This window comes from Treponema sp., from assembly GCF_051883275.1.
Taxonomy (GTDB): domain Bacteria; phylum Spirochaetota; class Spirochaetia; order Treponematales; family Treponemataceae; genus Treponema_D.
The window spans coordinates 1-56222 of the sequence record NZ_JBJETK010000004.1; the positions used below are offsets into that span (position 1 = coordinate 1).

General features: G+C 39.4%; 61 protein-coding genes and 1 pseudogene (1 of these 62 running past the window's edge). 35 read left to right on the forward strand and 27 right to left on the reverse strand.

Going from position 1 to position 56222, the window contains the following annotated elements; genetic code table 11:
• Positions 1–14: 14 nt before the first annotated feature.
• The 4 genes from ACI4L0_RS00200 to ACI4L0_RS00215 all read left to right on the forward strand — a co-directional run bounded on the left by ACI4L0_RS00200 (position 15) and on the right by ACI4L0_RS00215 (position 1668).
• Complete coding sequence (locus ACI4L0_RS00200; RefSeq protein ID WP_439798248.1) at positions 15–134, forward strand: hypothetical protein; 120 nt, start codon at positions 15–17, stop codon at positions 132–134.
• Between the two features lie 112 nt (positions 135–246).
• A complete protein-coding gene (locus tag ACI4L0_RS00205) occupies positions 247–711 on the forward strand; it encodes a Panacea domain-containing protein (protein WP_439798153.1) in 465 nt (154 codons plus the stop codon).
• A complete protein-coding gene (locus ACI4L0_RS00210) occupies positions 695–1099 on the forward strand; it encodes a hypothetical protein (RefSeq protein WP_439798154.1) in 405 nt (134 codons plus the stop codon). The genes ACI4L0_RS00205 and ACI4L0_RS00210 overlap by 17 nt, the downstream gene beginning before the upstream one ends.
• Positions 1100–1386: 287 nt before the next feature.
• Positions 1387–1668 carry a hypothetical protein gene (locus tag ACI4L0_RS00215; RefSeq protein ID WP_439798155.1) on the forward strand — a complete coding sequence of 94 codons (282 nt, stop codon included), beginning with the start codon at positions 1387–1389 and terminating at the stop codon, positions 1666–1668.
• 119 nt (positions 1669–1787) lie between these two features.
• Here ACI4L0_RS00215 and ACI4L0_RS00220 read toward each other — a convergent pair whose 3' ends face one another.
• The 4 genes from ACI4L0_RS00220 to ACI4L0_RS00235 all read right to left on the reverse strand — a co-directional run bounded on the left by ACI4L0_RS00220 (position 1788) and on the right by ACI4L0_RS00235 (position 3914).
• The gene (locus ACI4L0_RS00220; protein WP_439798156.1) at positions 1788–2426 is read right to left on the reverse strand and encodes a GSU2403 family nucleotidyltransferase fold protein; all 639 of its coding nucleotides are present in this window, start codon (positions 2424–2426) and stop codon (positions 1788–1790) included.
• Positions 2423–2731: a hypothetical protein gene (locus tag ACI4L0_RS00225; protein WP_439798157.1), complete on the reverse strand. Its 309-nt coding sequence runs from the start codon at positions 2729–2731 to the stop codon at positions 2423–2425. Before ACI4L0_RS00225 ends, ACI4L0_RS00220 begins: the two co-directional genes overlap by 4 nt.
• A 114-nt stretch (positions 2732–2845) precedes the next feature.
• The gene (locus tag ACI4L0_RS00230; RefSeq protein ID WP_439798158.1) at positions 2846–3604 is read right to left on the reverse strand and encodes an amidohydrolase family protein; all 759 of its coding nucleotides are present in this window, start codon (positions 3602–3604) and stop codon (positions 2846–2848) included.
• Positions 3605–3620: 16 nt separating this feature from the next.
• Entirely contained in the window at positions 3621–3914 is a 294-nt protein-coding gene (locus tag ACI4L0_RS00235; protein WP_439798159.1) for a hypothetical protein, read from the reverse strand.
• Positions 3915–4141: 227 nt separating this feature from the next.
• Between ACI4L0_RS00235 and ACI4L0_RS00240 the strand changes: the two genes are divergently transcribed.
• The 4 genes from ACI4L0_RS00240 to ACI4L0_RS00255 all read left to right on the forward strand — a co-directional run bounded on the left by ACI4L0_RS00240 (position 4142) and on the right by ACI4L0_RS00255 (position 8026).
• The gene (locus tag ACI4L0_RS00240) at positions 4142–4330 is read left to right on the forward strand and encodes a hypothetical protein (protein WP_439798160.1); all 189 of its coding nucleotides are present in this window, start codon (positions 4142–4144) and stop codon (positions 4328–4330) included.
• Positions 4331–4412: 82 nt separating this feature from the next.
• Positions 4413–4946: a flavodoxin domain-containing protein gene (locus ACI4L0_RS00245; RefSeq protein ID WP_439798161.1), complete on the forward strand. Its 534-nt coding sequence runs from the start codon at positions 4413–4415 to the stop codon at positions 4944–4946.
• 329 nt (positions 4947–5275) lie between these two features.
• Entirely contained in the window at positions 5276–6805 is a 1530-nt protein-coding gene (locus ACI4L0_RS00250; protein WP_439798162.1) for an alkaline phosphatase, read from the forward strand.
• Positions 6806–6835: 30 nt separating this feature from the next.
• Complete coding sequence (locus tag ACI4L0_RS00255) at positions 6836–8026, forward strand: YibE/F family protein (protein ID WP_439798163.1); 1191 nt, start codon at positions 6836–6838, stop codon at positions 8024–8026.
• Positions 8027–8037: 11 nt separating this feature from the next.
• On the opposite strand, the gene ACI4L0_RS00260 is transcribed toward ACI4L0_RS00255, so the two are convergent.
• Both ACI4L0_RS00260 and ACI4L0_RS00265 read right to left on the reverse strand, forming a co-directional pair.
• The gene (locus tag ACI4L0_RS00260; RefSeq protein ID WP_439798164.1) at positions 8038–8286 is read right to left on the reverse strand and encodes a BrnA antitoxin family protein; all 249 of its coding nucleotides are present in this window, start codon (positions 8284–8286) and stop codon (positions 8038–8040) included.
• Complete coding sequence (locus tag ACI4L0_RS00265; RefSeq protein WP_439798165.1) at positions 8270–8539, reverse strand: BrnT family toxin; 270 nt, start codon at positions 8537–8539, stop codon at positions 8270–8272. Before ACI4L0_RS00265 ends, ACI4L0_RS00260 begins: the two co-directional genes overlap by 17 nt.
• 306 nt (positions 8540–8845) lie before the next feature.
• Between ACI4L0_RS00265 and ACI4L0_RS00270 the strand changes: the two genes are divergently transcribed.
• Both ACI4L0_RS00270 and ACI4L0_RS00275 read left to right on the forward strand, forming a co-directional pair.
• On the forward strand, positions 8846–9325 hold the full coding sequence (locus ACI4L0_RS00270; RefSeq protein WP_439798166.1) for a nucleotidyltransferase domain-containing protein: 480 nt from the start codon (positions 8846–8848) through the stop codon (positions 9323–9325).
• On the forward strand, positions 9325–10008 hold the full coding sequence (locus tag ACI4L0_RS00275) for a hypothetical protein (RefSeq protein ID WP_439798167.1): 684 nt from the start codon (positions 9325–9327) through the stop codon (positions 10006–10008). The genes ACI4L0_RS00270 and ACI4L0_RS00275 overlap by 1 nt, the downstream gene beginning before the upstream one ends.
• 411 nt (positions 10009–10419) lie before the next feature.
• On the opposite strand, the pseudogene ACI4L0_RS00280 reads toward ACI4L0_RS00275, so the two are convergent.
• From ACI4L0_RS00280 to ACI4L0_RS00360, 17 genes and pseudogenes are all read right to left on the reverse strand, one after another.
• Positions 10420–10679: pseudogene (locus ACI4L0_RS00280) on the reverse strand (Txe/YoeB family addiction module toxin).
• Positions 10679–10906: a hypothetical protein gene (locus ACI4L0_RS00285; RefSeq protein ID WP_439798168.1), complete on the reverse strand. Its 228-nt coding sequence runs from the start codon at positions 10904–10906 to the stop codon at positions 10679–10681. Before ACI4L0_RS00285 ends, ACI4L0_RS00280 begins: the two are co-directional and overlap by 1 nt.
• Before the next feature lie 290 nt (positions 10907–11196).
• Entirely contained in the window at positions 11197–11538 is a 342-nt protein-coding gene (locus ACI4L0_RS00290) for a type II toxin-antitoxin system HicB family antitoxin (protein WP_439798169.1), read from the reverse strand.
• Positions 11525–11764: a type II toxin-antitoxin system HicA family toxin gene (locus tag ACI4L0_RS00295; RefSeq protein WP_439798170.1), complete on the reverse strand. Its 240-nt coding sequence runs from the start codon at positions 11762–11764 to the stop codon at positions 11525–11527. Before ACI4L0_RS00295 ends, ACI4L0_RS00290 begins: the two co-directional genes overlap by 14 nt.
• Positions 11765–11791: 27 nt before the next feature.
• Positions 11792–12169 (reverse strand): type II toxin-antitoxin system death-on-curing family toxin, encoded by a 378-nt coding sequence (locus ACI4L0_RS00300; protein WP_439798171.1) that lies wholly within the window; start codon positions 12167–12169, stop codon positions 11792–11794.
• A complete protein-coding gene (locus tag ACI4L0_RS00305) occupies positions 12166–12369 on the reverse strand; it encodes a hypothetical protein (protein ID WP_439798172.1) in 204 nt (67 codons plus the stop codon). Before ACI4L0_RS00305 ends, ACI4L0_RS00300 begins: the two co-directional genes overlap by 4 nt.
• Positions 12370–12686: 317 nt before the next feature.
• A complete protein-coding gene (locus ACI4L0_RS00310) occupies positions 12687–13676 on the reverse strand; it encodes a hypothetical protein (RefSeq protein ID WP_439798173.1) in 990 nt (329 codons plus the stop codon).
• 15 nt (positions 13677–13691) lie between these two features.
• A complete protein-coding gene (locus ACI4L0_RS00315; protein ID WP_439798174.1) occupies positions 13692–14747 on the reverse strand; it encodes a hypothetical protein in 1056 nt (351 codons plus the stop codon).
• Positions 14748–14806: 59 nt separating this feature from the next.
• Positions 14807–15145: a type II toxin-antitoxin system PemK/MazF family toxin gene (locus tag ACI4L0_RS00320; protein WP_439798175.1), complete on the reverse strand. Its 339-nt coding sequence runs from the start codon at positions 15143–15145 to the stop codon at positions 14807–14809.
• A complete protein-coding gene (locus ACI4L0_RS00325) occupies positions 15132–15386 on the reverse strand; it encodes a hypothetical protein (protein ID WP_439798176.1) in 255 nt (84 codons plus the stop codon). Before ACI4L0_RS00325 ends, ACI4L0_RS00320 begins: the two co-directional genes overlap by 14 nt.
• 346 nt (positions 15387–15732) lie before the next feature.
• Positions 15733–16320: a type III toxin-antitoxin system ToxN/AbiQ family toxin gene (locus ACI4L0_RS00330; protein WP_439798177.1), complete on the reverse strand. Its 588-nt coding sequence runs from the start codon at positions 16318–16320 to the stop codon at positions 15733–15735.
• A 711-nt stretch (positions 16321–17031) separates the two neighbouring features.
• Positions 17032–17298, reverse strand: a complete 267-nt coding sequence (locus tag ACI4L0_RS00335; RefSeq protein WP_439798178.1) for a hypothetical protein — start codon at positions 17296–17298, stop codon at positions 17032–17034.
• 35 nt (positions 17299–17333) lie between these two features.
• Complete coding sequence (locus ACI4L0_RS00340; protein WP_439798179.1) at positions 17334–18215, reverse strand: hypothetical protein; 882 nt, start codon at positions 18213–18215, stop codon at positions 17334–17336.
• Positions 18216–18220: 5 nt separating this feature from the next.
• Entirely contained in the window at positions 18221–21361 is a 3141-nt protein-coding gene (locus ACI4L0_RS00345) for an Eco57I restriction-modification methylase domain-containing protein (RefSeq protein WP_439798180.1), read from the reverse strand.
• A 701-nt stretch (positions 21362–22062) separates the two neighbouring features.
• Positions 22063–22542, reverse strand: a complete 480-nt coding sequence (locus ACI4L0_RS00350; protein WP_439798181.1) for a hypothetical protein — start codon at positions 22540–22542, stop codon at positions 22063–22065.
• A 9-nt stretch (positions 22543–22551) separates the two neighbouring features.
• Positions 22552–23466, reverse strand: a complete 915-nt coding sequence (locus tag ACI4L0_RS00355; RefSeq protein ID WP_439798182.1) for a phage tail protein — start codon at positions 23464–23466, stop codon at positions 22552–22554.
• 106 nt (positions 23467–23572) lie between these two features.
• Positions 23573–23731 carry a hypothetical protein gene (locus ACI4L0_RS00360; protein WP_439798183.1) on the reverse strand — a complete coding sequence of 53 codons (159 nt, stop codon included), beginning with the start codon at positions 23729–23731 and terminating at the stop codon, positions 23573–23575.
• Between the two features lie 247 nt (positions 23732–23978).
• Between ACI4L0_RS00360 and ACI4L0_RS00365 the strand changes: the two genes are divergently transcribed.
• From ACI4L0_RS00365 to ACI4L0_RS00380, 4 genes are all read left to right on the forward strand, one after another.
• A complete protein-coding gene (locus ACI4L0_RS00365; RefSeq protein WP_439798184.1) occupies positions 23979–24245 on the forward strand; it encodes a type II toxin-antitoxin system RelB/DinJ family antitoxin in 267 nt (88 codons plus the stop codon).
• Entirely contained in the window at positions 24245–24547 is a 303-nt protein-coding gene (locus ACI4L0_RS00370; protein WP_439798185.1) for a type II toxin-antitoxin system YafQ family toxin, read from the forward strand. Before ACI4L0_RS00365 ends, ACI4L0_RS00370 begins: the two co-directional genes overlap by 1 nt.
• Before the next feature lie 116 nt (positions 24548–24663).
• Positions 24664–25524: an AAC(3) family N-acetyltransferase gene (locus ACI4L0_RS00375; RefSeq protein ID WP_439798186.1), complete on the forward strand. Its 861-nt coding sequence runs from the start codon at positions 24664–24666 to the stop codon at positions 25522–25524.
• Positions 25525–26613: 1089 nt separating this feature from the next.
• Positions 26614–26988 carry a winged helix-turn-helix transcriptional regulator gene (locus tag ACI4L0_RS00380; RefSeq protein ID WP_439798187.1) on the forward strand — a complete coding sequence of 125 codons (375 nt, stop codon included), beginning with the start codon at positions 26614–26616 and terminating at the stop codon, positions 26986–26988.
• Between the two features lie 55 nt (positions 26989–27043).
• Here ACI4L0_RS00380 and ACI4L0_RS00385 read toward each other — a convergent pair whose 3' ends face one another.
• Complete coding sequence (locus ACI4L0_RS00385) at positions 27044–27439, reverse strand: pyridoxamine 5'-phosphate oxidase family protein (RefSeq protein WP_439798188.1); 396 nt, start codon at positions 27437–27439, stop codon at positions 27044–27046.
• Between the two features lie 206 nt (positions 27440–27645).
• Between ACI4L0_RS00385 and ACI4L0_RS00390 the strand changes: the two genes are divergently transcribed.
• The 4 genes from ACI4L0_RS00390 (at position 27646) to ppk1 (ending at position 32665) form a co-directional block, all read left to right on the forward strand.
• A complete protein-coding gene (locus tag ACI4L0_RS00390; protein ID WP_439798189.1) occupies positions 27646–28071 on the forward strand; it encodes a NifB/NifX family molybdenum-iron cluster-binding protein in 426 nt (141 codons plus the stop codon).
• Positions 28072–28073: 2 nt separating this feature from the next.
• Positions 28074–28487 (forward strand): GNAT family N-acetyltransferase, encoded by a 414-nt coding sequence (locus ACI4L0_RS00395; RefSeq protein WP_439798190.1) that lies wholly within the window; start codon positions 28074–28076, stop codon positions 28485–28487.
• A 650-nt stretch (positions 28488–29137) separates the two neighbouring features.
• Positions 29138–30439 carry an esterase-like activity of phytase family protein gene (locus ACI4L0_RS00400; RefSeq protein WP_439798191.1) on the forward strand — a complete coding sequence of 434 codons (1302 nt, stop codon included), beginning with the start codon at positions 29138–29140 and terminating at the stop codon, positions 30437–30439.
• 96 nt (positions 30440–30535) lie between these two features.
• Entirely contained in the window at positions 30536–32665 is a 2130-nt protein-coding gene (ppk1, locus tag ACI4L0_RS00405; protein ID WP_439798192.1) for a polyphosphate kinase 1, read from the forward strand.
• A gap of 330 nt (positions 32666–32995) precedes the next feature.
• On the opposite strand, the gene ACI4L0_RS00410 is transcribed toward ppk1, so the two are convergent.
• The gene (locus tag ACI4L0_RS00410) at positions 32996–34249 is read right to left on the reverse strand and encodes a hypothetical protein (RefSeq protein ID WP_439798193.1); all 1254 of its coding nucleotides are present in this window, start codon (positions 34247–34249) and stop codon (positions 32996–32998) included.
• A gap of 129 nt (positions 34250–34378) precedes the next feature.
• Positions 34379–34984, reverse strand: coding sequence for a hypothetical protein (locus tag ACI4L0_RS00415; RefSeq protein WP_439798194.1), 606 nt, complete (start codon positions 34982–34984; stop codon positions 34379–34381).
• A gap of 788 nt (positions 34985–35772) precedes the next feature.
• On the opposite strand from ACI4L0_RS00415, the gene ACI4L0_RS00420 reads away from it, so the two are divergent.
• The 17 genes from ACI4L0_RS00420 (at position 35773) to rnhA (ending at position 56126) form a co-directional block, all read left to right on the forward strand.
• On the forward strand, positions 35773–36669 hold the full coding sequence (locus ACI4L0_RS00420; protein ID WP_439798195.1) for an AraC family transcriptional regulator: 897 nt from the start codon (positions 35773–35775) through the stop codon (positions 36667–36669).
• Positions 36670–36903: 234 nt separating this feature from the next.
• On the forward strand, positions 36904–38997 hold the full coding sequence (locus ACI4L0_RS00425) for a glutamine synthetase III family protein (protein ID WP_439798196.1): 2094 nt from the start codon (positions 36904–36906) through the stop codon (positions 38995–38997).
• A gap of 130 nt (positions 38998–39127) precedes the next feature.
• On the forward strand, positions 39128–40141 hold the full coding sequence (locus tag ACI4L0_RS00430) for a glycosyltransferase family 2 protein (protein WP_439798197.1): 1014 nt from the start codon (positions 39128–39130) through the stop codon (positions 40139–40141).
• A 256-nt stretch (positions 40142–40397) separates the two neighbouring features.
• Positions 40398–42149, forward strand: coding sequence for an ammonium transporter (locus ACI4L0_RS00435; RefSeq protein WP_439798198.1), 1752 nt, complete (start codon positions 40398–40400; stop codon positions 42147–42149).
• Between the two features lie 235 nt (positions 42150–42384).
• Positions 42385–43344, forward strand: a complete 960-nt coding sequence (locus ACI4L0_RS00440) for a substrate-binding domain-containing protein (protein WP_439798199.1) — start codon at positions 42385–42387, stop codon at positions 43342–43344.
• Positions 43341–44828: a sensor histidine kinase gene (locus ACI4L0_RS00445; protein WP_439798200.1), complete on the forward strand. Its 1488-nt coding sequence runs from the start codon at positions 43341–43343 to the stop codon at positions 44826–44828. Before ACI4L0_RS00440 ends, ACI4L0_RS00445 begins: the two co-directional genes overlap by 4 nt.
• On the forward strand, positions 44821–46392 hold the full coding sequence (locus ACI4L0_RS00450; RefSeq protein WP_439798201.1) for a response regulator transcription factor: 1572 nt from the start codon (positions 44821–44823) through the stop codon (positions 46390–46392). Before ACI4L0_RS00445 ends, ACI4L0_RS00450 begins: the two co-directional genes overlap by 8 nt.
• The gene (locus ACI4L0_RS00455; RefSeq protein ID WP_439798202.1) at positions 46389–47426 is read left to right on the forward strand and encodes a sugar ABC transporter substrate-binding protein; all 1038 of its coding nucleotides are present in this window, start codon (positions 46389–46391) and stop codon (positions 47424–47426) included. The genes ACI4L0_RS00450 and ACI4L0_RS00455 overlap by 4 nt, the downstream gene beginning before the upstream one ends.
• A gap of 127 nt (positions 47427–47553) precedes the next feature.
• Positions 47554–48543, forward strand: a complete 990-nt coding sequence (locus ACI4L0_RS00460) for an AAA family ATPase (protein WP_439798203.1) — start codon at positions 47554–47556, stop codon at positions 48541–48543.
• Positions 48540–49418, forward strand: coding sequence for a DUF58 domain-containing protein (locus ACI4L0_RS00465; RefSeq protein ID WP_439798204.1), 879 nt, complete (start codon positions 48540–48542; stop codon positions 49416–49418). The genes ACI4L0_RS00460 and ACI4L0_RS00465 overlap by 4 nt, the downstream gene beginning before the upstream one ends.
• Before the next feature lie 9 nt (positions 49419–49427).
• Positions 49428–50468: a hypothetical protein gene (locus tag ACI4L0_RS00470; protein ID WP_439798205.1), complete on the forward strand. Its 1041-nt coding sequence runs from the start codon at positions 49428–49430 to the stop codon at positions 50466–50468.
• Complete coding sequence (locus tag ACI4L0_RS00475; protein ID WP_439798206.1) at positions 50461–51462, forward strand: VWA domain-containing protein; 1002 nt, start codon at positions 50461–50463, stop codon at positions 51460–51462. Before ACI4L0_RS00470 ends, ACI4L0_RS00475 begins: the two co-directional genes overlap by 8 nt.
• Entirely contained in the window at positions 51459–53075 is a 1617-nt protein-coding gene (locus ACI4L0_RS00480) for a VWA domain-containing protein (RefSeq protein ID WP_439798207.1), read from the forward strand. The genes ACI4L0_RS00475 and ACI4L0_RS00480 overlap by 4 nt, the downstream gene beginning before the upstream one ends.
• Positions 53027–54403 carry a hypothetical protein gene (locus ACI4L0_RS00485; RefSeq protein ID WP_439798208.1) on the forward strand — a complete coding sequence of 459 codons (1377 nt, stop codon included), beginning with the start codon at positions 53027–53029 and terminating at the stop codon, positions 54401–54403. Before ACI4L0_RS00480 ends, ACI4L0_RS00485 begins: the two co-directional genes overlap by 49 nt.
• 51 nt (positions 54404–54454) lie before the next feature.
• Positions 54455–55009, forward strand: coding sequence for a Smr/MutS family protein (locus tag ACI4L0_RS00490; protein ID WP_439798209.1), 555 nt, complete (start codon positions 54455–54457; stop codon positions 55007–55009).
• A 135-nt stretch (positions 55010–55144) separates the two neighbouring features.
• Entirely contained in the window at positions 55145–55675 is a 531-nt protein-coding gene (locus ACI4L0_RS00495; protein ID WP_439798210.1) for a DnaJ domain-containing protein, read from the forward strand.
• The gene (gene rnhA, locus ACI4L0_RS00500; protein WP_439798211.1) at positions 55665–56126 is read left to right on the forward strand and encodes a ribonuclease HI; all 462 of its coding nucleotides are present in this window, start codon (positions 55665–55667) and stop codon (positions 56124–56126) included. Before ACI4L0_RS00495 ends, rnhA begins: the two co-directional genes overlap by 11 nt.
• A 67-nt stretch (positions 56127–56193) precedes the next feature.
• Here the strand turns inward: rnhA and ACI4L0_RS00505 are convergent, their stop codons facing one another.
• A protein-coding gene (locus ACI4L0_RS00505; RefSeq protein WP_439798212.1) for a flagellar basal body-associated FliL family protein crosses the window boundary here: on the reverse strand, positions 56194–56222 show its 3' portion. It continues 466 nt past the right edge of the window; the window shows 29 of its 495 coding nt (coding positions 467–495); its start codon lies off the right edge, out of view; the stop codon is at positions 56194–56196.

Here is a 56222-nt window from a genome sequence, read left to right on the forward strand (position 1 = left end):
GTGGAATTCTCGGAATTTATCATCACGTTTCTGTAGACTACTTGCAGGAATATGTAAATGAATTCTGCTTTCGACAGAACAACGGAACAAGTTCATTTGATGTATTGTTAAAGCAGGGAATATTTGCGGCGTAAAGAGATTTGTAAATATAAGAATTTATAATACAATAAAATATTTGTGTATAAATATTGAAAAATTAATATAATTACAGTACATTGTATATTACTGACAACAAGGAGGTTTTTTATGGTTTCGGCATTAACTATTGCTTTATGTTTATTACATATAGCACAAGAAAATGGTGATTTAATCACAAATTTAAAACTTCAAAAACTCCTCTATTATGCACAAGCTTGGTTTATGGTAAACAATAAAGGTGAAAAATTATTTATAGATGATATTCAGGCTTGGAAATACGGGCCTGTTGTTGTATCTGTATATAATAAGTTTAGAAGTTTTAATAGCTACCCTATTTATGTATCAAAGTATTTAAAAAAACAGAAAGAGAATATTGATAAAAATAGAGATGAATTTTTAAAAGAATTTGCAATTCGTTTTTTTAGTTATTCTGCAACTGAATTAGTTGCAATGACACACAGCGAAGCCCCTTGGGTTAACGCTTACGCAAAAGGTCAAAATACGGTAATAGACACAAAAGAGATGTATTTATTTTATAAAAATATGTTAGAAAGCAATGAAGAACAAGATTAAAAAAATAAATTCTAAAAATAGTTTTATTACAAAAGAAAAAACAGGATATGAAAAAACTCATCCTGTTTTTTCTTTTAAATCATATATTTCAAATGATTTGTTTACTAAAGAAATGGATTACACAAATCACTCTTTATACAATTTTTTTAATCATATTTCAGTTCTATCTCAATTGACTTGGTATGATATAAAAACTAGAAAACAATATCATTTTCATGATATAGAAAATAAAAAAAATATAAATAAAATGTTAAAAATAGATTCAGATATAGTTTTAACACAATTTAAAATAATAGGTGAGCAAGAATCACGAATTATAGGCTATTTTGACAATAATATTTTTTATATCGTTGCTTACGATTATAACCACAAAATATATCCTAAGTAATCTATAAGCAGAGTGTATGAGGGGATAATTCCGAAAAAATTCTGTATATTTGCTGTTTCAATTTCTGTCATTTCTTTAATTTGCAGTATTGGAAGTATTGTTTTTCAATTTGTAAAATAATCGCCTGACAAGCGGTTCAAATCCGATAACTTGGTCAAATCAAATTGAGGTTTTGCTGCATATTCAGTAAGCAAAAAAACAAATCTTTCCGATGTCTGTCTTCCTCTTTTTCTCGCCATTGGGGAGAAAATACAGATAAAAAGATTGTTATTGATTCAAAAATTTCCGTGCGTATTACATCGCTAAAGTTTTTGCTTGCGGTTCTTGTTGTATGTGGTTTTTACAGTGATTTCACAGGTCATTCAGTTTTTTATAAAAAGTTTGCGAGAGAATTTTTTGCGCTGGTGGACATTCTGTTTGTTGCTCCTGTAAATGTTTTTGCCGTTCAGACACAGTCGCTTTTCTTTTATACCGCTGGTCTTTGTTGGGGAAAATTTAATTTTCCGCTGTTTGAAAAAATTGATCGCATAGGCAGAGGCGAGGCAGTCGTGCTGTTTTTATTTACTTGAACTTTTTGCGATGGAAGCGGTAAATCCGCAATGTACTGGTGTATGGTTTATAAATTAAAGGACTCTTTGTTTTTCAAAGTTTGAAAAAACAGTAATGCCGTTTTCAAGACAGACTTGTTTTAAAGTTGTAAACTGTTTTTTGAAAGGCTGTTATAAACTTCTTGTAATTTTGATAAATGCTCTTGTGATTTTTCAATGTGATATAAAATTTCTTTTACTGCGGCTATATCTTTTGTCTTCTTTTCCGGTGGATTTCGATTTGGATTTGTCAAAATCTTTTGAACTGCATATACAGCAGGTTCTGGAACTGTTATGCAAAACTGTAGTCCTTCTGGAGATGTTACTTCAACTTCACGTGGAAAAGATGCAAGGATGTTCAAAACCCTTAGTCCTTCTGAAATAATGCCAAGAGACTTTATTTTTATATGACCTTCTGTTCCTGCTCCTAAAATCCTTGTAAGGAATTCAAGCTCAAGAAAATCTTCCTTATAAAACCGGGAGATTCCGTCATTTTCGTCATAAACATAGCCTATTTCTTTGAGTTTTTCTATCACAGGAATTTTTTCTTTCGGGAGATTTATGTTTCTGTAGAAAAAATCTATATCGCGTGTTTTCAGGTTTGGAATGAAATCTGTTTCAAAAAGAAATGGATATAAATATTCTGCCCAGCTACCAATAATCATAACATGCTGTAAAAGACCGATTTCTTTAAATGTTTTAATTGTCTGCCAGAAAGTAATTTCCTGTTCTTTTGTCATTTTACTTCTTTCTCCAGTTCTTTAAGTTCTTTATTCATTTTTTTTAACAGTGCAGAAAGTTCTTTTCGCCTGTTTAATTTTTCCTGTAAATCCTGTAAATCAAAATTGCCGGGTTTTCCTAGGAACTTGGAATATACTTTTTTCCCGTCCCTGTAGTTGAGGTACAGATATTCCTGGTTGCCGATTTTTCTTTTAAAAACAGAACCTTTTGGCAAACTCTCAGTTTCTTTTTCATATCTTAAAATCATTCTTTTATGTCTTTCCAGTTCATCAAGAAAAACTGAACGTATTAAATCAGATTTCATATTATCCTTACACTACAGTTGCTGTAAATAAGTGGTATTTGTAGTGTAAGTTTATATTACACTACAAATTTAAATATTTCAAGCGATTTGTAGTGTAATCGGTTTTGCAGGGAATCAAGTAAAGACTTGAAAATTTATTTCTTTGGCTGCGGTTATTTTGATGTTTTTCAGATATTCCTCTTTTAGCGAAAGTTTTTTCCCGAAAAGATGCGTTGAAAAATAATGCGTTATCGGAAAATCCGAGCCAAAGAGAATTTTGGATTTGTCATTGACAAGGTGGCTGAGTTTTTTGAAATTCTTTTTTGATATGCAGGCTGTATCGCAAAATACATTTTTGTATTTGTTTACCATTTCCGCCGTTTCTTTGACAGGATTTGAATGAGCAAGAATCACATGAGCGTTTGTATATTCTGCAAAAAAATTTTCAAATCTTGTCGGCAGGTCGCAGTGTTGTGTGCCGCAGTGAATTAGAATTGATTTTGAATTATCGTCAGCCCAGCGGAAGATTTCGTGGAGTGTCTGGAGATGTCCTGGATTTTCTTCATCCCAGTTTTGTCCTGCCGGGTGAAGTTTGATTCCGCAGTAGTCGAATGATGAGGCTGCGCTTTCCACTTTTATTCCCTGTTCCGAGTATTTTGGAATGAACCAGAGGTAAGGCTTTGCTGTAAGATTTTTTGATTCGTAGCCTTGCGCATAGGCAATTTCTTCTTCAACAAGGGAAAGTTCCGCATCATCACGGCAGCTTGAAGTTGAAGAATAGCGGATTTCCGTGATTTTAGTCTGCTCTTGGGTCAATTCGATAAGTTCGAACAGTTCAAGTGCGTCGTAGTAGACTTCGTTGAACTGCCCGATGTGAATGTGATGGTCGGTCAATTTTTTATTCTGTGACTCATTTTGCAAATATACTATACAGACATTCCAGTATTCCGGCGGTCACGCCCGCCATGCCGGCAATTTTAAAAAGTTTTTTTGTCATGCTATCCAAATCCATTTCACGTATATTATAAAATTTTGTAAAACTTGCAAATTCCAATGCTAAAAATGAATAGATGGTAGTTGAAGGCAAATGTTTTGAAGAATAATAACCAGCTATTGGTAGGAGAGAAAAAAAACAGCCGGTCAATACATACCATACCGTACACGGAATTCTGATGATTATGAGCAAGATTTTTAATACAGCCATTTATATACCTCTTTTATGAATATCAAATAGTTATCGTGTTAAATTAATCTTACTTAGAAAGTTCAACATTGTGAATAACCAAAGAATTATCTTTTTTATCAAAAGCCTTGATTTTTGTAACCTGCCTTTTGTTTCTGAAATTTTCTTCTGTCATTGTGAATAACGGAAAATTGTTTAATGCGGCAAAATATTTTTCTGTTTTTTTATTTTGGTTGTATGCAATTCATATGCCTGTTTTAAATAAAATACTGAGAAAAATCTGGCTGAAATTCCTTCCGATGAAAAATCCGTTTTTCTGTCTTGCTGAATATTTCGGCGTTACGGTTCTTACCGTTGCAATCGGTACGGCGCTCGGCATTTTGCTGAAGAAAATCTGCCCTAAGTTCTTTGCGCTTTTAACCGGTGGAAGAGGGTAGCAGATTTTACTTCTGTTTCTATGGAATAATTGCCCGGTGGATGATACTATTCTTATGCGAGTATTTTTACAGGAGTTATTGTATGGAGTCTATTATAGTATATGGGTCTTGCTACGGCAGTTCAGAAAAATATGCGGCAGAACTTTCTGTCCGCACGGGTATACGCGCAGAGTCTTTTAAGACGGCGGTCATTCCGGCGGACTGTGAAACGATTGTGTTTATCGGCGGTCTGTATGCAGGCGGATTAAAAGGGCTTAAGGAAACTGTTGCAAAATTACAGAATGTACGATTGAAAAAACTGATTGTCTGTACGGTGGGGCTTTCTGACCCGGATGACAGCACTAATACGGCGAATATCCGAAAAGGAGTTCTTGCCTTGCTTCCGGCGGAATGGCACGAAAAGGCGGAGATTTTTCATCTTCGCGGCGGAATAGATTATTCCCGTCTGAATTTCCTTCACCGCCTGATGATGAAGCTGCTTTATAAAAACGCACTGAAAATCCCGGAGGAAAAGCGCACTGCTGAAGTAAAGGCAATGATTGAAACATACGGCGCAAAAGTCGATTTTATTGATTTTTCCAGACTGGATGCAGTTTGCGCGGCGTTGAAAAAATAATTCTTCTTCCTTGTACAGGTTGTTTACGGCAGATGTAATGTCGTCTGCCATTTTTTTACGTTTTCTTACTTTTTTTTAACATTTCTATCGAAGAAATCTAACATAATTCATCTAGTATGCTTCCATAAACAAAGCAAAATTTACATTCAATCAATTTGTTTTTAAGGAGGTGTAATAAAAACTTTGCCTGAAATAGCGTCAAAGTTTTTATTCACAAGTTTGCGTTGCAAACTTCCTTATCTACTGCACATTCTCATTCCATTGCGAATGTGCGTAAAAAGTCAAATCGGAAATTGATATTTCCTCATTGACTTTTTAATGGAGGCTATATGAACAGAACGGTAAAAAGTATCTGTAAAAAAGCGGCGGGAATTGCGCTTGCATCGCTTATGACAGCGGGCGCGTTCGCACAGGAAATTGCGGGAACACCTACAGGCAAGGGAATGCCAAAATACGTGTTCGTGTTTATCGGTGACGGAATGAGTTATCCGCAGATTCAGAGTTCAGCATACTTTATCGGAAAAGATGCAGCAGGAATCGTAAACGACGTAAAGAATTCTTCAAATCCGTCAGATTCCCCGAAAGGCGGACTTTTAAGCTTTATGAAATTCCCGGTTGCAGGAAGCGCACAGACTTATGATGCAACTTCATTTGCACCTGATTCCGCTTCTACGGCAACTTCAATTTTTACAGGAAAGAAAACACATTCGTCATCAATCAACGTTGACATTTCAAAAAAGATAAAATACCGCACGATTGCAGAACAGCTCCGTGACCAGAAAAAGTGGAAAATCGGCGTTCTTTCTACAGTCAACCTGAACCACGCAACTCCGGCGGCAACTTATGCACATCAGGCAAGCCGCAAGAGCAACTATCCTATTGGTCTTGAACTTGTTGCAAGTAACTTTGACTATTTTGCAGGCGGCGCTCTTATGGAACCTGAGGACAAAAAAGGCGACAAGGAATCAATCTACAGCCTTGCCCAGAAAGCCGGCTACAAAGTCTGCTTTACCCAGAAAGAAGCATCTTCCCTCAAAAACGGCGACAAGGCAATCGTAGTTTCAGAAACTCTTGCTGATGCAAATGCAATGAACTACGAAAACGACCGCGCTGACGGTGAGTGGAGCCTTCGCGACTATGTTAGAAAAGGAATTGAAGTTCTGGACAACAAGAACGGATTTTTTATGATGGTTGAAGGCGGAAAAATCGACTGGGCATGCCACGCAAACGACGCCCGCTCAACAATCGCAGATACTCTTGCGCTTTCAGAAGCCGTAAAAGAGGCAGTTGATTTCTACAACAAGCACCCGAAAGAAACTTTAATCCTTGTAACTGCCGACCACGAAACAGGCGGTCTTACAATCGGTTTTGCAGGAACTGACTACGACCTTTTCTTCAACACGCTCAAAAGCCAGAAGATTTCCTATGCAAAGTTCGACAGCGACTACGTTGCTTCATACAAAAAGAACAAAACTTCATTTGACGCTGTAATGAAAGACGTTACTGAACTGTTCGGCCTTAAAGTTCCGGGAAGCACAGGAAAAGACAAAAACGGCGGACTTGTCCTTACTGAATATGAATACGGAAGAATTCGCAGTGCATACGACAAAACTATGTCAGGCACAAAAACAAGCGGTCAGCAGGAATACGAACTGTACGGAACTTACGAGCCGCTCACTGTTACCATAACTCACGTTCTGAACAACAAGAGCGGAATTGCGTTTACTTCGTTCTCTCACACAGGACTTCCTGTTCCGGTATTTGCACTCGGCGCAGGTCAGGATGAGTTTGCAGGCTACTACGACAACACTGACATTTACAGAAAACTTGCCGCGCTCACAAGCGTAAAGCAGGACTAAAAAGCAGGACAAAATTAAAAAGGCAAAAAAATGAACAGACCGAAGTTTAATAATACGAGTGTTACCGTCATAGTGTCGGTTGTATTTGCGGCATTCCTTTTCCTCCTGCCAACTGGATTTGAAGGTGCGCTTCAGTTCCGTGATGCCGTAAAGTGCAGGGCGCTTGTAGAGGCGGTGGACAACAGCCGTATTATAGACACCGGTCTTATACGTACCGGGCAGCAGGTCTGCTCAGTACGTTTTCTGAACGGAAAATTCAAGGGAATGACTGCGGAAGGGTGGAATATGCTTACAGGCTCTCTTTCGCAGGACAAGCTTTTTGTGCCGGGCGATAAAGCTCAGGTCATCGTTCACTGGCAGGAAGCTGAACCGGGCGAAGATGGCGAAGGCGGTGAAACAACCGAAATTGCCGGAAGTGCAGGGGAAATCGAATTTCTTTCTGTCAATCTGATTGACTACTACAGGCTCAAAGGCGAACTTGTCCTTGCCCTTGCATTCGCCGTTTTTCTGATTGCGTTTGCCGGTGCGACAGGCGTCCGCTCGGTGCTTTCGTTTGTCATCACTGTCCTGACGCTCTGGAAAATTCTTGTTCCGATGTACTTGAAAGGCTACGATCCGCTTTTGTGCGGCTGTGCCGTTACGGTTCTTCTTACCGTGATTATCCTTTCGCTTGTGTACGGTTTTGACAGGCGGCTTTTGTCATCCGTGTCGGGTGCGCTTTTGGGAATAGGTCTTGCGGCTGTTCTTTCTGTCATCTGCACGAGGACTTTTAAAATTCACGGCGCGGTGATGGCATATTCTGAAAGCGTTTTGTATTCCGGCTACGAATACCTTAATTTAACGCGCATTTTTATGAGTTCAATTCTTGTCGGCGCAAGCGGCTCGATTATGGATCTTGCAGTCGACATAACTTCGGCAGTAAACGAAGTCGTAAAAAAGTGTCCTTCAATTTCGCGCCTTGAAGCAGTCAAATCCGGTCTTGCCGTAGCGCGTGCCGCAATGGGAACAATGACGACAACCCTTCTTCTTGCGTACTCTGGAAGCTGCATCTCCCTTTTAATGACTTTTATGGCGCAGGGAACTCCGCTCTACAACATCCTGAACAACAATCAGGTCGCCGCCGAAATCATCAACACCATCGCCGGAAGCTTCGGCCTTGCCTCAACCGCACCTTTTACCGCCCTGATGTCAGGTGTAATTCTCGCCGGCCGTAAAAAGTAGGGTAGTGTGGTTTAGTTTGCGGAATAGTGCTTTGCGTATTGAGAGAGCACTTCGTTCATCATAGTCTGATACTTGGTATTATTCTTTTTGGCTTCTTTCTTAAAAAACTGTATGCAGTCCGAGTCAATGGAGATCGTTATTTTTTCCTTTGTATTTTTTCTTATAAGTTCTGCTGGAGAAGGAAGAAAATCCTCAATAACCACAGCCTCTTCCAATGCGTTCTCTACGGATTTTTCCGGGTTGCTATAAATGCTCTTCATATCGTTTCTTTCCCTGACGCCAATAACCTGCGCCAAAAATTCTGATATTTTGACCTCGCATTGTAAAACGCACAGTCAAAATTCCTTCATCTGTTTTCCCGATACAGAAATAACGCTTTTCAGAATTGGAATGTTTTACATCTTCTAAAATCATACGTTTTTCATCAAAAAAAGCATCCTGCGCCTTTTCAAATGAAACATTATGTTTCTTTATGTTTTCAGAATTTTTATTTTCATCCCATTCAAAAGTCATATACATATATATTATACATATAAATATATGTATAAGTCAAATATTGTTTTTAAGAAGTAGAGAGAAAATAGCCGCCTTTAGTTTGACACGCTAGACGGCTATTTATCGTCATGTGGAGATAAGTCAAGTCAGAAAAGTCCTTAGAAAAATATCAAGCAACAGGAAAAATCATATACACACAAAAACAATAGGCGATTTTCCTTCCATATCTTATTAGCAAAACTTCATAATGAAGATTAATATTGAATAACCTGATTTTCTGCCATATAATAAAAATACAGTCGAAAAACGACAGTGAGGTAAAATATGACAGAACTTACTAAACTTGTCTTAAATAAGGGAATTGGAAAACTTTTCACAACAAAAGAATTAAAAGTTCTAATGCCCTCTGACAATATAAGAAACTGTCAGATTGCCCGTTCCATAAAAAACAGAGATTTCATAAGACAAGGCAGAGGCATATATTCCTTGAATCCTATTTATTTTTCAAAATCATCACCATTATGCAAGCAGGATTATGAAGACGAATTAAAAAATATTGCAAATTTTCTTATAAAGAATGGGGCGAAGGAAGTTTACCTTTTTGGTTCATTTGCAAGAGGTGAAGCAGATTCAAATTCTGATTTTGATATAGGCATCAAAGGTTTACCTTCAGAAAACTTTTTTCACATTTATGCCCAATTAGACCATTTATCTGCACGACAAATAGATTTAGTCGATTTTGACACAAACAAAACATTCTATGAACATCTGCATAAAATCAGTGAACTCAGGAGACTTTCCTAATGAACAAATTAAATGAAAGATTAAACCTGGCATTATCAGAGTTAGGAAAGCACTGCTCGAAATTTCCATTGCTGCAAAGTTATGTTCAAAATAAAGAACCGGATGAAATAATTCTTTCTGCCATCGGTTCACACCTTCACTCTTATTATAACGGAATTGAGAAAATATTTGATATTATAAACAAAGAAACTGATAAATTTTCATTTAATGATGGAAAATCACACTCAGAATTATTATCTGTTATGGCAATGAAAACTAATAACAGGAATGCTGTTATTACGGAACAGTCAAAAAATGAACTTGCTGATTATATGAAATTCAGGCATTTTTTCAGACATTCATATTCGTACGACATAGACTGGAATAAAGTAAAACCTTTATTAAATAATATTCAGAAAAACTGGCAGAGAGTTCATAATGAGATTGAGACTTTTAGAATCGATTTTGTAAAAAAGCAAACAATAAGCAATTTCAAGAAAGAATTTTCTGATAAAACTGGCGAAAAATCAGACAGGGAACTTGTACAGAAACTAAAAACACTTTTTAAGGATTATGATGAACTGGAAAAAGATATAGTTGAAAAGTTTCTGCACTCACAAGGAGCAGCATCAGAAAAAGAACTGCCCGAAGTCCTTAGGAAAATATCAAGCAACACGAAAAATCATACACACAAAAAACAATAGACGATTTTCCTTCCCTGCCTTGATTAACAGGAACAGTTTATGCAGCTCTCACTTATCATAAAAAGAAGTAGAGTAAAAAAAATAGCCGCCAAAACAAAGTTTTCGACACTTTTTGGCGACTAATTTGTCAATCGTGGAGATAACCCCAAGTTCAGGCATTTACGCTTGGTCAAGGCACGTTCGCCTTCGGCTACCTTAAAGCCTTGACTCAATCGTTTGCCGTGTGTATGAAAATCATACACACCGTCATCCTTTATTTTTGAGATACCACAGTTTTAACTTTTCGTCAAATTTCCCATTTAGAGAATTTGAATTTCAATTCACCTAAGGCATCTAAAAATTTTCTAAATTCTTTATGTTAATGAAAGTCTATAAAAGTCTGTTCTCCAGTTTCTTCCCTTTAAATAACCTTCAGTTATAATGACCTTTGCAAGAAACAATCTGTAACATACCGCCTGTTATTCTGTATACAAGTCTGTTTGTTTCATCAATGCGCCTGCTCCAGAACCACTTAAATTATCTTTTAATGGTTCAGGCTTTCCGATGCCTTTATCAAAACCGCTTCGTTCAATGTCCTGAATTAATGCATTTATTCGTTTGATAGTCTTTTTATCTTGCGTCTGCCAATACAGATAATCGTTCCATGCTTCGTCAAACCAGATTTTTTTCATTACTCCACCTTGATAAGTTCGTGTTCTACACCTTTTCCTTCATTCAAGGCTTTTATTCCACGCTCAAGATGGTCAATATTGCTTTTTGAATAGAATAACTCCTCATTTTCATCTTTAGAAGTCCAGTTCTGTAAAGTCTGAGTAATACGTGTCAAAAGTAAAATGCACTGATTATATGAAAAGGAATCTACTTCATTTAATACTGTATTAAAAGTTGAGTCACTCATACATTTACCTCCATAACTTAAAATATATCACAATTTGATTGAAAAATCATCTGTTTTTTCCCTTCTACCTTCCTTCCACGACTTTGATTTCTTCTGCGGTCAAATCGTAGAGTTTGTACACTAAGGCGTTTATTTCTTTGGCGGTGATTTATTTTTCATATTGCCAGTAAATCAGAAATTGCGGCAGAAATATTCAGCATTATGGCAGGGGATAGTTTCGATACTTTCTCTACAAGGCAGGATTTTAAAAATGATTTTATTGGCTTTGAAAACCTTGTCAGGAGTTGTTTCTAATAAGATAATTGAATTGTTTTCATTTCATCCTGCAATGATTTTTCTACAAAACTATTTAACGACATATCAAGTTTTTTTGCTGCAACGGCAATTTGACTATGAAACAACGGGGAAATTCGAACATTAAATTTTCCCGAATATGGTTTTTCTGGCTCAATTCCGTCTTCTTTACACCACTCAAGATAATCATCTACCGAAGCATGAAATTCATTTTCAAGTTCATCAACGGTTGTTCCTTGAAAAGTTATTACGGTTCTAGTATTTATCACTTCACCTGAAAATATTCTAGCCTCGTCATCATATTCCACAACACCAATATAACCTTTATAGTTCATCATTTTTTACCCCCGCATTATCCAAGAATCTTCGCATAGATTTTATAGCCCCCTTGTCTGTAACTCTTTCCGGATGCGGTCTGTGAAATACAGCCCGCTGTCCGTTTAACTCGATACGAACACGAGAACCATTTCCTTCACTTATATTTGCTCCAAGTGATTTCAGTAAATTTTCAATTTTCTGCCATTCTATCTTTGTTACTGCAAGTTTTATTGTATCAGTAATCAATACAATTTATGTAGTACGAAATGGAAGTTATTTTCTATGATTTAACAACCAGTTTTTTATTTCATTCTTATTCATTTTTCCAGAAGCGATGCTAAGCCCTAAGTCTATTAATTCAGTCTGAGAATATTCAACGTTTACGTTATTTAACTTCAAAAAGAGTAAAGTCAAATGTACACCAATTCTTTTGTTTCCATCCGCAAAAGGATGGTTTTCTACAAGGGAATAGCATAATTGAGATGCTTTATCTAAAATATCAGGGTAAAGTTCATTGCTTCCAAAAGTCTGGAATGGTGATTTTAAAGCAGAATCTAAAAGATTTTTATCCCGAATTCCATCCATTCCTCCTGTTCTGGTAATAAGAGAACTATGAATTTTTATTACTTGTTCATATTCAAAGAAAATCACTTAGCAAGTTCCTTATAAGCTTCCACATTCTGGCTTATAAGTGCATCGGAAACAGCCATTAGTTTATCATTTGAAACTGTAAAAAATGGTTTTTCTTCATCTAAGACGGTAATTATTACTTTTCTGCCGTCATACTGTTCAAGAGAATAATCATTTGTAAAAATCTTATTTCCTTGTATTATTCCAGTCGTTGCAAACATTTTATCGCCTCCCCTAGTTATTATAACATATTTACATGAACTTTTGATAATGATATTGAGTTATTTTTTCTACAAAAAAGATAAAGAGTAAAAAAAATAGCCGCCTTTAGTTTGACCCACTAAGCGGCTATTAAACCTAAAAGTGGAGATAACCCAAGTTCGGGCATTTACGCTTGGTCAAGGCACGTTCGCCTTCGGCTACCTTAAAGCCTTGACTCAATCGTTTGCCGTGTGTATGAAATAATCATACACACCGTCATCCCTTCTTTTTAAGATAACATAGTTTTGGGGTTTTCGTCAAATTTGGAAAATCAATATTACTTATCCTCATTGTTTTCCATATATTCAGCCCTTAACTCGGACAGGCTCTTTCCTGTTGCAGCATGAATGCTAAAGACATAGGTTTCAACGGAAGACCAGCCTGTAATGTTTTTTAGCCATTGCTGCAAAGACATCTCTTCATTGTCTTTTGTACGAATCAATCCAGATTCTAATAAAATACATTCTTCATTAGTATTTTTTGCAATGATTTTATCATTCGGCTTTACGATTCCCCATTCAAGCATTGTATCAATTTTAGGTAACTGTCGTCGTGTTATTGCACCATTTCTTTGTTTTCTAAAAGTATTATTTGTTTTCTTAGAAATATTTACAAAATAATCATTATAATCATCAACAGGAAGAAGTTTCTTCATATCGATAAAAATTTTGTCTTCTGTCCTATTCAAACAAATTTGATAACAACTGATGTCTACATTATTTGTATTAAGCCATGCAACTGCTGATAAAGTCTGTGCATCAAATTCAGAAGCTACAAGTATGATTCTCTGTTTTTTATTTAGTCTGTTTGAATCAATATTATTTGCATCTAAAAACATCTCTAATTCTTTCAAAGCAATTTCTGTAGAAGTATGCGTATTGCAATCTTTATACTCTTCTTTATGTTTTTCAACATAAGGTGAATAAATATCCTGAACAAGATCAACTTTTGTATGAATAGTTGCCAGGCTTGCAGCATATCTGATTGCTTGAAATTCAAATGCTTCTTTTCTGTGTTCAATATCCTTTTTATCTCTTTTGATTTCTACAAGAACCAGATTCCCATCATCATCAATGGCGGTAAGATCACTTCTTCCGTCTTCTTCATTTGTTACCTGCTGGCCGATAATAAGCATAGAATCTTCTTCATCACACAACATTTCAATATTCTTTCGAAGTATTTCTTCTACATCTTTTTCAATCAACCCCAATTCCTTGAAAGAAGTCTGTTCTATCTTTGTTACATTGTTATTTTGTAAAATATACATTTGTTACTCCTGTTATTAAACAATCTTTTTATTTTCTTGCAATTCGTTTTTATTTGAAATTATACCAAGAAAATCTAATAGTTTATATTCTTTTTTATTTTTCCAATCACAAATAAATCCATCACATATGAAATCTAAATCTTTTTTAGGAAGTTTTCCAATTTTTAAAATGTACTTCACACTGCTATATAAACTAATCTCAGTGACTAAATAATTAGCCTCATTATAAAATATACAATAATGAGAAAAATCAGACATTTTTTCACAAATTGGATTATTTTGTCCCCCAAATTGCACTAAGTGTTTTTCTTCAGATTTTCCAGTGACTATCCATTTTCTGAAATCATCAAATTCATTTTGCTGAACGAACTCTTCTCCTTTTAAAAATGCCAATACATTAAAAGCAATTTTTGCATAAACTCTGTGAGTATCATTATTCTCATATCCCGTATAATGTTGTGTTATTTTATTTATTTCAGAAATAAATCCAGAATCATTTTTTCTAAAATCAGATATAAATTTATTGATTACACATTTTAATTCATTTTTTTTAGGTCTGGTAAGATTATTTTTTGCAATATAAAAATGATTATTGTAATATCCAATAATTAAATCTGTCTTGGGTATTATATTATTGTTTATATAGGTAAATTTTCCGTTAAACTTTTCCAATTCATTTATAAACTCTTTTTTATTCATATTTAACTCACCGTGAATTTTCACATTTGTTTTTTTATCTTGTTTTAAAATATGAATTTGATTGATAATATTAGGTTGCCCCCTAAACGTATATGAAAGTATAATATCACCATTTGTTTGTTTTCCAATAGTTACAGTTGGAGTTCTTGGTTTTTTTTTCTTTCCGTTTCTTGTACCTGGTCCTAATAACGCACGATAAAGAGAAACTAAAGAACAATTCATGAAATTTATTTCTAATTTTGAGAACAAAGAATTAGCCTGATCTGATACAAGCCCTTTTGAAAGTTTTGTAATTCCTCCGAGTCCTGCTGGGAAAATATGTTCTTTTTCTTTATAAGTTAATTCCGAGTTATTTTTTAAATATATACACATTCCTTTCTACCTTCCTCCCACAATTTTGATTTCTTTGTCGGTGGCGGTGATTTGATTTTTTATATTGCCAGTAAATCAGAAATTGCGGCAGAAATATTCAGCATTATGGCAGGGGATAGTTTTGATACTTTCTCTACAAGACAGGATTTATCAACTATTCCAATCTGTGGAGTAAGTGCAACAGAATCTTTTGAAAGTCCTGTATCAGATTTTTTTAGAAAAATATTATCTTTATGTTCTGCAAGAAGAGTATTTGTTGTAAGGGGAACTACTACAGTTGTCATTATGCGGCTTGCATTGAAATTATCATTTTGAACGATAACGGCAGGTCGTCTGCCTTGAGGCATACTGCCATAGGCAAGTCCAAAATCAACCCACCAGATTTCACCACGTGTCATTCTTTACAGCCTCCCACATGGTACGCATAGAAGAATGTGCGGCTGCAAGCTGTTCCTCCTGAGGAATTTTGTCATACACTGCGTTAATGCGGTCAACTTCTGCCTGATTTATATTAGAGCCATTTTGAACAGAACGTTTTTTTGCAAGCAGCAACTGAACTTTTTCGTAGATTCCTTCAAGAGATGGAATGTCAAGTTTATCGAGTTCAGAATTAAAATAGGCATAAGCAAAATCACTCATACGGCTACCTCCATAACTTAAAATATATCACAATTTGATTGAAAAATCATCTGTTTTTCCCTTTCTACCTCCCTTCCACGACTTTGATTTCTTCTTCGGTCAAATCGTAGAGTTTGTACACTAAGGCGTTTATTTCTTTGTCGGTGGCGGTGATTTGCTGGAGCAGGTGTTATATACACCACGATATTTATCGGCGCGAGTTTTAAAAAAACAACTTTTTCTGTATATAGTAAAAAATTGGCGCGAGTTTTGAAAAAACTCGGTAGCAAAGAGAATCTTTGCGGAGTTATCTCCCGAAACTCAATCGGCTTACGCCGAAATTTGAACTTTGGGAGGCTGGCATTTTTTAACCATTGGTAAAAAGACAGTATTCACTGCATTTTTCTTCAAGGAGTTTGAAATCACAACAAAAAGGAATAATACGTCCTGTTTTCATCTGCTTTTCATACAATCTACCGGCTTTTTGAATAATCAAATTCAATATTTTTAAACAAAAAACAAATTCTTTATTCATAAGGTTTTTATAGTTTCGAGTTTCTTCTGAATCTGACTCTGAATGAATTAAATCTACTTTTGTATATAATCCATCTTTTATAGGTATCATCTTTTTTAAGTCTATGATAGACAGCAGATGTTCAATTGTTCCATCAGACATTTCTTTGCAAACGGCTTTTCCAGAAACAGCAGATTTATCATATTTTTCATATATTAAAAAACGATCTGCTTCTATATTTTTCCAAGTCTTGTGTTTTTCCTTTGCGGATGAAAGAGGAATCACATATTGAATATTTTCCGAATTTAATAAAATACCAAGATACGGCTTATTATCATATCCAATCGATTTGTAATAGACTTCGGAACAAAATTCATGCAGGTATTTTAAGTAATCTTGATTTATATTTATGAAAGTGAGCTTGTCTTTTAAGGAAAACATATTACCGCCTGAAAAAAAATAAGGCCGCCTGAAACAACAGACGACCCTTCTTAAAGTTCATCTCTTTACGGATTCAAACCGCAGGTTAATGGAGACCTTCTGAAATTAAATATAATGCAGAATATGAGTAAGGTCAATATTTCGGGCGGCTTTTTGCTACATTCCACATTCGTTCCATTCCGCAAAAAACAGGCTATTCGGGGTTCCGCTATCGCTTCATTCCTGCGCTGCGCTTCGGAACGGCTTCGCCGCCCCTACTATCCTTGCCGCAGGTACAATTTACTCAAAAAACACCTTTTTCTGTATATAGTAAAAAATTGGCGCGAGTTTTGAAAAAACGACTTTTCTATATACACTATACTGTTTTATTGCTATACTATACTCATTGGAAATGCCTGAACAGGCGGTTATCTCCCGAAACTCAATCAGCTATTGCTGAAATTTGAACTTTGGGAGGCTGGCATGACTTTAGAATATGTCTTGGTTGCTGTTGCAATTATCAGTTGCATCGCATCTGTCATAGGAACAGTTTATGCAGCTCTCACTTACCATAAAAAGAAGTAGAGTAAAAAAATAGCCGCCAAAACTAAGTTTTCGAAGCTTTTTGGCGACTAATTCGCATAAGTGGAGATAACCCAAGTTCGGGCATTTCCTTTCTTTTTAAGATAGCACAGTTTTGAGATTTCGTCAAATTTGGAAAAGCAAAAACTATTATTCAATATCAACACAAAAAATTGCAACCTTATTTAACATTTGCATTGCATTTGATTCTAGTTCATTATGATATCTTCCTGAAGCATTATCCACACAATTAACCATTTCTAAATAGACGTTTCTATTATATCCAAAATCTATCTTACTTGCCAAAAATCTTAATTTATTAATATATTTCCTGGCATTGTCTTTTGATGATACTGATAAAGCACAGTCAACCAGATTCTCAATTTCTTTAAATTCTTCTTTTGTAAACTTATTCACAATATTTCCTTGTAATCTCAGTAAAGTTTTATATACTATTTTCTGAATTCAGTTTTAAGTTTAATCTCAGGAAAGTATAATCTTTGCTCCTCAGAACCACATTCATAAAACTTTGGTTTTGAATTTTCATCACCATCGCCTTTATAAAATCCACCAATATAAAAATTTTTTACATTTGATTTATATTTGCAAACCCAAACTCCATATACCTTAAGATAATCATGAGCCTGCTTCTTTGTAAAACAAAAATTATAAAACCGAATATCTTTTGATGATGGATATGCTATTGGAACTATCGGAAAAAGTTCCATAGTTCTTGCAATTGATTGAGTTAATTTATATAGATAATTCTTATTATCAGAAGTTAAATTCTTTCTAAGAATTCTAGATTGGAAATCCAAAATCAAATCATTATTTTTATGACTTTGACTATCATTATATTTAGGTTTTAACCCAACAGGTACATACTCAAAATCTTTAATTACTTCATAAACAATTATGAAAAATAAATCATCTCGTTTGATGCCACATTCCTTAATGCAAGTGGTATAATTTTCAGATGTATATAATACTTGTTCATTTTCTATATTTATTCTTCCTGTTAAGCATTTTTCCAAAGGAGGTTCCCAAAAATATGATACATTTTGAATGTTTCTATAAAAGTAATCCTTTTCTTCAAATGTTTTTTTAGAATCTTTATTAAAAAAATTTACGACCCTATATAATTTTGTTTTTTGTGAACAAAGTAACTTTGGTATTAAAAAACTGCCTGCTTGAGAAAAAGATAAAGTTTTACAATACTCTGCACAAATTTCAGCTTCAGACATACTTTCAAAATCCAAGCATAAAAACTTATCAAGACGACTTTTTATTTTTTCTGTTGGAATTTGCTCTAATCTTTCTTGAAATTTGTCCATATCTTCTACCTCCCTTCCACGATTGCAATTTCTTCTGCGGTCAAATCGTAGAGTTTGTACACTAAGGCGTTTATTTCTTTGTCGGTGGCGGTGATTTGGGTTTGTAGTTCCTGGAGCTGGTTTTTTGTGTCTTCAAAAATTTCGAGCCATTCGAGTTTGGTTTTTGGGGTGACTTTCTGCTTGAGTTCTTTCATAAAACCGTCAAAGTCCAGGTCGTAGAAAGTTTCCAGTTTTGTACTGATTTTTTCCAGCGCAAATGTCTGTTTTACAACTTTTAGGAAGTTGCCGGATTTTTTCTGCAAGTTTTCGTTGAGTGCGAGCATTTTGTCTGTCAAATCATCTAATTCTTTATTGTTTTCAAAATCTGGTATCGGAATTTGTTCAAAGTATTGCGGTTTTACTTCGATGTAACCGCCGTTTCTAACTACACAAATAGACGTAAGGAACTTCCATACTATTTTTGAATTTAGAATGCTGACTAAAGATTTGTTATCAGTTGGAAGCATACAGCAAGGGGCTGAAACAATAGTTTTTGTTTCATCGTAAGAGAATTTGTTACTGTTTTGCAGGTTTCCCCAAATTACTTTGTTTTTTTCAAATAATGATTGATAAGCACAATTCCTTAAATTATAAGGCGTTTTTCCCTTGTCATATCTTTTTTCAAGTTTGTCATAAAATCCATTCAGATAGTTTTTAACTGCCTTATAATCATCTATGTTTATCACGTCAATATCATCATAACCGTTATGAACTGATAAAATATATTTTTCGATTGGACGATTAATCCATTTGTTCAAATCTTTGCCCTCAAAAACTTTTTTTATCAATTCGGCAGATTTCGGATCTTCTTCTATAAGCCTGTTTTTTGTCGCTTCGTCAATAAAAAACGCTTCATTTAATCCCGTTAAAACACCTCTATAACATTTTCCGTATTTTTCAGAAACAGTAGGAAAAGAAGTTATCTTATTCAGAATAGATTTTAATTCGTTACTTTCAAAAGACCAGCTTTCACTATTTAAATTGGCTTGAGAAACATTCACATCATTACAGGCATTTATAACGATATTTCCATTCATTGAATTAGGAATTTTTTTGTAAATGAAAATGTTGCCTTCTTCAAATTTCTTTTTCAAAATCAAAATAATCGGGTAAGTTGTTGCACCAGAGAATATTTGAACTTCTGTAAAATCAACATATTTTTCAATAGTTGTTTTTGTCGCTATAAAATCCCTTAATGTTTTTCCCGAAGTGGTTTTATCAAAAGTATTTGAAATAAATCCAAAAATGCCGTTTTCATTCAACAGGCTTAAGCCTTTTTCATAAAAATATGAGAACAAATCACCGTCTGGATTAAATACATTGAAATTGTTTTTATAAAAAGTTATGTCTTTTGACAATAAAAGTTCAGCCCTGACATACGGCGGATTTCCAATTACTACATCAAAACCGCCTTTTTCGAACACTTCGGGGAATTCTTTTTCCCAGACGAAGGCTTTTTCGCCGGCTACGGCGGGGTCGTCGATGAGGGAGTTTCCGCATTTTATTTTGTTGTTCAGGGTGGTGAGTTTGCGGTCTTTTTGGGCAGTGTGCAGCCACAGGCTCAGTTTTGTAATTTCTACGCTTTCTTCGTTGATGTCTACGCCGTAAAGGTTGTTTTCCAGAATAGAGTTATCAGAATATTCGGCAAACGCCATTGTGTCATTGTTGATTGTGCGCAGAAAATCAAAAACGCGCCGGTGCTCTGTCTTGAGCTGAGTGAGGGCGGCAGTAAGGAATGCTCCGCTTCCGCAGGCAGGGTCTAGAATTTTCAACGTAAAAAGCCATTCCTGATATTCGTTGAGGGCTTTGTTCAGCCTGTCCTTTTCCTTTTTTGTCAGGGCTTTTGAAATGGCTTCGTCGTTTATGTTCAGTTCGGCACGCTTTTGTTCGCAGAGTTTTCCGATGGTGTTTTCTACAATATATTTTGTGATGTATTCCGGCGTGTAGAAAACTCCGTCTTTTTTGCGCTTTCCCACATTATTGTTTTCAACTTTTTCGCCTGATTTTTCCGCTTCGATTTCTTTTTGAATTTCCTCGATTTCGGTGAGCGAGTTTTCAAAAATGCGTCCGAGAATGTCTACGGAAATCTGACTTTCAAAATCGTAATCTGCCAGCCGTTTTGTATGAATAAAAAGAACGTCGTCGCCGATTTTCAGACTGTCAAGAATTTCGTCCTGTTTGAAAAGTCCGCCGTTGTAGGCAAAAATGTTTTTAGTGCTGTCACTTTCGCTTTTGTAGCCTTTGTCTATTCTGTCAAAATAAGTTTTAAAAACACTGTACAGTGGCTGAGCGTAACCCATTTCCTTTAATTTCTGATAGTCGCCGATAATGCCCATTACGCTGTTTGCCGGCAAAAGTCCGCGGTCTTCGCAAAAGAGGATAAACAAAATCCTGTCCAGAAGTTTCTGCGTTTTTTTGAACAGTACGAGTTTGTCTATTTCCGGGTTGTTTTCTATCATATCTTCAAACAGAAGGCGCTTGAACGTTGAATAGTCCGCATAAAAATTGTCGGTAATCTGTTTTTCTTCGCTCAAAGTTTCGTGCTTGATTTTTAGCGGAACGTCGTTTTTGAGCTGGGTCAGTTCCATAAGAAGATACAGAATGCAGAAGTCCTCATAGTTCAGCGTGAAAAGGTTGAATTCTATAAATTCGATTTGCGTTTCCACATAAACACGAAGACGCTCGAAGTTGCAGACTATTACGTAGTTGCAGTTTTCGTGGTGGGATTTGTAGTCGAATGCCTGACGGGCAACTGTGTCAAGGTCGGTGGTGTCTGTGCCTTTAAGTTCGATTACGGCACGCACGGAATTTTCGTTGTTTTCTTCGCAGATTGCGCCGTCTGACTTTCGGGCATTGTTCTTGTTTTTGGTTTCGTTTTTGAGTTCGGTAAGAATGTTGTAATCCGGCTCCGGCTTTATCGTATAGTTCAAGACTGAACAGAATACGTCGCGGATAAAGCCTTCCTGATACTGTTCTTCTTTTATCGTGCGGATATTTGCGATTTTAGTTTCGTTTTTGTAGTTTGCGCAGAAGAGTTCGTATTTTTCGTGTAAGAGGTTTGCATCTATTTTTGAAAGGTATTTTTCGATTATTGATTTTTGAAACATTGTGGTTCTCCGTCTGGTGGTTTGCCTCTATTTTAGTTTAGCATTTTTGGGGAGAATTTTCTATAAAATTGTAAACCGGAAGAAAAAGCTGCAAGTTCGGGATGACAAAAACGTATTAGCATCCCCAAATGCACGGACAAAAAAATATTTCATCAAGAACAAAATTTATTTTCATCTTGAGCAAAAATTATCTTTATCTTGAACAAATATTCAGAAAACAGGCTTTTTACGCCTTGCAAACAGTCTTTTTTCATGTTGTAAACAGTCTATTTACAGCCTGTAAACAGACTGTTTACAGATTTTTGCAAAAATACGAAGTCTAATTCTTTATTATATAATAACATAGAACGACATAAAAAACAATAAATTTTTATTTTTGCAAGGAATCTTTTTCATTTCCCTCTCTTCCCCTGCAATATTCAAACTCAACCGTATCTTGAAATCAAATGGAATTACATCTCTACCCAACTATAATCGTCACCCCGAACTCGTTTCGGGGTCTATACGCTATATATAGTGCGGATTCTGAAACAAGATGTCATGATATAAATATCTGAAATGTGGTACTCTGATTCGACGGAATCAGAGAGTCGGCGGAAGGTTCTTCCGAACAGTGAAGAAGGCACCTAAAAAAAGTCTCTTACTTCGAAAACAAGATTGACCAAAAACGTTGTTAGTCGTTTTTATCCAATTCTATGAAATTACCATTGACTTTTATCTATCTGATATTTTTTAAAAATTCCTTTATTAGAATCCCATATAAGTGAAATTCCTTCCGTAACATTTTTTCCATTTTCACAGTAATAAATTGTGTGAATATATCCTGTTTTTTCAGTTATATTAATTTTCCAACCATAAAACTGTTTTCCTTTTATATCTGATGAAAACAAAACAGTATTGTTTGTTTCAATTTTATTTTCAGAAAACTTTATGTAAGGATATACTTCATTTTTATTACTCGGTAATTCATAAATTATTGCTTTATCAAATATTTGTCTTTCAGAATCTTTATAATTAGCTGATAAATACATTTTTTTTCCACAAATACTAATTATTTCTGTTTTAAAATTATTATCTCCAAAATAGGACTCTAGATATGAAAGAGGTTCTTTTGAATGTATACGAAAGGCACAAAATACTAACAGAAAAATTGCTGTAAATGTCTTAAATCGCTTTTCCATAATTATCTCCTAAAATCGTAAGCTTCTGATTTCCCCAGTTTGAGGTAAAGGGGTTTCAATTAATTCTATAAGACCAGGATTGTCTAAGGTGTTTTCAGGTCCACCAGAGGCATTTACTCTGGCACCATTTGAATTAACTATAGTTTGGACATGTACTATTCTGCCGTCTTCATCTCGCAAGAAACGTAAATCACCTCTTTGAAGAGGCCCATTAACAGGTTCTGTGTAATTAGCATAAATATCACTAGCTGTTTGATCCGGTATATTATTTCCCATTTGATTAAGACCGTATATTATTGAACCAGAACAATCCATTCCACCGTCTTCTGGTGAATTACCACCCCAAACATATGAACTTCCAACTAAGTTTTCCATAGTTTCTGCAAACTGCTCTGCAGATCCACTTAATTGTGAAGAATTATTATTAAAAGTATTATCTATAGAGTTTTCTGCTGCAATATTTTGGTTTGCAGGCAAAGTATATGCGGTAGTAGTATCATTGTCTGTTTCAATACCTTCATGTGCGATTTCCATTCTTTCAAGTGCAAAGGTATTAGAACATGAACAATCAAGTTTTGGACCAATCCAGCGGCAAGGTATTGCCCGAAAGAAATTCCATCGTTTGATTTCATTTCCTTCTGTATCTTTTAGGACAATCGAACCACTTTTACGTTCGACTTTTTCTGAAATTAAGAAATTCTTGAACCAGTTGAATAATTCATCGTTGTTGCTGATTCCCTTTTCTAGAACAAAATTTGGATAGCGAGTTCGCCCCTTAAAACGATGAACGCCGCCACCACCTTCTTCAATTTCAAATACTTCAGTTTCAGCTTCTAAGCCTTCACATTTTTGAAATCTTGCAGTTTCAATTCCGTCAAGTTCTATAAAAAATAAATATGATTTTAAATTAGAGTTATCTGCCATAATAATTCCATTCTATTATATTCCATATAAACAATGAAAATATATAAAAATAGTTACATTATTTGGAGAACTGCGCCCCAGTGCGGTCGTCCGACTAACTATGCAGCTAAACCGCAACGCAATTTACAGCCACACGAATCGCTCGCGTTTTTTCCTTAAGTTTAAATCCGTCAAAAACTGCTCCCGCATGAAGCGAAAAATGAAGGGCAATCAGAATGTAGTACCAGTGGCTTGCTGCAAGAAAATTGGCAGAGCTGATGTACACTCTGTTGAAAAATGGTATGTCATATGAAAAAAGAGCTTCCGTGTCAGCTAAACAGCTGGCAGCAGAAGTCCTTGCAATGGCCAGTTAATTATTGGAATCAGGAGCTTCATGGTATTGACAAATATCATAGGAGTTCAGAATGACACCAGTTTTTAGATACTTTTTCCCATATTTTTCACTTGATTTTCACTGATTTTTCACATATATTAACTGTAAAAGCACTTTAAACAATGTTTTGGAGGACAATATGGCAAACATTACAATTACTTTGGACGATCAGGATAAAACTGCTATTTCTAATTTCTGCGAGCAGATTGGCATGACTGTTTCAGGGCTTTACAATGTTTTTACAAAGCAGGTTATCCGCGAAGGACGCATTCCGTTTGAAATCAAAGTTGACCGCCCGAACCGCAAGACAATCAAAGCAATGCTCGAAGGCGACAAAATCGCAAACGACCCGAATGTCAAAGGATATACAAATGTTCACGAAATGATGGAGGCTTTGCTTAAATAATGGAATTTTCAAAGAAAAAAACAAAATATGAAATGCGTTTTACATCTGCAATGAAAAAAGACATGAAAAAAATTGTAAAACGCCATTATGATTTAAATCTTTTTGCAGAAACCGTTGAAAAACTCGCTAATGCCCAGCCTCTTGAAGAAAAATACTGCGACCATGCCCTTGAAGGAAACTGGAAAGGTCATCGTGAACTGCACATAAGACCTGACTGGCTGTTAATTTATCAGATTAAAGACGATGTGCTTATCCTTGAACTTTCCAGAACCGGAACCCATTCAGATTTATTCGGAAAATAAAATCTCTCCAATACTCTGTAAGTTTATCACATTTTTTGAATGTTGTCTGTTTTTTGCATGTACTGCATTGAGGTAAAAAAATTGGCACTTGTTTATTTCTTGTATATCCTAAAAAAATGAATGTCAAATCTAAAAAACAGCTTGAGCAGGTTGATTTTCTCAATGCAATAAATGAACTTGGAATAGGCGGTGCTGACGTATGTGTTCACGCATCGGTAAAATCGTTCGGGGCAAAGATTAACTGCGGAATAAAGGGAATCGTCTTGGCTTTTTTGTCGCAGGACTGCACTGTGATGGTTCCGGCATTTTGCGATGAATACGAAGCGCGGCCCGAAAAAAAATATATGCCCGAACGGAACGGAGCAGGGGACTATTCATTTTTTTTGAACAGGGACTATCCTGTAAAAAAAATCTTTGACGTAACGAGCAGAGAAATTTCGCTTGAAGAAATGGGACTGTTTTCAAAAACCGTTCTGGATTTTGAAAATGCCGTCAGGGGAAACAACCCTTTAAACTCATTCGCCGCAGTCGGACGCAATGCAGAAAAACTTACGCTCTCGCAGACTGCCCGCGACGTTTATGCTCCGTTACGCAGACTGTGTGACGACGGCGGCTACGTCCTTTTAATCGGCGTCGGACTTGATTCTGCAACAATCATTCATTACGCTGAACAGCTCGCAGGCAGAACTCCGTTTGTCAGATGGGCATACGGCAAAGACCTTCGCGTAATTCCCGTATCAGCCGGAAGCTGCTCCGACGGCTTTGAAAACCTCGCTCCGTTCGTCAGCCCCATCGCCCGAAAAACAAAAGTTGCCGAAAGCGAATGGATATGCTTCAAAGCCTCCGACCTCGCCGCCCTCTGCCAGACCCAAATCACCCGAACCCCAAAAATAACCCATTGCCCCGACCCCACCTGCCCCCGCTGCAACGACGCCATCTCCGGCGGCCCAATCCTCCCACCAGACTTCTGGAAGTAATTTTTTTGTCGCATCTCTGTCAAAAAGTATTTGGGAATAAACGGAAAACCAAAACTGCGCGGCATTTTCCAAAAAAGAGCGGATAAATCAAGATAAAATGCTATAAATTCGGGATGAATTTGAAAACAAAACGGGATAAAAAAAGGAGCCTTGCGCGCCTGAAAAGCACCGTAACTCCTGAAACAATGTATTGATATTTGCTTCTATAATATATCAGATTTTTCTTTATTAGGCAAATGATTTTCGGCCGTTTTTTACTAAACGCAAAATATAATTTCCCTTCCAGACCGTTTAAAAAATACAGGTTAATAACGATTTCGATAACTTTGGAATAAGATTCTAACATTAAAACTGGGAAATCTATATGGAAAGGCGACTGACCAAAAAGACCGCCTTAATTTTTATCCTAAATCACTTTTTTGAGAATTACCTGGTATAGAAACTTTACCAGTCTGTTCGTCTGGCGCAGCAGATTTTCATCTATTTTGAAAGGTATTTTTCGATTATTGATTTTTGAAACATTGTGGTTCTCCGTTTTTGTATTCTGCCTGTGTTTTACTTGCGTTCTTTTATTAATGTAAAACTGCTGGACTATTTTTTTTGATTTTAGCACGTTTGTGAAATTTTTTCTATGAAATTGCCTGCGGCTTTTTTTGCGTTAGGGATTGTAGGAGCGCGGAGCGTTCGGGAGCGACCGAAGGGAGCGGACGAATGGAGCGATTAGCGGAACTCCGAAAAGCCCGACCGCCTTTTAAGGCGGGAACGCCCTGATGTTTAAAAAAATTTTATTTGGGGGCGGCGGTTATTTTGAGTTTAGCACTTTTGGGTAGTTTTTTCTATAAATCATAACAGGGAATTGTTCGGGCTTTTGTTCAATGAGCGCGTTCTTGATGAAGAGGAAAATACTGACGTACCGCTTGCGGAACACGGCATGAGCCTTATAAATTTCAATGCGCTTTTGACATAAAAGTTGTCTGCGGATATAATAGTAACTATGATTTTCAGAGTAATGAAAATGTTAATTTATCAAAATGTATTTTTAGTCTGTGTACATTTATTTGTGTACTTTGCATAAGGAGTGTGAATTATATGTATCAAAGAAAATTAGATAAGGATATACGATGTCCATTAGAATATGGACTGGAAATCTTTGGAGGGAAATGGAACTCTAGAATTATATGTGTATTAGCTGCGAAGAAAGTTTTGCGTTACAGTGAACTCAGAAAAGAAATGGGAAATATAACTGATGCAGTTTTAGCATCAGCACTGAAAGACTTGATTAGCAACGAAATAGTGGTCAGAAAATCCTATGATGAAATTCCTCCTCGTGTTGAATATTCGTTATCCGAAAAAGGAGAATCCGTTGTTCCCATTTTACAAAGCATCTGCAAATGGTCAGGTATTTTTTATAAAGATGATAATGACCACATGATGGTGCATTGCCAAAAGTGTGATTATCGTTGAGGTGCAAAACAGGTGCAGAGCCTGAAATACACCCTGCACCCGTTTGATGTTTGAATTACAGAACTTTTTTGTTTTCAGCCCCCGGAGTTGTTACAATAACTTTTTCAGGGTTAATGATAAGTGCACCCTTTGCAGTAGCAGCACCATTGAACATCTTTTCTACCATTGCCTTAAAATTATTGACAACAGCACCTTCAGTAACATATTCCGCAGTTCCTTTGATTTGGTAGCCCTCAAGGCTTTGTGCATCGTAAACAGAGATAGCAATCTTTCCACCATTTGCTTTGATATTGTTCAAGGTAGTTTCCAAAAATACATCGCCAACAACCAGCTTTCCGTCATCAGTCACATCTTTAAATGCAACAGGTACAACATTCGGTTCTCCGTTCGCACAGGTAGCCAAATCCCACATGCTTGATTTTAACAGATTTAAAACATTTTCGTTCATCATAAAAATACCTCCAGATTTAATTTGTTGTCTGCTTGGTTAAGCTATGCTTATCATAGTAAATCTACTCGTGCCAGACAATATATTAGGAAATTTATTAGTCACTATTAAATTTCATAGTAAATTGTTTGTAACAAGCAAAAATTATATAATGTATTCGATATATGACGGAAATGATGTTATAAAGTGGCAAGACCGGGAAAATGTATATGTTTATTTCAGAGAAAGGAGAAAAAAATATGAGAATTGCAGTAACATATGAAAATGGAAAGGTATTTCAGCACTTTGGACATACAGAGCAGTTTAAACTGTATGATTGTGAAAACGATAAGGTGATAAAGGAACAGATTGTGGACACAAACGGTCAGGGACATGGAGCTTTGTCTGAATTTCTGGGGAAAGCAGGCGTGGACATATTGATTTGTGGTGGAATTGGAAGTGGTGCCCAGTCAGCATTATCAGAGGCAGGAATTCAGTTGTATGGTGGAGTATCAGGTAATGCAGATAATGTAATTAAGGCATATTTAGAGGGTAATTTGACTTTTGATCCGAATGTACAGTGTGATCATCATGAACATCATCATGAGGATGGACATTCTTGTGGTGAAGATAAGCACGGATGTAAAGGAAAATAGAAATGGAAATAAAATATACAGAAAAAAAAGAATTTACACAGCAACAGGTACAAGAACTTTTTTTATCAGTAGGATGGGTTTCCGGGCAGTATCCGAGCAGATTGCATAAAGCATTGATGAATTCGTCCACAGTTATTACTGCATGGGATGAGGACAAATTAGTTGGACTTGTTCGTGCACTGGATGATAGCGAATTAGTGGCTTATCTGCATTATGTTTTAGTTAATCCGGCATACCATGGGCAAGGGATTGCTGGAACTATGATAGAAATGATTAAAGAAAAATACAAAGATTATCTTTATATTGAAGGTATGCCCGAAAACCGGAAAAATGCTCCGTTTTATCAGAAACATGGGTTTGAAATTATGGAAAATGGTGTGGCAATGCAGATTTGCAATTATGCAAATAAAATTTAAGACAGACTTATTGGAATGGTCAGTTAATTAAAATGGATTGATTGGTTTCATTTTCCAATATTTATTCCTATGTTCCAACGCCAGTTCCGGTTTCTTCCATCTTGTATAAAGATTATAAAGATACCGATATACAGATTTCATATAATCATTGTCGCATCTCTGTCAAAAAGTATTTGGGAATAAACGGAAAACCAAAACTGCGCGGCATTTCCGTTCATCAAGATAAACATTTTTATTTATCTAGATAGCGCCAAAAATTCATCTTGATGACCGCACCTGATTCATCAAGATGAACGGTGTATGTTTATCTTGATGAATACACCCAATTCATCTTGATAAACGCAGGTAATTCATCAAGATGAATTTCCAAAAAAGAGCGGATAAATCAAGATAAAATGCTATAAATTCGGGATGAATTTGAAAACAAAACGGGATAAAAAAAGGAGTTTCGCGCGCCTGAAAAGCACCGGAACTCCTGAAATTACATATTGATTTACTTCTATAATATATCAGATTTTTCTTCATTAAGCAAATGATTTTCGACCGCTTTCCCGGGAATGAGTTTTATCCTCCTCTTTTCAAAATCTTTACAAATTTTTCAACAAAATCTAACACACGCGCGATACTATGCCTTCCAGAAGAGGTACTTTATGAAAAGACAATCATTGTATATTGCGGCGGCGGCTCTTGTGCTTGCTTCGTGCGCATCCACCGGCGTAAAAAAATCTGCGGACGGCTATGGCGCTGTTTCAAAAAACGGTGCCGCAGTTCCGTACCGCATGCTTTTAAAAACGGCAGACGGCGTTGAAATTCAAAACGGAGGCTACGGCTCTGACGGCTGTGCGCACCCTACGGATTCTTCGCTTTTCTACCTTATAACAGACCGCGGTCCGAACATTGATTACGAGGGTGCAAACGGAAAGGGAAAGCTTTTTCCTGTTCCTGAATATTCGCCAAGAATCGGGCTTTTCAGAATGGAAAAGGACGGCACTGTTTCGCTTGTAAAGGAAATCATCCTCAAAACACCGGACGGAAAGCCGATTACAGGTCTTCCAAACCCTAAAGGCCGCGGTGCAACAGGCGAAATTGCCTACACCCTTGACGGAACAGTTTTAGGCACGGACGACTACGGTCTTGACAGCGAGGGAATTGCTGCGGCAAAGGACGGAACGTTCTGGATTTCAGACGAATACGGTCCGCACATCGTTCACTATGCGGCTGACGGAACGGAAATTGAGCGCATAAGTCCGTACGGAATGACAACAGGAAACCGCCATCTTCCTGCTGTTCTTGCGCGCCGTCGGGCAAACCGCGGAATGGAAGGACTTGCGCTTACGCCGGACGGAAAAACTCTCGTCGGTCTTATGCAGTCAACGCTGTTCAACCCTTCAAAAAAGGAAATCACAAACAAGCGCCTTATCCGTATAGTTACGTTTGACATTGCAAGCGGCGCTACAAAGCAGTTTGTCTATCTTCAGAACAAGGAAACAGATTCCACCTGCGGAATTGCTGCTCTTTCAAACACGGAATTTGTTGTCATTGAGCGCGACGGCAATTTTTCAGGCGAAAAGGAAACGCACAAATATCTTTTCAAGATTGACATAAGCGGCGCAACGGACGTTACTGGCGATGACGTACAGTCACCGGCAGGAATGCTCGTGAACGGAAAAACGCTTGAGCAGTGTTCGGCAGAAGAACTTTCCAAGGCAGGAATAAAGACTGTTTCCAAAAAGCTTCTTGTTGACCTGACTTCATATCTTCCGAACAAATATCCGCACGACAAGCTTGAAGGACTGTGGATTACGGGACGCAATTCAATCGCCGTTGCAAACGACAATGACTTTGCGATTACCGTAGAAAACAACAGGCTCGTTCAGAAAATTCTTCCGGGAACAGACAGAATTGATGACGACGTTGTGTACGTCATAACGCTGAACGAACCGCTTTACTAGGGAAGCACTGAGTAACATTTGAATCGGTTAATACATCCGGGCAGAAAAGAAAGCATCTTCCGAGTCTGCCCGGTAATTTCATTTTCAGGGGATATTATGGACGGCACTTCACCGGCACAGACAGGCTGCTATCAGAACAGGGAATTGTCCTGGCTTTTGTTCAACGAGCGCGTTCTTGATGAAGCCGGAAATACTGACGTACCGCTTGCGGAGCGGCTTACTTTTGCATCGATTTATCAGTCTAATCTTGACGAATTTTTTATGGTTCGCGTGGGAACTCTTATGGTTCAGATGCTTTCCGGCGAAACAATCCGTGACAACAAGACGAATATGACCGCGCGGGATCAGGTGAGCGCAATTCTTGATACCGTTAAGTCGCTTGAAAAAAAGAAAACTGCAATCTACACGCAGCTTATGGAAGAGCTTGCGGAACACGGCGTGAGCCTTATCAATTTCAATACGCTTTCTGACGATGAGGGGAAAATCCTTGAGGCGTATTTTGACAGGAACATTGCGCCTTTCTTAAGCCCGATGATTATCGGAAAACAGCAGCCGTTTCCTTTTCTTCCGAACGGAGAACTGTATGCGGTCGTCCTGCTTTCAAACAGAAACGGCAAAAACAGGATGGGAATCGTGCCGTGTTCAAATCAGATTTTCAAGCGGCTTATAGAAATTCCGTCCCGTCCGGGAACATTTATGCTGTGCGAAGAGCTTATCCTTCATTTTGTGACGAAGCTTTTTTCAAATTACGCAGTGCGCGAAAAATCAGTCATCCGCATTACCCGGAACGCAGACATTGAGCCGACCGAAGTTTACGACGAGGATTTGGACTACCGCAATTTTATGGAACACCTTATCAAGCAGAGAAAGCGTATGAGCCCTGTCCGCCTTGAACTTAGCCGGCAGATAAACGAGTCTGCAAAAAAGGAACTTTCTGGTATTCTCGGAATTGACGGCGCGCATATCATAAACGCAGGAACTCCGCTTGACCTTTCGTTTGTGTTCCAGATACGCGATTTTATCCGCAGCAAAAAAGAGCTTTTTTACCGGAAGCGCATTCCAAAAAATTCGCCGTCCGTTGATGTCCGCAAAAGCATTATTCCGCAGATTATGAAAAAGGACGTCCTTCTTTCGTATCCGTTTGAAAGTATGAAGCCGTTTCTGAACCTTCTGCACGAAGCGGCGGAAGATTCAAGCGTCGTTTCCATAAAGATGACACTTTACCGCGTTGCCGACAAAAGCAAGATAATCGACTCTTTGATTGAGGCGGCGGAAAACGGAAAGGAAGTCGTTGTTCTTGTGGAACTTCGCGCGCGTTTTGACGAGGAAAATAATATCGAAATGTCGCGAAGGCTTGAGGAAGCCGGATGCCGGATTATCTATGGTCTGGGCGATTACAAAGTCCATTCCAAGCTTTGCCTGATTACGCGCCACACGGAAAACGGACTTTCCTATATCACGCAGATTGGAACGGGAAACTACAACGAAAAAACGTCGCTTCTGTACACGGACTTGTCGCTGATTACCGCCGATTCGCGGATAGGAACTGATGCCGCCGCCGTGTTCAAGTCGCTTTTGCTTGGCGAAACTGTTGACGAAACGGACTGCCTTCTTGTTGCGCCGAACTGTCTTCAGAACCGCATACTTCAGATGATAGACGAGCAGATTGCGCTTGCAAAAACGCAGGGCGCGCCGCATAAAAATGCGTATATCGGAATAAAAATCAATTCGCTCACCGACAAGGTGATTATCGACAAGCTTGTTGAGGCAAGCTGCGCCGGCGTCAGAATTGAACTTTGCGTTCGCGGAATTTGCTGTCTTGTTCCGGGAATACGCGGACTTACAGACAATATAAAAATCGTGAGCATAGTCGGGCGTTTCCTTGAACATTCAAGAATTTACATCTTCGGAAATCCGTCCGCTCAGGATGGTTCTGCCGGTGCAAGCAGGGATTGCCGCATTTTTATAGGCTCTGCCGATTTTATGACGCGCAACACCGAGCGGCGCGTTGAAGTTGCCGTTCCTGTATTTGACGATGACATAAAAAACAGGCTTGTGCATATCTTTACGACCGTAATGGCAGACAACGTAAAGGGCAGGGAGCTTACGGCAGAAAAAATCTACGTCCGCCGCACAGTCTGCGACGAAGAAAAACGCTGCTCTTCCCAGGAACAGTTCTACGAAGAAGCGTATAAGGCTGTTTCCAGACGTGAAGCGCAGCCGTAAAACTTGCAGAAATCGGGATTTTGGATTGCACAGACGGATTGGAGCAGTAAAATTCTGAAAAAGCCCTTGTCTGAAAAATTTTCATATTGCAGGAAAGCGTATTCTGTTTTTTGCTTATGTGTTTTCAGGCAAGGTGAATTCTTTTCTGGAAGAAATGTTTAGTTTTTCAAAAATGGAAATTCATCTGGCTTTTACAGTTTCAATGCTGTAAACCAGTTCGTCTGCAATCTGTGCGTCCTTTTGCTTGTGTAATATTTGAAACTCGAAAATTGGATTGTATAGAAAAATATCACAAAAAAAATACAGGATTGCCTTTTTTACTTATATTTTCTACATTAATCCCATGATATTCATAAACGATACGAATGTCCTGATCTGCTCCAAAGAAGCCTCATCGTTTATGACGACTTTTTTTGCAAGGTTTCTGCATTCTTCCCAGGACAGTTGCCATAGATCGTGGTTATCAGGATCTGCCTCAAGATATTCAACTTCAAGTGATTTTATCGTTATGAATTGATCTACAAGATAATTAGGCACGTCAATGCTACCGTTGTTATAGTTATCTTCAAATAAAAAACTTCCGTCATAGAAATTTTCTCCATCGCCTTCGTATTGTTCTAAATTAAAGCGGTAGTAAGAATAGCAATAGTTAAAAGATTCTGTCTTTTCAAACTCCAGAGAAGAAGCTGCGGATATATCATATTTCCACGATATGCTGACATTCTTGTCCTTGTAGATACACAATTCCATTTCGTCATTAAAGCACTCTTCTTCAGAAAGTTCTATATTTTTTCCGCTTTCATAGGAAATCTGAAGTTGTTTAATCTGGAAGTTGTTTCTTGATGAATAAAACATACGCACGGGGAAGCCGATTTTTACATCAAATGAAGCGAAAGGCGGAATTTCATCAGAAAGGGATACTGATACAGAGGTTTGTTCCGCATCCTCATCAGGCTTTATATTGTATGAAAATGAAATCTCTTTTATAGTTTCTCCGGTTGTGTTGCACAGGCTCACTTCAACATAATCTTTGAAAAACTGGTAGCACTGAATGACAATCGGCAGTGTTGAATCTTTGTAGACGGCTCTGAAAACGGCTTTTTCGCTTTCGCTGTCACGCATTTTTATGAGCTTTGCGCTTGGCGTAGGCAAGTACACGACCTCATCTTTTTCAGAATGAGAAGGATTAACGTCTTTTTCTGAGTATTTATCGTATAAATAGGTGAAAGGTTCTTCGGCAATATCATTGGCGAAGTTATGAATGTCTGATTCATAAGAGTAGAAAGGATTAATAACCAGAATGAGATATAATAAGCCACAGCCAAGCGAGATTGCACTATGAACAACCGAACAGGCAAGGAATCTTTTTATTTTCTGCTTTTTATATACAGAAACGGAAAATATGATTCCCGGAACTGAAAGGAGCAATACAGGAATCCAGCCGAAAAAAATGCTGAATACTGTCACAGTATCGATTATTTCATTTTCATAGCCCAGCAAAAAATCGGCAAAAATGGCAATCAGAATGAAGATATAAACAAAAAACGGGCTGACAGAGAAGATTTTTGCAAATTTGTGTTTCATTGCGTTTCCTTAATTCAATTCTTTTATTCGAAATTATGACATACTTTTAATTAAAGTGTAATAGAAAAAAACTGAAAATGGAAAAACTAGAGTTTTGAAAAAGAATGCATAAACTTTGAGGCCGTTTGACTAATCTTCGTAAGTTTCAAGAATATTACTTTTTTCCAAGTTTGCGGAAAAAAGATACATCGACTCAAAATCTTCATCATAAGGTGTAAGGAATTTATATCTAAAATTACCTTTATATTGTTTCAGCTCTTCAAATGAAACTATTGACATGGTTTTTGTACCCAAATCAATTAGTTTTATTTGAGGCTCTTTTTTCATAACTTTTTTTACCTCGTCATAAACGGCTTCCACTTCTGACCAATCAAAGTTTTCCTCATAGAATAAACATTTTTCATCTGTTGATAAGAATTCATAAGAATGAATACCTTTTAAACCATTCAAAGGTAAGTTGAATTTGTTTGCATATTCTTTAAGGTTTTTTGAAGAAGTTATTTGTCCTAACATCCATCTTTGAAAGATAGTAATTGGTACTTTTTTTATTTTATATTCAAACCAAAAATCACTTTCTTTGGTATTTTTCTTAAAAGCGTGGTAAACGTAATCATTCTTTATCCACATAAAATGAGTTTTTCCTGAATTCAACTCTTTTGGGAGGCGAATAATCTGTACATTCTTTGGATCTTTGATTTTTGCCTTAACAGCTTCAATTAAACAGTTGCTATACATCGTTCGCTCCTTCCTTTAAAGAATAATATAGATATTATAGTCTGTAAAGTTTCTAAAAAAATGGAACGTTTAGACTGTTCGCGAGAACGCGAACGAATTACACTTCTCGAAAGTTGAAACTTTCTATGCACGGACTTTGAATGATGTTTGGCTTAGAATTTTATAAAAGATAACATATCCGATGTATAAAGAGTGGCAGTCTCAAAGACCCCATGATGGTTTAACAGACCGGAGGAGCTTAGAACTACCTGAGAAGAGGGCAAGCAACTAATCTGTAGAATTTGGATTAGTCTTAGAAAGTTTTACTTTTACTTGCTGTCCACCTTTGTACAAAATAATATCATTTTCGAAAATTTCCTTATAAATATCTACATTGTAAAAACTAATTAGTTTAGGTCTGTTTTCATCTTTTAAAGAAACAACAAACATTAAAACAACTTTTTTGTTTTGAACTTCGACCGGCTTAAAGTAAAAATGCCGTTTATCTTCATAACTGTCATTTTTATTTGCTTGACAATGTCCCCTCTTCCGCCTTCCTTATTCTTACAGTATGGAGCCTGCTCAAAAAGATTTCGGATGTATTCCTCCTGTTTCAGACCGTTGCCCTTTGCTGTTTGAACAAGTGAGAACATAAAGCAGGTGCTTTTAGCTCTTTTGCCGCTGTAATTTTTGCCAACAGACAAAATTTAGTTTAAAATGACAGGCGGAAAATTCAGTGTTTGTGTATTATGCTTTTTGTAAGGGAATGGCTGCAAAAAATTTGTGCGGCTCTACCCGGGGAGAAAATTATGGACTGGCTTGTATGTATTCGAAGGGCGGTTGACTTTATGGAAGAAAATCTTTTGACCGTAAAAGGGACGGAAGAAATATCGCGTTATTCCGGAGTTTCTGCGATGTATCTTCAAAAAGGTTTCCAGATTATGACCGGCTTCTCACTGGGCGAATACATAAGAAACAGAAGGCTTTATGAAAGTGCTTTGGAATTATGCCAGAAAGATTCAAAAGTAACTGACATCGCATTCAAATACGGTTACGACACTTCTGAAAGTTTTTCAAAAGCGTTTACCAGATTTCACAATGCAACGCCTTCCCAAATAAAAAAAGACAGACACCTTATAAAAACCTTTCTCCCCCTGAAAATCCAGATTATTATCCAAGGAGGCAACAAAATGGATTACACAATCGAAACAATGGAAAATTTCAAACTGATTGGATTTGAGCGGACTTTTAATTATGAAGATTCTTACAAAAAAATCCCGGAATTCTGGACTGAAATTTGTACCGCCTATCAGTCAAAACTTTTTTCCGGCAAGAATCCTAAAAATGAAATTGAAAAAGCCATTGTAGAAAACAGAATCGGTGAATTCGGCGTTTGCATTGACGATATGAATGACGGAAAATCATTTCATTACCTGATTGCAGGAAGATATTTCGGCGGCAATGTTCCGCAGGGAATGAAAGTTGTCGAACTTCCGAAAACAAAATGGGCAAAGTTCAACTGCATCGGACCTATGCCGCAATCGCTTCAGTCAGTAAACACCCAAATCTGGAACGAATGGCTGCCCGGCAATTCCGAATGGGAAATTTCTGGAAAATACAACATTGAATGGTATTCTTCCGAAAAAACAAATTCCCCGGACTACAAAAGCGCAATCTGGATTCCAGTCGTAGAAAAAAAATCCTGATAGTAAATTGCACGCTGCGGCCGTTCAGTTTTTGCTGTCCTGTGTTCATTCTGGACGGCTTGGCGCTCTGCAAATAATATTTCTCTGGAATTTCTTTTTAAAAAGAATTGACATTTTTCATTCAATTAATTAGAGTAAAAGCAAGAACATCGAAGGCGATGTGGCTGAGTGCTGATTTTCTTGGCATTCAATCACATCGCCTTATTTGTTTTAGATTTATATGGGGGTTAGCAAATGTCTAAAAATGTACCAGATTTGTTTGGAAGCATGGTTTTTAATCAGAAAGTTATGAAAGAACGTCTTCCAAAAGAAACATTCAAGGCTTTGAAAAAAACTTTGGATGATGGCGAACCGCTTAAAATTGATGTGGCGAATCAGGTCGCTCATGCAATGAAGGAATGGGCAATCGAAAAAGGCGCTACTCATTTTACACATTGGTTCCAGCCTCTCACTGGAATTACAGCTGAAAAGCATGACAGTTTTATTACTCCCCAGGATGACGGAACTGTTATTATGTCTTTCAGCGGAAAGGAGCTTGTAAAAGGCGAGCCTGATGCTTCTTCTTTCCCGAGTGGCGGACGCCGCGCAACTTTTGAGGCACGTGGCTATACTGTATGGGATCCGACTGCATATCCATTTGTAAAGGAACACACATTGTGTATTCCTACGGCTTTCTGTTCTTACACAGGAGAAGCTCTTGATAAAAAGACACCGCTTCTTCGCTCAATGGAAGCTCTGAACAAGCAGGCTCTCAGAATCCTCAAGCTCTTTGGAAACACAGAGGCGACTCATGTTGCTACAACAGTAGGTCCTGAGCAGGAATACTTTATTGTTGACGAAAAGCTCTACAGCCAGCGCAAGGATCTTCGCATGGCAGGACGCACATTGTTCGGCGCAAAGCCTTCAAAAGGCCAGGAAATGGATGACCAGTACTTTGCAGCTTTGAATCCGCGCATTGTTGAGTACATGGAAGACCTGAACGATACACTCTGGAAATATGGAATTCTTTCCAAGACAGAGCATAATGAGGTTGCTCCGGCTCAGCACGAGATGGCTCCGATTTTCACAACAACAAATCTTGCGGCTGACCAGAACCAGCTTACAATGGAAGTTATGAAAAAAGTTGCCCGCCGCCATGGACTTGTCTGCCTTCTGCACGAAAAGCCTTTTGCAGGTCTTAACGGAAGCGGAAAGCACAACAACTGGTCTATGTCCACAAACCTCGGGGAAAACCTTCTTGAGCCTGGAAAAACTCCTGAGAAAAACGCACAGTTCCTTTTGTTCCTCACAGCGGTAATCAAGGCTGTTGATGAAAACCAGGATCTTCTTAGAATTTCTGTTGCATCCGCTGGAAACGACCACCGCCTTGGAGCAAACGAGGCGCCGCCTGCGATTATATCAATGTATCTTGGCGATGAGCTTTATGCTGTTCTTGAATCTATAAAAGACGGAAAAACTCTCGGCGAGCACGGCGCACAGAAAATGACAATTGGAGTTGACGTTCTGCCTCCGATTCCAAAGGATTCAACAGACCGCAATAGAACTTCTCCGTTTGCGTTTACCGGAAATAAATTCGAGTTCCGCTCATGCGGTTCTTCGCTTTCAATTTCAGGCCCGAATACAACACTGGATTCAATCGTAGCCTATACACTTAAGGAATTTGCCGACGAGCTTGAAAAGGCTTCTGACTTTGACACAGCCCTTGCCGAGCTTATCAAGCGCGAAGTTACAAAGCACTGGAGAGTTGTGTTCAACGGAAACGGCTATGATTCAAGCTGGGTTACTGAAGCTGAAAAGCGCGGACTTTTGAACCTCCGCACTCTTCCTGATGCAATGGCTCATTACCTTGACGAAAAGAACATAAAGCTCTTTACAGAAATGGGTGTTTATACCAATGTTGAGATGAACAGCCATTATGAAATCAAGCTTGAAAAATATGCCCAGATTCTGAATATTGAAGTTCAGACAATGCTTGAGATGGTAAACAAGGACATTCTTCCGTCTGCATTCAAGTATATGGACGCAGTAAGCAAGACTGTCATTGACCTCAAGGCAGTTGTTCCTGGTGCAAAGGCAAGTGCACAGGCTGAAATTCTTTCCAAGCTCGACTCCCTTGTAAACAGCCTTTCTGAAAAATCAGCCCAGCTTGACAAGCTCCATGAGGAAGCCCAGAATGCCGGCGACTGCATGAAGATTGCGCGCATCTACGTTGACAAGGTTATTCCTGCAATGAATGAAGTCCGCGCGGTTGCTGATGAAATAGAGCCTCTGCTCGGCGAAGACTACAAGCCGTTCCCTAGCTACGAGGATCTCTTGTTCAGAGTTTAACGCTAAAAAACGTTTTTCAGCGTTTTGAATTTTTACAGGGCACCTTGAGGAACTTTGGTTTTTCAAGGTGCCTTTTTATATCCGCTGTTTTCGCCTTGATTGAATTCCTTCAATGAATTAAAATTCAGGCATGAAAAAGCCACTGGTTTCAATTTGTATTCCTGTGTACGGAACTGAGCCTGTCTTAAAACGCTGCCTTGATTCCATTGCCTTGCAGGATTTTGAAAGCAAGGAAATTGTCATTGTAAACGATGCTTCGAGCGGCAAAAATTCAGCAGGCGAAAACTGCAAGAAAATTGTAAGCGCATTTTCCAAAAAAAATAAAATTCCTGTCGTGTACAGGGAGCACAGAAAAAATCTTGGGATTCTTGAAACCCGGCGCGACCTTCTGAGTTTTTCCAGCGGCGATTATATATTTTATGTGGACAGCGACGACTATCTTGAAGGAAGCAATGCGATTTCATTTCTTTATGCCGAGGCGGACAGAACCAATGCGGATATTGTTAATTCCACGGCGGACGCAGTTTCAGACAATCTTGAAAAAAGATCGGAGCAGCAGAAATCCATTCAGAAAAAAATCGACAAAATCACACTGGGCGAATTGGTCGGCTCGCAGATTTCAGAGGACTGCTTTGTCCACAACAGGCACTGCGGATTTTTATGGGGAAAGCTTATCCGGCGCACTGTCCTGGAAGATGCCTTTTCTTTTATTCCGTTCACTGACTGCACCATGGGCGAAGATTTTTGCCTTTACTTTTTTATCTCTGTTCTTTCCAAAAAATACCTTGGAGTGAAGGAGCGTTTTTACCGCTATTCGGTGGACGACGGCATTTCAAGCACCAGGGCTGTCGATGACATTAAGAGCTGGAGGCGGATTTGCTCGGCGGCATCTGCCTTTATTCCTGTTGTGGAGTTTATACAGTCAGAGCAGGGAAGCTCTCTGAGCGAGGCTCTTGTTGAAAAAGTAAAGTTCATCTGCAATAGCTTTGTGGCAAATAATTTAAAGCATCTTGAGCTTTATGTTGTTCCTGAATTAAAGGACGAAGCGTACCAGATGCTCTGCGAATACTGGGGAAAAGAATATGTGCAGCTGATTGAAAATGTGATTTCGTCCAGGGAAGCTTCTAAAAATAAACACAGCTGATAAAAACCTATTGACTTTTTTTTTGCGAATGATAAAATATAAATATCAGTTGACGATGAAGTCACATATTGCCGCAGGGCAGTTTGTGGCTTTTTTTGTTTTAAACTGATAACTATTTGCAAAGCGACAATGATGTCGATTCAGGAAATTCTTGTATCGGTGTCACTGTCGCTTTTTTTTATGGAAATCTTGAAGAACAAAAATTTTTCGGGCTTTCCTTATTTCATTATCTGTCTTTTTAGGCAAAGGGGTTTTTATGGAAGAAGTAATGAGTGCAATTCAAGAAACTCAGGCTATGATTTTTGCCGTCTGGTTTCTGATTGGAGCCGCATTGGTTTTCTGGATGCAGGCTGGTTTTGCAATGGTAGAAACTGGTTTTACCCGTGCAAAGAACACTGGTAACATCATTATGAAAAACCTGATGGACTTCTGTATCGGTACAGTAATGTTCATCCTTATCGGTTTCGGGCTTTTGCTCGGCGAAGATTTGTTCGGTTTTATCGGAAAACCTGGATTTGATATTTTTACTTCATACGCTGATTTTGACTGGTCTAACTTTGTGTTCAACCTTGTATTCTGTGCAACAACGGCAACAATCGTTTCCGGTGCTATGGCAGAACGCACAAAGTTCCTTTCATACTGTATTTATTCAGCAGTTATTTCTGCATTGATTTACCCGATTGAAGCACACTGGATCTGGGGCGGCGGATGGCTTTCACAGCTTGGCTTCCACGATTTTGCAGGTTCCTGTGCAATCCACATGGTCGGCGGTATTTCTGCTTTAATCGGTGCAAAGCTTCTTGGACCGCGTATCGGAAAGTTCACGACTGATAAGTCTGGAAAGGTAACGGCTGTTCACGCATTCCCGGGACACAACCTTCCGATTGGTGCTCTTGGTGTATTCATCCTTTGGTTGGGCTGGTACGGATTTAACGGTGCAGCTGCAACTTCGGTAGAGCAGCTCGGCTCAATCTTCCTTACAACAACAGTCGCTCCGGCAGTTGCAACAGTTGTATGTATGATTTTCACCTGGATTAAATACGGCAAGCCGGACGTTACAATGTGTCTTAACGCTTCACTGGCTGGTCTTGTTGCAATTACTGCTCCGTGTGATGTTACTGACTGTTTCGGTGCTGTTGTAATCGGTGCTGTTGCCGGACTTCTCGTAGTATTCGGCGTATGGTTCCTTGATTATGTACTTCACATTGATGACCCTGTAGGTGCAGTTGCAGTTCACTGTCTGAACGGTATCTGGGGAACTCTTGCAGTAGGTCTTTTTGCAACTCCTTCTGCTCCTGGATACGGCATTGCGAATGCAGCCGGCGAGGAACTGAAAGGTCTTTTCTACGGCGGCGGATTTGAGCTTCTCGGCATTCAGCTTCTCGGTTTTGTTTCAGTTGCTGCATGGACGGCTATAACAATAACGGTTGTATTCCTTGTTATAAAGTTAACGGTTGGACTTCGTGTTTCTGCTGAAGAAGAAATCATCGGTCTTGACAAGCTTGAGCACGGTCTTGATTCAGGCTATGCAGGATTTATGACTCCTTACAGCACAAGGGAAATTGCGGAGGCTGCACAGGCCGGTGTTGCAATTCCAATGAGCGAGGCTGTTCCTGTTGCGGCTCCTGCAACAACTCCTTCGTCAAAGGATGCCTCTGTGCATAAGATTGTCATTATTACACGCCAGAACAAGTTCAATGCCCTCAAGGCTGCAATGAATTCCATCGGCGTAACAGGAATGACTGTAATCAACGTTATGGGCTGCGGAATGCAGAAGGGCGCAAGCGAATATTACCGCGGAGTTCCTGTTGAAATCAATCTTCTACCAAAGATAAAGGTTGAAATTGTTGTTTCAAAGGTTCCGGTGGCAAACGTTGTTGAAAGCGCAAAGAAGGCGCTGTATACAGGACACATCGGAGACGGAAAGATATTTATCTATCCGGTTGAGGATGTCATCAAGGTTCGCACCGGTGAATCTGGATATGATGCTCTTCAGGACGAAGAGTAGTCTAAAAATGGCTGCCTTGGAATAACGGGGGTTCAGGCTGGCCGGTCGATTTAAAATTAAAATCCGCGGAAGTGTCCGCTGGTTATATGCCGGTTGTCTGCTGTATTTGTAACCCCGCAGCGGGCAGCCGGTTTCTTTTTTCTTTCCGCATATCGAATTTTTATCCGAAGTATGATAACATTAGCGCGGTAAGCCTGCTGGCTTCTGTTTTTGCTGTATGCCGTGGAGGAAAGAAGTGGAAAAAAACAATGGCAGTTTTGCGCTTAAAATCGCAGTTCCGCTTGCGTTGTTTTTTGCGCTTGGAATTTTATTTTTTGTGCGCTCGGTTTCATCTTTGCTTCATGCCACTGAGAGCGTTCAGGAAGACAGAAACTACCACATTCTTGTTGTGGGGCAGGCAGGCGATTCAGTTTTTTTAAATCAGCTTTTTGAAGGCGCAAGGAGCCTGAGCCGGAACTACAGCGCATTGGTGGAGCTTAAATCCCCGGATTCTCTTGCGGAAGATATTTCCCTTCAGTCTTTGATTGACTATGCTTCATTTGTAAATGCCGACGGAATCATTGCCTATGTTAGCCCTGAGACCGCGCCATTCAAGTCCGTGAGCCGCATTGACGGCACGGAAATTCCTGTTATAACAATCGGATACTACGACGATAAAAATCCCCAGATTTCATTTATCGGAAGCAACTATTCAAATCTCGGGCGCAGAATGGGAATCGAGTCGGAGGAGCTTTTTACTTCTGAAGGAAAAGTCTTTGTTGTTATAAGCGGAATTTCAGGAAGTGCAAACCACAGCAATCTTTTGAACAGCCTGCTTGATTATTATAAATCCCGGGGCATTGAAAACTTTGAGGTTTTCGGAAAATCCCTCAGGGAAAACAAAAAGAGCGTGGAGGAAATTCTTTTGTGCGGAAACAACGAAGGCTCTGCGCTTGTCTGCCTGACAGAAGAGGACACCGTGATGGCGCTTCAGATTGCCGCAGCCTGTTCTGACTCCGGGCGCATTGAAATTCTGGGCTATGGAGAAAACGAAGCCCTTGCCATGTATCTTGAAAAAGGCGTTCTTTCAAAACTTGTTTCGTTCAACCCGAGCAATATCGGAAAAACCGCAATGGCCGAGCTTTTTGAGTACAGAAACAAAGGCTATGCGAACAGCTACATCACTGCCGACCTTCAGGTGCGGAGGTCAGAATGAGCTTTGCCGAAAACAAAAGCCTCAGGTGGAAAATCATTGCCTGTATAACGGTCGCTTTTTTTGTGATGGGCGCAGGTCTTGCGTTTACAATGCTCATAGAGCATTATGTCTTGAAATCAATCGGCGAATCCTATAAGTCAAATTCTGAGTTGAATTTTTTTTCAAACGAATTGTCGCGCCTTGAAAATGCCCTTGAACTGTACATAGACTACAGAACTTTTGAAAGCATAGACACCTACTATGCGGTGTCCACTGGAATAGAAAATCTCTGCGACCTTATGCAGGATTCGCCTTCAATAAATGCGCTGCGCCAGAAGGAATATGTTGTGCAGCAGCTTGCAAGATCTTTTCTATATTATAGCTCCAGGGCGGTTTCTGAAAAAAGGGCGAATGCTCCGGTCAGCGCGTCTTATATGCAGAGCCTTGAGTGCTACCGTTTTCTCATGGAGGAAATTCAAAAGCTGAATATTCTTTATATGCAGAAAAACGCTGAAGTCTATGCTTCCAATATAAGAAATATAAATCTGCTTTTTAAGCTTTATGCGGTTTTCTTTATGCTGTTTTTTGCATCCGTGCTTTTGCTTTTGAATTTTCTTATAGGAAAAATCACAAGGCCGCTCGCGGAAATTTCTTCTGTTGCGCTCCGTGTTGCCCGGCAGGATTTTGACATTCCTCTTTTCAACCGTAAATCGCATGATGAGATTGGAAATATCTGCATGGCCTTTGACAGAATGATAATCAGCATAAGGGAATATATAAGCAAAATCTGGGAAAAGGCCAGAACCGAAAACGAGCTTCGGGAGCGGCAGATGGAAATGCAGGCGCTTTATGCGGATGCCCAGCTCAAGGCGTTTCAGAGCCAGATAAATCCGCATTTTCTTTTTAACACGCTGAACACAGGGGCGCAGCTTGCAATGATGGAAGGCGCGGACAAGACCTGTTTTTTTATTGAGCAGACCTCGGATTTTTTTAGATACAATATCGCGCAGAAGGAAGATGCCACGGTTGAAGAGGAGCTTGGACTTGTGGATAATTTTGTCTATATTATGAAAGTGCGCTTTGGAAAAAGGCTTGAGTTTATAAAGAATGTTCCGGACAGTGTTTTTCATCAGAAGCTTCCCGGCATGACACTACAGCCGATTGTGGAAAACTGCATTCAGCACGGACTTCAGAATTCAATGGGTAAAGTTTTTCTTTCTGTAAAGGAAACCGCGGATTTTGTGGAAATTTACATCGGGGACAACGGCGCGGAATTCGATCCTGAGATACGGGAGGAAATTTTATCTGCGGCAAGAAGCAGCAGTCCGAATCAGCTTGCGCTAAAAAAGAATTCGCAGGCGGATGAAAAAAACGAGCACACAGGCATAGGGATTATAAATGTTTTTTCGCGGCTGAGAATTTATTTTCACCGTGATGATGTTTTTGAGATTTTTTCTGGAGCCGATTCAGGAATGAAATTTTTAATCAGGATTCCAAATGTATAATATTTTAACATGCGATGACGAACAGATTATGATTGACTCACTTCAGTTCATAATCAAAAAAAATTTTGAGGGGCAGGTGAATTTATTTTCCGCCCTGTCAGGAAGCGATGCCCTTGAAATTGTGAGCCGCGAGAAAATCGATATAATTTTCATGGATATAAACATGCCCGGAATGAGCGGCCTTGAAACAATCAGCTGCATAAAAAATCTCAAGCCGTCCACCGTGATTATTGTTCTCAGCGCATTCGACAAATTCCAGTATGCGCAGGAGGCAATGAACATCGGGGCATACAAATACATCACCAAGCCCGTGAACCGCAACATTGTAATTCAGAGTGTGCGCAATGCCATGAACATCATTGATGAGCAGCAGGGAAATGTTTCTGGAAATCTGGAGCTTCAGAAAAAACTCGACATTGTGTATCCGGTGATTGAAAGCGATTTTATTTATTCCTGCATTTTCAGCAAGTCAAAGAATGAAGACCTTCAAAGCTGCCTTGATTATTTTGGCATGAAAAGCGACTTGTATTTTTTTATCTGCATGGAAATTTCTGCTTCAGAAAAAAATATGTACGACATCTGCGAAAAAATCAGAAAAATTGTTTCCAGAAAATACAGGTGCCTTGCCGGAATTTTTATGGTGAACAGAATTGCGGTTTTTGTTTCCGCCGAAAGCATAAATGATTTTCATTGCGAGGCAAGGGATCTTTTTACGCTTTTTTCTGTGGAAATAGGACTTGGAATCCGCGCTGGAGTGAGCGGCCTTGGCACAGAGCTTAAGGATGTTTTTTCCAAGTGCAGCGGCGCAATTCAGGCGCTGAACAGAACTTCCCGTGACGAAAATATTTTGTTTGCAGATGAACGTCCGGATTTTTCTTCAAGCGGTGAAAATATCAGTGAGCTTTCCGGGCGTATTTTGAGCCGCCTGAAATCCGGGGATATTTCCGGTGTTCAGATTCTTGCGGAAGTTTTTATCAGCGGACTTTGCAGCCAGGAGTTCAGTCAGGATAAAATGAAGGGAGCTGTGTTTGAGCTTCTTGTTGAAGCAAAGAATGTTGCCCGGGCCGTTGACTCTTCATGGAAGAATACCGCATTTGAAAATATTTTTTCTGACTTGAATTCTATAAATTCACAGGAGGAGCTGCTGGAGTTTTTGCGCAACCGGCTTGCTGAATGTGCATCCTTTGTCTGCGTTTCAAAAGACAAAACAAAAAATCCTCTCATTGAAAAAGTTTTCAGCTACATTCAGGAAAATGTCAGCACGGATTTTTCGCTTGAAGATGCCGCGGAATTTGCAGGTGTAAGCTCATCTTATCTGAGCCGCGTTTTTAAAGAGGAAACGGGCGGAACTTTTATAGCTTATGTGACTGACTTTCGTCTTGAAAAAGCCCGCAAAATGCTGTGCGAAACCGGGCTTTCCATAAAGGAAATATCAGCGCAGATAGGCTACAATGACCAGAATTATTTCAGCAGAATCTTTAAAAGCAAATTCGGAATTTCCCCCACGGATTTCAGAGATTCAAACAAGGGAATGAATTCCGCCTGCAACATGGAGGGGCTATGAAAAAAATAATGCTGCTTGCGCTTTTGCCGTTTATTTTATTTTCGGGGTGCAAAAAATCCGCCGGAAAAAAATCCGTGCAGCCCCAGAAAATTTCCGCATCTGAAAAAAAGCCCCTTGTCGGATTTTCGATAGACACGCTTGCGATTGAAAGGTGGCAGCGCGACATGGATATTTTTATGGCGCGTGCAAGGGACTGCGGCGCGGATGTCATTGTTCAGAATGCCGGCAACAGTGTGGATGCCCAGAAAAAACAGCTCATGTATCTTCTGGACAAAAATGTCGATGTGGTTGTGGTTCTTCCAAAAGTCGCAAATTCACTGGGCGAAGAAATTGAAAAAATCCGCGCAAAGAATATTCCCGTGATTGCCTACGACCGCCTTATTCTTGATACGGAAATAGATTTGTACATAACAGTTGACACGGAGCAGGTTGGGGTGATTATGGGAACCGAGCTTCAGAAAATTGCGCCGTGCAGAAACTGGCTTTGTATTCTGGGGCCGCAGGAAGACAACAATATGTCGATGCTGCTGAAGGGGCTTGTGTCGACTATAAAAAATCCCATGTCTGTCATAACGGAAATTTTTTATACGCAGGGCTGGAATTACGATTTGTCGCGGCAGAAAATGCTCGATGTGATTACCAGCGGCGCAGTTCCCGATGCGGTTGTGTGCGGCAATGATGCGGTGGCGGACAGCGTGATTACAGTTCTCCGCACATACTGCCCGAACCGGCATATTCCCATCTGCGGTCAGGATGCCGACATTGTGGCATGCCAGAATATTGTGCGCAGGCTTCAGGATTTTACAGTTTACAAGCCGATTGTGGAGCTTGCAGAAACAGCCGCGGAAATTTCTGTAAAGGCCGCCCGAGGGGAAAACTTGCAGCCGTTTCTCCGTGAGCTGAAGACAATCAATAACGGCACTGCGAAAATTCCTTCTGTTCTTCTTGCTCCGAGCCTGGTCAAAAAAGACAATATCGATGATGTCATTATCAGCTCAGGATTTCATACTTATGGTGAAGTTTACATGGAATAGCTTTATGGATATAATGAAGGGAATCTTGAAAATTCATTCTTATGATTTTTCCGGGATTTTCTGAAACGGCTTTGGACTTGATGTTCTTGAAGTCTTTTTGAATTTCAGCGAGAAAAACGGGGTTTAAATGAAAATAGTTACAAAAGCTGAGCTGGATGAATGTTTTGACTATATAAACAGATGCCGCTCCGAAGTTGCAAAGCGTGTTGTTGGACAGCAGGATGTTGTTGATGGAATTATTACTGCGCTCATCGCAGGCGGCCATGTTCTTCTTGAAGGTGTTCCGGGGCTTGCAAAAACTCTTGCCGTCAAGACATTTGCGGATGTTTCGGGGCTTGAGTACAAGCGTATTCAGTTTACACCGGATTTGCTTCCTGCGGATGTGAGCGGAACTTTGATTTATGAGCAGGGCACCGGAAAATTTTCTGTGCGAAAAGGCCCTGTTTTTTCAAATCTTGTGCTTGCGGATGAAATCAACCGTGCGCCGGCAAAAGTTCAGTCGGCGCTGCTTGAAGCCATGGCGGAGCATCAGGTTACAATCGGAGAAACTTCGTACAAACTCAGCGAGCCGTTCTTTGTTCTTGCAACGCAGAATCCGATTGAGCAGGAGGGAACTTACAGCCTTCCGGAAGCCGAGCTTGACCGTTTTCTTCTGAAGCTTCTGATTTCCTATCCTACTCCCGAAGAGGAAATTGCAATTATAAAATCAGAGGGGCGCGCTTCGGAAATTCCCGTGAACAAAGTTTTTTCCGCCGAAGCTCTTCAGAAATGCAGGGATGCAGTGGATGCTGTCACCGTTGCGGATAAAATGTTTTCCTATATAGTTTCTATTGTAAACTTCACAAGGGCTGATGTCGCTTCCAAGATGAACCGGCGTAATGACATTCAGCGTTATATTTCTTTTGGAGGCTCTCCGCGTGCAGGAATCGCTCTTTTGCGCTGTGCAAAAGTCCATGCGCTTTTTGAAAACAGAAGCTTTGTTCTTGCGGAGGACATTCAGGCTGTTGCAAAACCTGTTCTGCGGCATAGGCTTGTGCTGAACTACGAGGCCGCCGCTGATAATATTACCGCTGACAGCCTGATTTCAAAAATTATTGAGCTGATGCCGGTTCCATGAAAAACGATATAAGCAGACGCGCTTCGCTCCTTCATCTGTCATCTCTTTCTCTTGCTGAAAAAATGAAAAGCGGTTCCTTCCGCTCGCTTTACCGCGGACATGGAATTGAATTCAGCGGTGTCCGTGAATATCTTCGCGGCGATGATGTTCGCGCCATTGACTGGAATGTTACGGCGAGAATGGGAAAGCCTTTTGTAAAAATGTTTGAGGAAGAGCGCGAGCTGGATGTTTTTATAATTGTGGATTCTTCTCTTTCAATGGCTGTGGAGTCAGGCAGACAGACAAAGCTTGAAAAGGCGATGGAATGTGCTTCCCTGCTCACGCTTGCTTCGTTTTACAATTCAAGTCCGGTGGGGGCGGTTGTGTTCGACGGCGCGCTTGATTTTTTTTGCTCGCCTGAAAGCGGAAAAAAACACGCCCTTATGCTGTTGTCGCATTTTGAAAATGAAAAGAGAAAAATCCAGCCCGGCTCTGTTTTAAACAGCGCGCTTAGAGCCGCAGAAAAGCTTTTGAAAAAAAGAAGCCTTGTCTTTGTCATTTCAGATTTCAGAACGGTGGAATGGCAGGCTTCGTTTGCCCGGCTTTGCCAGAAAAATGATGTTATTGCAATCCGGATTGTTGATGCCCTGGACAGCTGTATTCCTTCCGTTGGGTCAGTTCTTTTTTCCGATCCTGAAACCGGCTACGAGGCGGTTCTTCCGACTTCAAGTAAAAAATTTGTGCGCAGATGGCGTGAAGAAAACGAGCAGCGCACTGAAAACTGGAGCAGGGATTGTATTCGCCACGGCGGAATTCCGCTGTTTATAAGCACTGTCCAGGATCCGGCGGCCGAGCTTATAAAATTTTTTACCAGCAGGCACTTGCGTTCGATTTAGGAAAATGCCATGAAAAAAGTTTCTTGTTTTTTTGTTTTTCTGTTTCTTTTTGCATTTTTTTCATATTCCCAGAATTCCGCTGAAAATCCCGCGGTGTTTGGAACGCAGGTCATGGTTCCGCGCGATGTTTTTATCGGAGACAGCGGCCAGATTCAGTATTCGTTTAGAACGCCCATAGATTTTTTTTCCATGGCGGATTCTTCAAAGATAAAGGACGAAACTCTTTCACTGGAGTTTTCCTCGGAGGATTTGCTTGAAAATCCTGATGACTGTCTTGTTACAAATGCGGTTCTTGTGCGCAACGGCGTGAACTACAATCTTTGCATAACAATAATTCCGTGGAAAACGGGAGCGATAAAATTCAAGGAATTCAGCCTTGAAAAAATCTGCGCGGGAGCAAAAGACCTTCCCCAGAATTCGGAATTCAAAATTCAGCTTGCGCCGGTTTTTATACTTTCGCTTGTTGAAAAGCTCGGGGTAAAGGATGTAAAGCCGCCGCTGGGGCCGCTCCTGCTTCCGAACACAAGTTATTTTCTTTGGATTGCGGTTGTCCTGATTTCGCTTGTTTTTATTTTCGCATGCATTGTTCTGCTTCAGCTTCCGTATATCCTGAAAAAAATCAGAAGCATGAGGGAGCAGTTTGAATTTTACAGGAATGCAAAGCGCACAAAGAAAAAGCTTTTTATGTTGCTGAAGAAAAAACTTGGCGACAGGGATTTTTCTGAAAACTGGCAGCTTATAATGCGCAGCTATCTTGAATTCAGGTTTTCAAATTCATTCTGCTCTGTTCCGGGAAAAAGAATCGCTGAAAAAATACATTCTATTATGGGTGATTTAATGGACGCTTCTGTTTCCGAGGCGGTTGAAAATCTTTCCTGTTTTTTTATACGCACTGACTACATAAGGTTTGCCGGCGGCTCAATCGACTCAAGGCGGCTTCCGGTGGAAATGTACCAGGCTTCATTTGTAAAGAATGAAAAAAAATCTATGATAAGCGAAACGTGCAAGATAATCGAGCTGCTTGAAAAGGGAGGCGAAACTAATGTTTGAATTTGAAAATCCTCCGGCGTTTTTTCTTTTTCTTTTAATTCCTGTGCTGTACATTTTGCGCTATATCCAGATTTTTTCGCCGCTTTCACTTCCCCTGAATTTAAGCGACTGGAACGGAAGCAATTTTAAATGGAATGGAAAAACAAGGAAAATAATTTCTGCGCTTTCGGGAGTGCTGTGGATTTTGTTTTATGTCTGCATTGTTTTTGCCTGTGCGGATCCTGTTTTTCATCTTCAGCAAAAAGTGTATTCCTCAAAGGGAGCGGCAGTTGTTTTTGTGCTTGATATAAGCCCTTCGATGGCTGCAAAGGACATAGGCTCTATAAGCCGTCTGGAGGCTGCAAAAAATTCTATTGTTACTATGACAAATGCAAACAGCGGCTCGGAATTCGGGCTTGTTGTAATGGCGGAAGATGCTGCTGTTCTGGTTCCGCCCACAATGGACTGTTCGTTTTTTTTGAGCCGTCTTGACTCTGTTAATGTGGGCGAGCTTGGAGATGGAACCGCGATTGGAACTGGTCTGAGCTGTGCCGTTTATCATCTTGAAAATTCAAAGGCGCCAAAAAAAAGCATTGTCCTTATTACGGACGGCGAAAATAATTCAGGGTCGGTTCATCCGTACACAGCGGCTCGTCTTGCTGCGGGCAAGGGAATTTCGCTTTATGTGCTTGGCATTGGAACACGCGGTGTTGTTCCCATTGATTACATTGACCCCAAATCAAACAAGCTGTATTCAGGCTATCTTGAATCCAAATTCGACACTTCCTCGATTGCAAAAATCGCCTCGGAGGGGAACGGAAAATTTTTTGAAATCGAATCCCTTTCTTCTCTGTCACAGGCGGTTTCTTCAATTTCGCGCAACGAAACTGTTGCCCAGAGCTACTACATAAAAAATCAGGATGTATTTTATTACCAGCGTTTTTTGATTGCCGCAGTGATTTTTGCCTGCATTGCGTGGAGCTTGCGCAGGCTGCTCTTGCAGGAGGTTTTATGAGCTTTGCTGTTGAAAATCCGGCGTTTTTTTATTTTTTTATTCCTCTTGCCGCTATGTTTTTTTTTGTTGCAGTTCGCTATGTCCGCCTGAAAAAAAGCGTATGCGGAAAACTTTTTGAATCCAAAAACAGGCTGTTCAGAATTTCCGTTTGCTTCTGGAGCAGAACAGTTCTTAGGGGTGTCTGCGGAATTTTTGTGATACTTGCCTTGGCTGGAATTTCGTTTGGAATAGACACCGTGCCTGTTCAGAAAAGCGGAAAGGCTGTGTCGTTTGTGTTTGACATTTCATACAGCATGGAAGCAAAGGATGCGCCCGGCGGAATTTCCAGACTCCAGGCCGCTTCTATGTATGCCGGAGAACTTTTGGACAGAATGAACGGCTGCTCTGTTTCAGTTGTTCTTGCAAAGGGCGATGGAATTTCCGCTGTGCCGCTCACGGAGGATTTTCAGAGCATCAGAAGCTTAATCGAAAATCTTTCCCCGATGCTTATGACTTCCCAGGGAACGAGCCTCGGAAATGGAATAAAGGCCGCTGTTTCGTCTTTTCCCGAACATTCCGCGGCGGCATCCTATATATGGCTTTTTACAGACTGCGAGGAAACTGACAGCATGCTCCAGTCTTCCCTTTTGGAATGTGTAAAGGCCGGAATTCCTGTTGTTGTCATAGGCTTTGGCTCGGAGCGTGAAAGTGAAATTTTTGCAGGCGATGGAATCACAAAAGTAAAGACAGCTTTAAGAGCCGACAGCATTGAAAAAATCATTTCCTCCCTGAAGGAAAAAAATGTTTTGTCCAAAAGAAATTCCGCTTCGCCTTCGGCAGTGTACATAGATGCTTCTGAAATGGGTTCCGCCGCCGCCATACTGAAAACCCTGAATTTGAATTCATCCCTTGCAACTGTTTCCTATGAAGTAAAAAGCACACAGCGGTACAGGCTTTTTATTTCCCTCGCGATTTTGTTTTTTCTGGCATCGGTTTTGTTCGGGGAACTTGATATTGCAGGCGGAAAGAAAAAAATTATTTCGTCTGTTCTGGGCGCCTCGGTTGTTTTTCTGTTTACAAGCTGTTCGCCGCGCTTCAATGACGGAATGAAAATTTTTGAAGGAAGGCTCAGCTGGTCAAAGCAGGATTACCAGAATTCAGTCGGAACTTTTCTGGAACTTTCACTGGATGCACATGAGCGCGGAGATGAGCTTGTTGAGCAGTACGCAGTGTTCGGGCTTGGTTCGACATATTTGATGCAGGGCGAAACAGATGCGGCGCTCAAAAGATTTTCCGATGTGTATGAAAATTCCCCGGAAAAAATAAAATTTGCAATTCTCTATAATTCAGGAATTATCGCCCACCGCAACGGAGACTATGAGCGCGCCGCGGATTTTTTCAGAAAGGCGATTTTAATTGACAGCAAGAACATAGATGCAAAAATAAATCTTGAGTTTTCGCTTAAAGAAGATTCAGAGCATTTAAAGGATGCCGCGCAGGAAATAATTCCCCTGAGCGAGAACCGGGAAGACCAGAATATTCAGAATGCGCTTTATTCGATAATACGGGAGGATGAAAGGAAGCAATGGAAAAATATGCAGAAAGATTCAGAGCGAACTTCCGAGGACTATTGATTCTTGTTTTCCTGGCGGAATTTTTTCCGGTTTTTGCAAAGCCTGTTTCATGGAATTATTTGTGGAGCCTGCGCTTTAAGCAAAGCCAGGAAACGCTTTTTACAGAAACCGACAGCTCGTTTTATGTTGAGATAGCAAATGTCACGCCGGACAGCATTCAGATTGCCGTGAATTCGCTTCCCCAGAACGTGAGCTTTGTTTCTTCAAAAAAAGAAACTGTAATGATAAAAGCTGAAAATGACCACAACAACCATTTTGCAACCGGAACGCGGATTACAATTTGGATGAGATTTCAAAAGACCGGCACCTACAAAATCAATCCGGTGGATCTGACTATAAACGAAGGCTTTTATCAGATTCCGTTTAATCCCGTTGAGGTTTTTGAAAATCCGCGTTTTATAAATCCTGACGTTTCAGTTTCGTTCAATAATCTTATTTCTGCAAAAAATCGTCCCATTGAAATTCAGGAAGGACAGCCTGTTATTTTTACCGTGAATGTAAAATATGCAAAGTCGGTGCAAGGCGTTACATGGAATATCCCCGAGGATTCCGTCTTTAAAAAAATCAGGGAATATCCGATTTCCGACGGCGATTCTTTTTCCACGGATTTTCAGCCCGCGGTTATTTTTGAATGGAAGCCGCTTAAAACCGGTGAATGGAAGCTTCCTGAAATTTTTCTTACAGCGGTTTCGTACAACGGCTCTGTGTGCGAGGTGAAATGCCCTGATATTCTTTTTAAAGTTATTGAAGCAGAAACTGAATATGCGGAGAAAAAAACAGAAAGTCCGTTTGCCTATGCTTTTATAGAGCCGCCTGTTTATGAAAAAGCCCATCCCGAGCCTTCTGCGCGCAGTGAGGAAATAGTGCGGCTTGTTGAGCTTCACAGAAAAGAGCGACATTCAATTCCGTTTTTGAATCCTTATTTTGCAGAAAAAAAATCGCTGGAAGCAGCAGTGGGGCTTTCTTCTTCGGGCAGAGAGCCGAGCGTTGTTTTTTTCAGCATGATATGCTTTGTCGCTTTTTTGCTCATGCTGTCTTTTGTTGTGCTTTTTATATGCAAGCGCAGAATAACCTGCGGAATTGTGCTGTCTGTTCTTGTGACGGTTTTTGTTTCAGTGTTTATATACGGCTATCATCTTTTCACAGTGCGCGGCGTATATGCAGGGGGCGCAATGAGTCCGATTCCTGAAAAAAGTGTTCCGAACGGTGTAACCATTCAGGCGGGAAGCGTTGTTTTTATAATAAGAACCGCCGGTGACTGGATGTACATAAGGCAGAAGGACACCTATGGCTGGGTTCCTGCTGAAAATGTATATTTAATAAAATAGGAAGGTAAAGCCCAAAAGCTGGATTGTTTTCAGTTTGCGGGCAGAGCAAAAATGGATTTTGGTGATATTTTGTCGCAGTGGGATTCAATTCAATCCCAGAAGCCGCAGCATAAAAAAAATCAGGTTTCACATAAAAAGGCAAACGCTCCCACCAAGGAAGAAAAAGAAGCCTTGCGCCAGGGATATTCCTATGAGCAGATTATGCAAAACGAAAGCAAGCAGCGCATAAATCCCATGGAGCTATGGCTTAGAAGATACGGTACCGTGGACAAGGACCGCGAAATAGAAGAAAATGCGCGCCTTGAAAAACTGAACAATATAAATTACCTTAAGTCAATTCCGCCTGAAGCCACATTGGATTTGCACCAACTCACAAGAGAGGAAGCCTGGGACAAGCTGAAAATTTTTGTTGACAGCTGCTGCATAAAAAAACTGAGGAAAATTCTTATAATCCATGGAAAGGGAAACCACAGCCACGGCTCTGATCCTGTGCTCGGACAGCTTGTCCGGATTTTTATTGAGCAGGACAAGCGGCTTGGAACTTCCGGGCATCCTGACAGAAACCACGGCGGCACAGGCGCAACTTGGGTGATAATAAAGGCCTGAAAAACCGTAATGGAAAAGGCTTTGAATATTTTTTTGGAAGCTCGGAGGACTTTTGTTTTTCGAGGCAACTTTAGAGATGTGAAGTTTTAAACCGCAGTGATACGGCTTAAAACTCGCAGAATTAGGAATTAGCGTATGGAAGATTTATATTCAATTTTAAATATTGAAAAAAATGCTTCTGCCGAGGAAATAAAAAAGGCATACCGGAAACTCGCGTTTCAGTTTCATCCAGACAGAAATCCGGGCGACAAGCAGGCAGAGGAAAAATTTAAGAAAATCACAGAGGCCTATTCTGTTCTTGGAGATGAAACCAAGCGCCGCCAGTATGACCGCCATGAATCCGACAGTTTTTCCGAGCCGTTCAGCCGCGCCAGTGAATTTTACCAGAGAGATCCTTTTGATGATTTCTTTGAAAATAGAAATTACCGCTACACATATACATATTCAAGAAACTATTCAAAGCCTGATGGCAATTTTAATTATGCTGAATTTCTTTTAAGTGTATTTCAGGTTCTGCTCTGCATGGCAGGATTTTTTACACTGCCGTTTTTCTTCTTCCGCATTTTGTTTTTTGTAGGCTTTGTGGAAGGGCTGAAGACAGCAACGGCAAATTTAAAATATTTATGGAATAAAATCTTGGCATCGGGAGAAAAGAATGGAAAGTAATTCAAGCCTTGTAGTTTATACAGACGGCGGCTGCCGCGGAAATCCTGGAGTGGGAGGATGGGGCTGTGTTATCATAGACGGTGAAACGGAGCATCTGTTTTCCGGCGGAGAAAAAATGACCACGAACAACCGCATGGAACTTACCGCCGCAATCAATGCGCTGGATTCTATTCTGAAAAATGAAAAATGGAAGAGCCGTCATATTCTGATTTGCTCAGACAGCCAGTATGTAAAAAACGGAATCACTTCATGGATTCAGAACTGGAAAAAGAACGGATGGAAAACCGCCGCCAAGAAGCCCGTTTTGAACAAAGAACTATGGGTTCAGCTGGATTCAATGCACAGTTCTCTTGATGTTGAATGGAAATGGGTCAAGGGACATGCGGGCATAAAGTACAATGAAATTTGCGACCGGCTCTGCAATGAGGAAATGGATAAACAAATCATTTGAACTTTTTTTAAGGTCTTTGGCATTTCAACTTGAATATTGATACCTTTTCCCTTTCTTCCATCCAGTCTTATTCTATGAAAATATAATCATTGAAGT

What these genes read in the sequence shown, in the direction of transcription:
- ACI4L0_RS00205 (WP_439798153.1), top strand. Translation starts at nt 247, where the DNA reads ATGGTTTCGGCATTAACTATTGCTTTATGTTTATTACATATAGCACAA.
- ACI4L0_RS00210 (WP_439798154.1), top strand. Translation starts at nt 695, where the DNA reads ATGAAGAACAAGATTAAAAAAATAAATTCTAAAAATAGTTTTATTACA.
- ACI4L0_RS00220 (WP_439798156.1), bottom strand. Translation starts at nt 2,426, where the DNA reads ATGACAAAAGAACAGGAAATTACTTTCTGGCAGACAATTAAAACATTT.
- ACI4L0_RS00225 (WP_439798157.1), bottom strand. Translation starts at nt 2,731, where the DNA reads ATGAAATCTGATTTAATACGTTCAGTTTTTCTTGATGAACTGGAAAGA.
- ACI4L0_RS00235 (WP_439798159.1), bottom strand. Translation starts at nt 3,914, where the DNA reads ATGGCTGTATTAAAAATCTTGCTCATAATCATCAGAATTCCGTGTACG.
- ACI4L0_RS00240 (WP_439798160.1), top strand. Translation starts at nt 4,142, where the DNA reads ATGCCTGTTTTAAATAAAATACTGAGAAAAATCTGGCTGAAATTCCTT.
- ACI4L0_RS00245 (WP_439798161.1), top strand. Translation starts at nt 4,413, where the DNA reads ATGGAGTCTATTATAGTATATGGGTCTTGCTACGGCAGTTCAGAAAAA.
- ACI4L0_RS00250 (WP_439798162.1), top strand. Translation starts at nt 5,276, where the DNA reads ATGAACAGAACGGTAAAAAGTATCTGTAAAAAAGCGGCGGGAATTGCG.
- ACI4L0_RS00255 (WP_439798163.1), top strand. Translation starts at nt 6,836, where the DNA reads ATGAACAGACCGAAGTTTAATAATACGAGTGTTACCGTCATAGTGTCG.
- ACI4L0_RS00260 (WP_439798164.1), bottom strand. Translation starts at nt 8,286, where the DNA reads ATGAAGAGCATTTATAGCAACCCGGAAAAATCCGTAGAGAACGCATTG.
- ACI4L0_RS00265 (WP_439798165.1), bottom strand. Translation starts at nt 8,539, where the DNA reads ATGACTTTTGAATGGGATGAAAATAAAAATTCTGAAAACATAAAGAAA.
- ACI4L0_RS00270 (WP_439798166.1), top strand. Translation starts at nt 8,846, where the DNA reads ATGACAGAACTTACTAAACTTGTCTTAAATAAGGGAATTGGAAAACTT.
- ACI4L0_RS00275 (WP_439798167.1), top strand. Translation starts at nt 9,325, where the DNA reads ATGAACAAATTAAATGAAAGATTAAACCTGGCATTATCAGAGTTAGGA.
- ACI4L0_RS00285 (WP_439798168.1), bottom strand. Translation starts at nt 10,906, where the DNA reads ATGAGTGACTCAACTTTTAATACAGTATTAAATGAAGTAGATTCCTTT.
- ACI4L0_RS00290 (WP_439798169.1), bottom strand. Translation starts at nt 11,538, where the DNA reads ATGATGAACTATAAAGGTTATATTGGTGTTGTGGAATATGATGACGAG.
- ACI4L0_RS00305 (WP_439798172.1), bottom strand. Translation starts at nt 12,369, where the DNA reads ATGTTTGCAACGACTGGAATAATACAAGGAAATAAGATTTTTACAAAT.
- ACI4L0_RS00310 (WP_439798173.1), bottom strand. Translation starts at nt 13,676, where the DNA reads ATGTATATTTTACAAAATAACAATGTAACAAAGATAGAACAGACTTCT.
- ACI4L0_RS00315 (WP_439798174.1), bottom strand. Translation starts at nt 14,747, where the DNA reads ATGTGTATATATTTAAAAAATAACTCGGAATTAACTTATAAAGAAAAA.
- ACI4L0_RS00320 (WP_439798175.1), bottom strand. Translation starts at nt 15,145, where the DNA reads ATGACACGTGGTGAAATCTGGTGGGTTGATTTTGGACTTGCCTATGGC.
- ACI4L0_RS00325 (WP_439798176.1), bottom strand. Translation starts at nt 15,386, where the DNA reads ATGAGTGATTTTGCTTATGCCTATTTTAATTCTGAACTCGATAAACTT.
- ACI4L0_RS00330 (WP_439798177.1), bottom strand. Translation starts at nt 16,320, where the DNA reads ATGTTTTCCTTAAAAGACAAGCTCACTTTCATAAATATAAATCAAGAT.
- ACI4L0_RS00340 (WP_439798179.1), bottom strand. Translation starts at nt 18,215, where the DNA reads ATGGACAAATTTCAAGAAAGATTAGAGCAAATTCCAACAGAAAAAATA.
- ACI4L0_RS00345 (WP_439798180.1), bottom strand. Translation starts at nt 21,361, where the DNA reads ATGTTTCAAAAATCAATAATCGAAAAATACCTTTCAAAAATAGATGCA.
- ACI4L0_RS00350 (WP_439798181.1), bottom strand. Translation starts at nt 22,542, where the DNA reads ATGGAAAAGCGATTTAAGACATTTACAGCAATTTTTCTGTTAGTATTT.
- ACI4L0_RS00355 (WP_439798182.1), bottom strand. Translation starts at nt 23,466, where the DNA reads ATGGCAGATAACTCTAATTTAAAATCATATTTATTTTTTATAGAACTT.
- ACI4L0_RS00365 (WP_439798184.1), top strand. Translation starts at nt 23,979, where the DNA reads ATGGCAAACATTACAATTACTTTGGACGATCAGGATAAAACTGCTATT.
- ACI4L0_RS00370 (WP_439798185.1), top strand. Translation starts at nt 24,245, where the DNA reads ATGGAATTTTCAAAGAAAAAAACAAAATATGAAATGCGTTTTACATCT.
- ACI4L0_RS00375 (WP_439798186.1), top strand. Translation starts at nt 24,664, where the DNA reads ATGAATGTCAAATCTAAAAAACAGCTTGAGCAGGTTGATTTTCTCAAT.
- ACI4L0_RS00380 (WP_439798187.1), top strand. Translation starts at nt 26,614, where the DNA reads ATGTATCAAAGAAAATTAGATAAGGATATACGATGTCCATTAGAATAT.
- ACI4L0_RS00385 (WP_439798188.1), bottom strand. Translation starts at nt 27,439, where the DNA reads ATGATGAACGAAAATGTTTTAAATCTGTTAAAATCAAGCATGTGGGAT.
- ACI4L0_RS00390 (WP_439798189.1), top strand. Translation starts at nt 27,646, where the DNA reads ATGTTTATTTCAGAGAAAGGAGAAAAAAATATGAGAATTGCAGTAACA.
- ACI4L0_RS00395 (WP_439798190.1), top strand. Translation starts at nt 28,074, where the DNA reads ATGGAAATAAAATATACAGAAAAAAAAGAATTTACACAGCAACAGGTA.
- ACI4L0_RS00400 (WP_439798191.1), top strand. Translation starts at nt 29,138, where the DNA reads ATGAAAAGACAATCATTGTATATTGCGGCGGCGGCTCTTGTGCTTGCT.
- ppk1 (WP_439798192.1), top strand. Translation starts at nt 30,536, where the DNA reads ATGGACGGCACTTCACCGGCACAGACAGGCTGCTATCAGAACAGGGAA.
- ACI4L0_RS00410 (WP_439798193.1), bottom strand. Translation starts at nt 34,249, where the DNA reads ATGAAACACAAATTTGCAAAAATCTTCTCTGTCAGCCCGTTTTTTGTT.
- ACI4L0_RS00415 (WP_439798194.1), bottom strand. Translation starts at nt 34,984, where the DNA reads ATGTATAGCAACTGTTTAATTGAAGCTGTTAAGGCAAAAATCAAAGAT.
- ACI4L0_RS00420 (WP_439798195.1), top strand. Translation starts at nt 35,773, where the DNA reads ATGGACTGGCTTGTATGTATTCGAAGGGCGGTTGACTTTATGGAAGAA.
- ACI4L0_RS00425 (WP_439798196.1), top strand. Translation starts at nt 36,904, where the DNA reads ATGTCTAAAAATGTACCAGATTTGTTTGGAAGCATGGTTTTTAATCAG.
- ACI4L0_RS00430 (WP_439798197.1), top strand. Translation starts at nt 39,128, where the DNA reads ATGAAAAAGCCACTGGTTTCAATTTGTATTCCTGTGTACGGAACTGAG.
- ACI4L0_RS00435 (WP_439798198.1), top strand. Translation starts at nt 40,398, where the DNA reads ATGGAAGAAGTAATGAGTGCAATTCAAGAAACTCAGGCTATGATTTTT.
- ACI4L0_RS00445 (WP_439798200.1), top strand. Translation starts at nt 43,341, where the DNA reads ATGAGCTTTGCCGAAAACAAAAGCCTCAGGTGGAAAATCATTGCCTGT.
- ACI4L0_RS00450 (WP_439798201.1), top strand. Translation starts at nt 44,821, where the DNA reads ATGTATAATATTTTAACATGCGATGACGAACAGATTATGATTGACTCA.
- ACI4L0_RS00455 (WP_439798202.1), top strand. Translation starts at nt 46,389, where the DNA reads ATGAAAAAAATAATGCTGCTTGCGCTTTTGCCGTTTATTTTATTTTCG.
- ACI4L0_RS00460 (WP_439798203.1), top strand. Translation starts at nt 47,554, where the DNA reads ATGAAAATAGTTACAAAAGCTGAGCTGGATGAATGTTTTGACTATATA.
- ACI4L0_RS00465 (WP_439798204.1), top strand. Translation starts at nt 48,540, where the DNA reads ATGAAAAACGATATAAGCAGACGCGCTTCGCTCCTTCATCTGTCATCT.
- ACI4L0_RS00470 (WP_439798205.1), top strand. Translation starts at nt 49,428, where the DNA reads ATGAAAAAAGTTTCTTGTTTTTTTGTTTTTCTGTTTCTTTTTGCATTT.
- ACI4L0_RS00475 (WP_439798206.1), top strand. Translation starts at nt 50,461, where the DNA reads ATGTTTGAATTTGAAAATCCTCCGGCGTTTTTTCTTTTTCTTTTAATT.
- ACI4L0_RS00480 (WP_439798207.1), top strand. Translation starts at nt 51,459, where the DNA reads ATGAGCTTTGCTGTTGAAAATCCGGCGTTTTTTTATTTTTTTATTCCT.
- ACI4L0_RS00485 (WP_439798208.1), top strand. Translation starts at nt 53,027, where the DNA reads ATGGAAAAATATGCAGAAAGATTCAGAGCGAACTTCCGAGGACTATTG.
- ACI4L0_RS00490 (WP_439798209.1), top strand. Translation starts at nt 54,455, where the DNA reads ATGGATTTTGGTGATATTTTGTCGCAGTGGGATTCAATTCAATCCCAG.
- ACI4L0_RS00495 (WP_439798210.1), top strand. Translation starts at nt 55,145, where the DNA reads ATGGAAGATTTATATTCAATTTTAAATATTGAAAAAAATGCTTCTGCC.
- rnhA (WP_439798211.1), top strand. Translation starts at nt 55,665, where the DNA reads ATGGAAAGTAATTCAAGCCTTGTAGTTTATACAGACGGCGGCTGCCGC.